59 protein-coding genes and 1 other annotated feature (2 of these 60 running past the window's edge) are annotated in these 56,593 nt (G+C 42.9%); of the genes, 43 read left to right on the top strand and 16 right to left on the bottom strand.

Going from position 1 to position 56,593, the window contains the following annotated elements:
* The 3 genes in view from HNQ43_RS01565 to HNQ43_RS01555 are tightly spaced (at most 40 nt apart) and all read left to right on the top strand, a layout consistent with a single transcriptional unit that may run on beyond the window.
* On the top strand, positions 1–427 hold the 3' portion of the coding sequence (locus tag HNQ43_RS01565) for a hypothetical protein (RefSeq protein ID WP_183374119.1). 53 nt of this gene lie to the left of the window's left edge; 427 of the gene's 480 nt are visible here — the last part of the coding sequence; the start codon falls outside the window, past its left edge; its stop codon occupies positions 425–427.
* A complete protein-coding gene (locus HNQ43_RS01560) occupies positions 424–2,742 on the top strand; it encodes an HAD-IC family P-type ATPase (protein WP_183374117.1) in 2,319 nt (772 codons plus the stop codon). The genes HNQ43_RS01565 and HNQ43_RS01560 overlap by 4 nt, the downstream gene beginning before the upstream one ends.
* A gap of 40 nt (positions 2,743–2,782) precedes the next feature.
* Entirely contained in the window at positions 2,783–3,103 is a 321-nt protein-coding gene (locus HNQ43_RS01555; protein ID WP_183374115.1) for a hypothetical protein, read from the top strand.
* Between the two features lie 33 nt (positions 3,104–3,136).
* Here the strand turns inward: HNQ43_RS01555 and HNQ43_RS01550 are convergent, their stop codons facing one another.
* Genes HNQ43_RS01550 through HNQ43_RS01540 form a run of 3 tightly spaced genes read right to left on the bottom strand, consistent with a single transcriptional unit; the run spans position 3,137 to position 5,022 of the window.
* On the bottom strand, positions 3,137–3,673 hold the full coding sequence (locus HNQ43_RS01550; RefSeq protein ID WP_183374113.1) for a flavin reductase: 537 nt from the start codon (positions 3,671–3,673) through the stop codon (positions 3,137–3,139).
* Between the two features lie 2 nt (positions 3,674–3,675).
* Positions 3,676–4,161: a peptidylprolyl isomerase gene (locus HNQ43_RS01545; protein WP_183374111.1), complete on the bottom strand. Its 486-nt coding sequence runs from the start codon at positions 4,159–4,161 to the stop codon at positions 3,676–3,678.
* A gap of 3 nt (positions 4,162–4,164) precedes the next feature.
* Positions 4,165–5,022 (bottom strand): DegV family protein, encoded by an 858-nt coding sequence (locus HNQ43_RS01540; protein ID WP_183374109.1) that lies wholly within the window; start codon positions 5,020–5,022, stop codon positions 4,165–4,167.
* Between the two features lie 77 nt (positions 5,023–5,099).
* Here HNQ43_RS01540 and HNQ43_RS01535 point away from each other — a divergent pair, with 77 nt between their 5' ends.
* Genes HNQ43_RS01535 through HNQ43_RS01520 form a run of 4 tightly spaced genes read left to right on the top strand, consistent with a single transcriptional unit; the run spans position 5,100 to position 9,415 of the window.
* Positions 5,100–5,831, top strand: a complete 732-nt coding sequence (locus HNQ43_RS01535; RefSeq protein ID WP_183374107.1) for an LD-carboxypeptidase — start codon at positions 5,100–5,102, stop codon at positions 5,829–5,831.
* Between the two features lie 4 nt (positions 5,832–5,835).
* Complete coding sequence (locus tag HNQ43_RS01530) at positions 5,836–6,648, top strand: hypothetical protein (protein ID WP_183374105.1); 813 nt, start codon at positions 5,836–5,838, stop codon at positions 6,646–6,648.
* On the top strand, positions 6,608–8,587 hold the full coding sequence (locus HNQ43_RS01525) for an ATP-dependent DNA helicase RecG (protein ID WP_183374103.1): 1,980 nt from the start codon (positions 6,608–6,610) through the stop codon (positions 8,585–8,587). Before HNQ43_RS01530 ends, HNQ43_RS01525 begins: the two co-directional genes overlap by 41 nt.
* Before the next feature lie 9 nt (positions 8,588–8,596).
* Positions 8,597–9,415 (top strand): hypothetical protein, encoded by an 819-nt coding sequence (locus HNQ43_RS01520; RefSeq protein ID WP_183374101.1) that lies wholly within the window; start codon positions 8,597–8,599, stop codon positions 9,413–9,415.
* A 14-nt stretch (positions 9,416–9,429) separates the two neighbouring features.
* Here HNQ43_RS01520 and HNQ43_RS01515 read toward each other — a convergent pair whose 3' ends face one another.
* Together HNQ43_RS01515 and coaBC are read right to left on the bottom strand one after the other, a co-directional pair.
* A complete protein-coding gene (locus tag HNQ43_RS01515; protein ID WP_183374099.1) occupies positions 9,430–10,206 on the bottom strand; it encodes a type III pantothenate kinase in 777 nt (258 codons plus the stop codon).
* A gap of 1 nt (position 10,207) precedes the next feature.
* Entirely contained in the window at positions 10,208–11,401 is a 1,194-nt protein-coding gene (gene coaBC / locus HNQ43_RS01510) for a bifunctional phosphopantothenoylcysteine decarboxylase/phosphopantothenate--cysteine ligase CoaBC (RefSeq protein ID WP_183374097.1), read from the bottom strand.
* A gap of 97 nt (positions 11,402–11,498) precedes the next feature.
* Between coaBC and HNQ43_RS01505 the strand changes: the two genes are divergently transcribed.
* Genes HNQ43_RS01505 through HNQ43_RS01485 form a run of 5 tightly spaced genes read left to right on the top strand, consistent with a single transcriptional unit; the run spans position 11,499 to position 14,493 of the window.
* Positions 11,499–12,647, top strand: a complete 1,149-nt coding sequence (locus HNQ43_RS01505) for a glycerate kinase family protein (protein WP_183374095.1) — start codon at positions 11,499–11,501, stop codon at positions 12,645–12,647.
* The gene (locus HNQ43_RS01500) at positions 12,644–13,162 is read left to right on the top strand and encodes a thioredoxin domain-containing protein (protein WP_183374093.1); all 519 of its coding nucleotides are present in this window, start codon (positions 12,644–12,646) and stop codon (positions 13,160–13,162) included. The genes HNQ43_RS01505 and HNQ43_RS01500 overlap by 4 nt, the downstream gene beginning before the upstream one ends.
* 56 nt (positions 13,163–13,218) lie before the next feature.
* Positions 13,219–13,608: an Inorganic pyrophosphatase gene (locus HNQ43_RS01495; protein WP_183374091.1), complete on the top strand. Its 390-nt coding sequence runs from the start codon at positions 13,219–13,221 to the stop codon at positions 13,606–13,608.
* Positions 13,609–13,655: 47 nt separating this feature from the next.
* On the top strand, positions 13,656–14,198 hold the full coding sequence (rbr, locus tag HNQ43_RS01490) for a rubrerythrin (RefSeq protein ID WP_183374089.1): 543 nt from the start codon (positions 13,656–13,658) through the stop codon (positions 14,196–14,198).
* A 31-nt stretch (positions 14,199–14,229) separates the two neighbouring features.
* The gene (locus HNQ43_RS01485; protein ID WP_183374087.1) at positions 14,230–14,493 is read left to right on the top strand and encodes a hypothetical protein; all 264 of its coding nucleotides are present in this window, start codon (positions 14,230–14,232) and stop codon (positions 14,491–14,493) included.
* Here HNQ43_RS01485 and HNQ43_RS01480 read toward each other — a convergent pair.
* From HNQ43_RS01480 to HNQ43_RS01470, 3 genes are read right to left on the bottom strand one after another with little or no spacing between them, the layout of a single operon-like run.
* Entirely contained in the window at positions 14,490–15,404 is a 915-nt protein-coding gene (locus HNQ43_RS01480) for a GNAT family N-acetyltransferase (protein WP_183374086.1), read from the bottom strand. The genes HNQ43_RS01485 and HNQ43_RS01480 overlap by 4 nt on opposite strands.
* Positions 15,394–15,648, bottom strand: coding sequence for a hypothetical protein (locus HNQ43_RS01475; protein ID WP_183374084.1), 255 nt, complete (start codon positions 15,646–15,648; stop codon positions 15,394–15,396). Before HNQ43_RS01475 ends, HNQ43_RS01480 begins: the two co-directional genes overlap by 11 nt.
* Before the next feature lie 17 nt (positions 15,649–15,665).
* Complete coding sequence (locus HNQ43_RS01470; RefSeq protein WP_183374082.1) at positions 15,666–16,265, bottom strand: YigZ family protein; 600 nt, start codon at positions 16,263–16,265, stop codon at positions 15,666–15,668.
* 70 nt (positions 16,266–16,335) lie between these two features.
* On the opposite strand from HNQ43_RS01470, the gene HNQ43_RS01465 reads away from it, so the two are divergent.
* The 5 genes from HNQ43_RS01465 to nth are packed head-to-tail and all read left to right on the top strand — an operon-like array spanning position 16,336 to position 19,910.
* Entirely contained in the window at positions 16,336–16,800 is a 465-nt protein-coding gene (locus tag HNQ43_RS01465; protein WP_183374080.1) for a YbaK/EbsC family protein, read from the top strand.
* 19 nt (positions 16,801–16,819) lie between these two features.
* The gene (locus tag HNQ43_RS01460) at positions 16,820–18,244 is read left to right on the top strand and encodes a uracil-xanthine permease family protein (RefSeq protein ID WP_183374078.1); all 1,425 of its coding nucleotides are present in this window, start codon (positions 16,820–16,822) and stop codon (positions 18,242–18,244) included.
* Positions 18,245–18,283: 39 nt separating this feature from the next.
* The gene (locus tag HNQ43_RS01455) at positions 18,284–18,742 is read left to right on the top strand and encodes a hypothetical protein (protein WP_183374076.1); all 459 of its coding nucleotides are present in this window, start codon (positions 18,284–18,286) and stop codon (positions 18,740–18,742) included.
* Entirely contained in the window at positions 18,742–19,272 is a 531-nt protein-coding gene (locus HNQ43_RS01450; protein ID WP_183374074.1) for a DnaD domain-containing protein, read from the top strand. Before HNQ43_RS01455 ends, HNQ43_RS01450 begins: the two co-directional genes overlap by 1 nt.
* On the top strand, positions 19,269–19,910 hold the full coding sequence (gene nth, locus HNQ43_RS01445; protein ID WP_183374207.1) for an endonuclease III: 642 nt from the start codon (positions 19,269–19,271) through the stop codon (positions 19,908–19,910). The genes HNQ43_RS01450 and nth overlap by 4 nt, the downstream gene beginning before the upstream one ends.
* A gap of 10 nt (positions 19,911–19,920) precedes the next feature.
* Here the strand turns inward: nth and HNQ43_RS01440 are convergent, their stop codons facing one another.
* From HNQ43_RS01440 to HNQ43_RS01430, 3 genes are all read right to left on the bottom strand, one after another.
* Positions 19,921–20,487: a xanthine phosphoribosyltransferase gene (locus tag HNQ43_RS01440; protein ID WP_183374072.1), complete on the bottom strand. Its 567-nt coding sequence runs from the start codon at positions 20,485–20,487 to the stop codon at positions 19,921–19,923.
* Positions 20,462–21,664, bottom strand: a complete 1,203-nt coding sequence (locus HNQ43_RS01435; protein WP_183374070.1) for a hemolysin family protein — start codon at positions 21,662–21,664, stop codon at positions 20,462–20,464. Before HNQ43_RS01435 ends, HNQ43_RS01440 begins: the two co-directional genes overlap by 26 nt.
* Before the next feature lie 118 nt (positions 21,665–21,782).
* Complete coding sequence (locus tag HNQ43_RS01430) at positions 21,783–22,232, bottom strand: CBS domain-containing protein (protein WP_183374068.1); 450 nt, start codon at positions 22,230–22,232, stop codon at positions 21,783–21,785.
* Positions 22,233–22,381: 149 nt separating this feature from the next.
* On the opposite strand from HNQ43_RS01430, the gene HNQ43_RS01425 reads away from it, so the two are divergent.
* The 3 genes from HNQ43_RS01425 to HNQ43_RS01415 are packed head-to-tail and all read left to right on the top strand — an operon-like array spanning position 22,382 to position 24,233.
* The gene (locus tag HNQ43_RS01425) at positions 22,382–22,747 is read left to right on the top strand and encodes a GntR family transcriptional regulator (RefSeq protein WP_244957006.1); all 366 of its coding nucleotides are present in this window, start codon (positions 22,382–22,384) and stop codon (positions 22,745–22,747) included.
* A complete protein-coding gene (locus HNQ43_RS01420; protein ID WP_183374064.1) occupies positions 22,744–23,439 on the top strand; it encodes an ABC transporter ATP-binding protein in 696 nt (231 codons plus the stop codon). Before HNQ43_RS01425 ends, HNQ43_RS01420 begins: the two co-directional genes overlap by 4 nt.
* The gene (locus HNQ43_RS01415; RefSeq protein ID WP_183374062.1) at positions 23,433–24,233 is read left to right on the top strand and encodes a hypothetical protein; all 801 of its coding nucleotides are present in this window, start codon (positions 23,433–23,435) and stop codon (positions 24,231–24,233) included. Before HNQ43_RS01420 ends, HNQ43_RS01415 begins: the two co-directional genes overlap by 7 nt.
* Positions 24,234–24,254: 21 nt before the next feature.
* Here HNQ43_RS01415 and HNQ43_RS01410 read toward each other — a convergent pair whose 3' ends face one another.
* Complete coding sequence (locus HNQ43_RS01410; RefSeq protein WP_183374060.1) at positions 24,255–24,509, bottom strand: DUF1294 domain-containing protein; 255 nt, start codon at positions 24,507–24,509, stop codon at positions 24,255–24,257.
* Between the two features lie 160 nt (positions 24,510–24,669).
* Here HNQ43_RS01410 and HNQ43_RS01405 point away from each other — a divergent pair, with 160 nt between their 5' ends.
* Genes HNQ43_RS01405 through pyrF form a run of 7 tightly spaced genes read left to right on the top strand, consistent with a single transcriptional unit; the run spans position 24,670 to position 33,457 of the window.
* Positions 24,670–25,566 (top strand): aspartate carbamoyltransferase catalytic subunit, encoded by an 897-nt coding sequence (locus HNQ43_RS01405; RefSeq protein WP_183374058.1) that lies wholly within the window; start codon positions 24,670–24,672, stop codon positions 25,564–25,566.
* A 3-nt stretch (positions 25,567–25,569) separates the two neighbouring features.
* The gene (locus HNQ43_RS01400) at positions 25,570–26,841 is read left to right on the top strand and encodes a dihydroorotase (RefSeq protein WP_183374056.1); all 1,272 of its coding nucleotides are present in this window, start codon (positions 25,570–25,572) and stop codon (positions 26,839–26,841) included.
* A 6-nt stretch (positions 26,842–26,847) separates the two neighbouring features.
* Positions 26,848–27,927, top strand: a complete 1,080-nt coding sequence (gene carA / locus HNQ43_RS01395; RefSeq protein WP_183374054.1) for a glutamine-hydrolyzing carbamoyl-phosphate synthase small subunit — start codon at positions 26,848–26,850, stop codon at positions 27,925–27,927.
* Positions 27,920–31,126 carry a carbamoyl-phosphate synthase large subunit gene (gene carB / locus HNQ43_RS01390; RefSeq protein ID WP_183374052.1) on the top strand — a complete coding sequence of 1,069 codons (3,207 nt, stop codon included), beginning with the start codon at positions 27,920–27,922 and terminating at the stop codon, positions 31,124–31,126. The genes carA and carB overlap by 8 nt, the downstream gene beginning before the upstream one ends.
* A gap of 3 nt (positions 31,127–31,129) precedes the next feature.
* On the top strand, positions 31,130–31,855 hold the full coding sequence (locus tag HNQ43_RS01385) for a dihydroorotate dehydrogenase electron transfer subunit (protein WP_183374050.1): 726 nt from the start codon (positions 31,130–31,132) through the stop codon (positions 31,853–31,855).
* Entirely contained in the window at positions 31,855–32,769 is a 915-nt protein-coding gene (locus HNQ43_RS01380; RefSeq protein WP_183374205.1) for a dihydroorotate dehydrogenase, read from the top strand. Before HNQ43_RS01385 ends, HNQ43_RS01380 begins: the two co-directional genes overlap by 1 nt.
* Positions 32,762–33,457, top strand: coding sequence for an orotidine-5'-phosphate decarboxylase (pyrF, locus tag HNQ43_RS01375; protein WP_183374048.1), 696 nt, complete (start codon positions 32,762–32,764; stop codon positions 33,455–33,457). The genes HNQ43_RS01380 and pyrF overlap by 8 nt, the downstream gene beginning before the upstream one ends.
* 25 nt (positions 33,458–33,482) lie before the next feature.
* Here pyrF and HNQ43_RS01370 read toward each other — a convergent pair whose 3' ends face one another.
* Complete coding sequence (locus HNQ43_RS01370; protein WP_183374046.1) at positions 33,483–34,475, bottom strand: alpha/beta hydrolase; 993 nt, start codon at positions 34,473–34,475, stop codon at positions 33,483–33,485.
* A 96-nt stretch (positions 34,476–34,571) separates the two neighbouring features.
* Here HNQ43_RS01370 and HNQ43_RS01365 point away from each other — a divergent pair, with 96 nt between their 5' ends.
* The 9 genes from HNQ43_RS01365 (at position 34,572) to HNQ43_RS01325 (ending at position 43,321) form a co-directional block, all read left to right on the top strand.
* On the top strand, positions 34,572–35,012 hold the full coding sequence (locus HNQ43_RS01365; protein WP_183374044.1) for a MerR family transcriptional regulator: 441 nt from the start codon (positions 34,572–34,574) through the stop codon (positions 35,010–35,012).
* Positions 35,013–35,081: 69 nt separating this feature from the next.
* Positions 35,082–35,747: an orotate phosphoribosyltransferase gene (pyrE, locus tag HNQ43_RS01360; protein WP_183374042.1), complete on the top strand. Its 666-nt coding sequence runs from the start codon at positions 35,082–35,084 to the stop codon at positions 35,745–35,747.
* Between the two features lie 109 nt (positions 35,748–35,856).
* On the top strand, positions 35,857–38,124 hold the full coding sequence (locus HNQ43_RS01355; RefSeq protein WP_183374040.1) for a pyruvate formate lyase family protein: 2,268 nt from the start codon (positions 35,857–35,859) through the stop codon (positions 38,122–38,124).
* On the top strand, positions 38,117–39,007 hold the full coding sequence (locus HNQ43_RS01350; protein ID WP_183374038.1) for a glycyl-radical enzyme activating protein: 891 nt from the start codon (positions 38,117–38,119) through the stop codon (positions 39,005–39,007). Before HNQ43_RS01355 ends, HNQ43_RS01350 begins: the two co-directional genes overlap by 8 nt.
* Position 39,008: 1 nt before the next feature.
* Positions 39,009–39,782 (top strand): DeoR/GlpR family DNA-binding transcription regulator, encoded by a 774-nt coding sequence (locus tag HNQ43_RS01345; protein ID WP_183374036.1) that lies wholly within the window; start codon positions 39,009–39,011, stop codon positions 39,780–39,782.
* Positions 39,779–40,552, top strand: a complete 774-nt coding sequence (locus HNQ43_RS01340) for a Cof-type HAD-IIB family hydrolase (protein ID WP_183374034.1) — start codon at positions 39,779–39,781, stop codon at positions 40,550–40,552. The genes HNQ43_RS01345 and HNQ43_RS01340 overlap by 4 nt, the downstream gene beginning before the upstream one ends.
* Before the next feature lie 18 nt (positions 40,553–40,570).
* Positions 40,571–41,338, top strand: a complete 768-nt coding sequence (locus HNQ43_RS01335) for an N-acetylmannosamine-6-phosphate 2-epimerase (protein WP_183374032.1) — start codon at positions 40,571–40,573, stop codon at positions 41,336–41,338.
* Between the two features lie 176 nt (positions 41,339–41,514).
* Positions 41,515–42,138 (top strand): protein adenylyltransferase Fic, encoded by a 624-nt coding sequence (gene fic, locus HNQ43_RS01330; RefSeq protein ID WP_183374030.1) that lies wholly within the window; start codon positions 41,515–41,517, stop codon positions 42,136–42,138.
* Between the two features lie 85 nt (positions 42,139–42,223).
* Positions 42,224–43,321 carry a glycerol dehydrogenase gene (locus HNQ43_RS01325; protein ID WP_183374028.1) on the top strand — a complete coding sequence of 366 codons (1,098 nt, stop codon included), beginning with the start codon at positions 42,224–42,226 and terminating at the stop codon, positions 43,319–43,321.
* 13 nt (positions 43,322–43,334) lie between these two features.
* Here HNQ43_RS01325 and nrdG read toward each other — a convergent pair whose 3' ends face one another.
* Both nrdG and nrdD read right to left on the bottom strand, forming a co-directional pair.
* Positions 43,335–43,856 (bottom strand): anaerobic ribonucleoside-triphosphate reductase activating protein, encoded by a 522-nt coding sequence (gene nrdG, locus HNQ43_RS01320; protein WP_183374026.1) that lies wholly within the window; start codon positions 43,854–43,856, stop codon positions 43,335–43,337.
* Between the two features lie 46 nt (positions 43,857–43,902).
* Positions 43,903–46,077 carry an anaerobic ribonucleoside-triphosphate reductase gene (nrdD, locus tag HNQ43_RS01315; protein ID WP_183374024.1) on the bottom strand — a complete coding sequence of 725 codons (2,175 nt, stop codon included), beginning with the start codon at positions 46,075–46,077 and terminating at the stop codon, positions 43,903–43,905.
* A gap of 381 nt (positions 46,078–46,458) precedes the next feature.
* Positions 46,459–46,700: a binding site (T-box leader), on the top strand.
* 53 nt (positions 46,701–46,753) lie between these two features.
* On the opposite strand from nrdD, the gene HNQ43_RS01310 reads away from it, so the two are divergent.
* From HNQ43_RS01310 to gpmI, 5 genes are all read left to right on the top strand, one after another.
* On the top strand, positions 46,754–48,463 hold the full coding sequence (locus tag HNQ43_RS01310; RefSeq protein WP_183374022.1) for a carbon starvation CstA family protein: 1,710 nt from the start codon (positions 46,754–46,756) through the stop codon (positions 48,461–48,463).
* A 144-nt stretch (positions 48,464–48,607) separates the two neighbouring features.
* Positions 48,608–49,390, top strand: coding sequence for an alpha/beta hydrolase (locus HNQ43_RS01305; protein ID WP_183374020.1), 783 nt, complete (start codon positions 48,608–48,610; stop codon positions 49,388–49,390).
* Entirely contained in the window at positions 49,387–50,814 is a 1,428-nt protein-coding gene (nhaC, locus tag HNQ43_RS01300; RefSeq protein ID WP_183374018.1) for a Na+/H+ antiporter NhaC, read from the top strand. The genes HNQ43_RS01305 and nhaC overlap by 4 nt, the downstream gene beginning before the upstream one ends.
* Before the next feature lie 70 nt (positions 50,815–50,884).
* Positions 50,885–51,643, top strand: a complete 759-nt coding sequence (locus HNQ43_RS01295; protein ID WP_183374016.1) for a glucose 1-dehydrogenase — start codon at positions 50,885–50,887, stop codon at positions 51,641–51,643.
* A 69-nt stretch (positions 51,644–51,712) separates the two neighbouring features.
* Positions 51,713–53,290, top strand: a complete 1,578-nt coding sequence (gpmI, locus tag HNQ43_RS01290; RefSeq protein ID WP_183374014.1) for a 2,3-bisphosphoglycerate-independent phosphoglycerate mutase — start codon at positions 51,713–51,715, stop codon at positions 53,288–53,290.
* A gap of 81 nt (positions 53,291–53,371) precedes the next feature.
* Here gpmI and HNQ43_RS01285 read toward each other — a convergent pair whose 3' ends face one another.
* Positions 53,372–54,625 carry a peptidoglycan bridge formation glycyltransferase FemA/FemB family protein gene (locus HNQ43_RS01285; protein WP_183374012.1) on the bottom strand — a complete coding sequence of 418 codons (1,254 nt, stop codon included), beginning with the start codon at positions 54,623–54,625 and terminating at the stop codon, positions 53,372–53,374.
* 135 nt (positions 54,626–54,760) lie between these two features.
* Between HNQ43_RS01285 and HNQ43_RS01280 the strand changes: the two genes are divergently transcribed.
* Both HNQ43_RS01280 and HNQ43_RS01275 read left to right on the top strand, forming a co-directional pair.
* Complete coding sequence (locus HNQ43_RS01280) at positions 54,761–55,447, top strand: response regulator transcription factor (protein WP_183374010.1); 687 nt, start codon at positions 54,761–54,763, stop codon at positions 55,445–55,447.
* Positions 55,440–56,593 carry the 5' portion of a sensor histidine kinase gene (locus HNQ43_RS01275; RefSeq protein ID WP_183374008.1) on the top strand. It continues 235 nt past the right edge of the window, so only the first 1,154 of its 1,389 coding nucleotides appear in the window; the start codon lies at positions 55,440–55,442; its stop codon lies beyond the right edge, outside the window. The genes HNQ43_RS01280 and HNQ43_RS01275 overlap by 8 nt, the downstream gene beginning before the upstream one ends.

Genomic DNA, 56,593 nt, shown 5'->3' with positions numbered 1-56,593 from the left:
TGAACATTTGGAAACCACGGCAGATCTTTTTGTGCGGGATCTTCGATGTCGCCAAATTGTTGTCAGCTGTTCGACAGAATGGCTTCTTCAGCTGGCTCAAAAACCACGTTCTAAAATGATGCTGGTACAAATGTCTTCTGCCCCTTATATCGCTTTGTTAAATGGTTTGAAAGCCATCACGCAAGAGAATGTCGTTGTTGTTGGATTGGGACGCGATATAGAGTTGGATCAATTGGATCGAGTTCTGGATTCATTGGAAACCTATCCGGCAATTTATCATGATAAAGATCTGCAGGCATTTGATACTCGTTTATTGATGTTTTCTTTACAGCTGGCCATTGAGACCAACGTACAGATCGATTCCTATGCGGCAGCCATTGAGAAACTGTCCAATACGCCTTTGATGAAAATCGAGAACGAAATATGAATTTTGAAGTGAAAAGCTGGACGGATCCCCAGAACGGACTAAATCCTGAACAGGTCCGTCAGGCGAAAAAAAATCAAATTGAGGAAGAGACAGGAAAATCTTATCGTACGATCTTTCAGTCCAATCTATTGACTCTGTTTAATGCGATCAATGTTTTCCTGGCTTTTTTAGTATTATTGACCGGCTCTTTGCGAAATATGTTGTTCATGGGAGTCGTTTTTTTCAATGCCTTGATTGGAATCGTACAGGAAATTCGCTCAAAACGGAAATTGGATGCGCTAGCTTTATTGAATCAGCCACGTGTATCCATCGTACGTCAAGGGAAGGAACAAACCTATTCCGTAGATCAAATCGTCGAAAATGATATTTTGATCTTGCGCACCGGCGATCAAGTTCCTGTAGATGGTGTAGTGATTGACGGATTTGCAGAATGCAATGAATCCATGCTGACTGGAGAAAGCGATGCGGTTTTGAAACGGGGCGGCGATACCGTTTATTCCGGAAGCTATCTAGAAGCGGGCAAGATTCGCATGCAGGCGGTTCTGGTAGGGGATCAGACGTATGCGCATTCGATCTTGCGACATGCCAAGCGTGAAAAAAAGTATCCTTCCATGCTTAGGGATGCCTTGGATACCATTATTCGAATCATTACTTTTTTGTTGATCCCTGCCGGCTTATTGTTGTTTGGCAAATCCTTTTTTATTTCTCATGCGAGTTTGAACGATTCCATTTTAAGTATGGTGGCTGGCGTAGTCGGCATGATTCCGGAAGGATTGGTGATCTTGACCAGCATTGCCTTGGCGATCGGGGCATTGCGTTTAGCCAACCGCAAAGTTCTGGTTCAGGAGCTTTATTGTATAGAGACTTTGGCACGGGTCGATACTTTATGTTTGGACAAAACAGGGACGATCACGGAAGGACGAATGAAAGTGTCGGGACTGGAAGTGTTCAATGATTATACAGAAGAGCAGGTCAAAGAGATATTGTCGAAATTGTTCAGCGTTCTAGATGATCAAAATGCTACGGCAATGGCAATTCGGGAATATTGTCCAAGGCAAGAGATCTCCTATCAGAAAAAGATTCCATTTTCCAGTGCCCGAAAAGGCAGCGGAGTTATTTTTGAAGAGGATGCCTATGTGATAGGAGCATACCCTTTTTTGGTGTCGGATCCGGATCCTGAGATCTTGAAAAAAATTGAAGACTATGCCAAACAGGGAATCCGTGTATTGACTCTTTGCCTGGCTAAAGAAGATTTAAAGACTCATTTTAAAGGGAATCATATTCCAGTGGCTTTGGTTTTGATCCAAGATGTCTTGCGCCCAAATATTCAAGCCATATTGGATTATTTTGCCCGACAGGATGTGACGATCAAGATCATCTCTGGAGATGATGTTCATACTGTGCAGGCGATTGCTCGAAAAGCTGGTGTACAAGGCACGGGAATCGATATGGATTCCATTGAGGACGTAGAAGACGTTGTGAATTCACACTCTGTATTTGGGCGCGTAACGCCGGAACAAAAACGCGATATGATCAAGGTTTTGAAAAAACAAGGTCATGTTGTAGCTATGACAGGCGATGGTGTGAATGATGTGATGGCTTTGAAAGAAGCGGATTGTTCAATTGCCATGGGATCCGGAAGTGAGGCCACCAAGAATATCGCTTCTTTGGTCTTGTTGGAAAATCAGTTTTCAGCCATGCCTTCCATCCTGGATCAAGGCCGTTGCGTAATCAATAATATTCAGAGAACAGCTTCGCTTTTTTTAGTGAAAACTTTGATGTCTTTAGGACTTGCTTTAATGACCCTCTTTCTTTTGGACAGTTATCCTTTTATTCCGATCCAGTTGACTTTGATCTCTTCTCTGGCAACAGGATTGCCAAGTTTTATACTGACTTTGGAACCCAATACCGAACGGGTAAAGGGAAATTTTCTTCGCACGGTTTTATCCAGGGCTTTACCGGGTGCTTTGTGCGTTTTATTTGGGATTTTGAGCGTGTATTGTTTTGATCGTTTCGGGCATCAAAACTTGGATCACGAACAGTTTTCCACAATGTGTACGATATTGGCAGGGTGCAACTCGCTATGTGTTTTGTTGACAGTGTGTAAGCCGATGACTCGGATCCGGTTTGTGTTGGTCACTTTGATGATTGCCGCTTTTTGTATTTGTTGCATCGTTCCGTTTTTTCAAGATTGGTTCTGTATTGCCTTGGATCGGCTGCAGCCCATACAGATTCTTTATGTTTTGATCCATATTCCTTTAATCTTCTGGTTTGTGTGGTTTGTGACCAAGAAAGTGGAAAAACTTCCATTATGATGATTTTTCGCCGTATCTATTATTAGAAAGAAGGCGAAATATGCAAAAAGATAAAAATCAAGAGCTTTGGATACAAATTCATCGGCAGGTTAAGGAGATGGCTAAAGAACTGAATGAAAGTGCAGCTTTTGTATTTGCGCTATTCTGGCTTGGTGATAAAGCTATAGTCCCTGTTTTTCGATATGATCTAAGGGAAGAAGATATTATCGCAATCCTGGTTTCGCTTATTACGCAAGAGAAAAGGCAAAACGACAGAGCTGTAGATTGGCATAAAATCTTTATGACCGTTCTGTCCTATATGGATTCTTCTCAACTAGATTCTTTTTTGGAAAGATTTGAAGACTCAAAAAATTGGAATTAAAAAGGCTATCCGGTTTAATATTTTGGATAGCCTTTAATCTATGATTTCATAAGCCTTGATTATCTTAGCGATATACATGGTATGTACATCTGGTTTTTCTTTGACCGGCTTTGAATCATCGATTGGATAATACTGTCTTTGAATTGTTTCAGGAAGCAGATCATATTCCTGGGCCTGAGAATAAAGAACCTGGCATTCTAAAGTTAACGGAAGCTCTTTGATTGCCGGAACGTTGATTTGTTCAGGATCTACCAAGGTCAAACCCAAATCTTGTATCTTATCGGTGTCCTTGCCGGAATGAGTTCCGCAATAGCTCAAAATACGAGGGTCGGTTTCTTGATTGGGAACGCTGATTGTAAACTCTCCCGTCGCAGCCAAGATTTCTTTTGTGTAGCGGCTTTGTCGGACAAAGGCGATAAACACAGGTTCCTTCCATTCAATACCGATCGTTCCCCAGCCGATGGTCATCGTATTGACTTTTTCTTGGAGTTTCGTGGTCAAAAGCGCACCATTTGCCAAGCGATAGAGAACTCGATGAGATTCTTGCAGGATATTGATTTCTTTTTTCACACTTATTCCTCAATGGTAATGGAACGCATTTTTTGTTCGGTCAATGGTCGATCTTGAAAATTAGTTCTTGTCCCGGCGATTTCATCGACAACATCCATGCCGTCTGTCACTTTTCCAAAAGCAGCGTATTGACCATCTAAATGGGGAGCATTTTCATGCATGATGAAAAACTGAGAGCTTGCGGAATTTGGATCCATGGCGCGTGCCATGGAGAGAACACCGCGTTCATGTTTTAGATTGTTTTGGAAACCGTTTGCTGCAAATTCTCCCGGAATGTTTTTCTTGCTTCCGCCCATGCCATTTCCCAGAGGATCACCGCCTTGGATCATAAACCCAGGAATCACGCGATGAAAAATCAGACCATCGTAAAAATGATCGTTGACTAAATTCACGAAGTTTTCAACTGTTTTTGGGGCGACAGAAGGGTAGAGTTCGGCGTGGATCTCTTTTCCATTTTCCATCGTGATACAAATTTTAATTGTTTCCATTTTTTAAACCTCCTCGATAAATTGGATACAAGTGCAGCCCATTCCCGTATGAACCGCAATCACACTGCTGATGACTTCACGTGTGATGTTTTCTCTAGGCATGCCAGCCTGGATCAAGGCTTTCTCCATCTGCTCAAGACCAGCGGGATATTCGGTATCGATCAGAAATACTTTGGTTGTTTTTAGATTTTTCATCTGGCCGATCACCTGTTCCATGGCATACTGATACGCTTTTGTCTCTGTGCGAACCTTAGATAAAACATCGATCTTTCCCTGCGTGGATCGATTGATCTGCAAGATGGGAAAAATTTTGAGAAGCGAAGCCATTCGTGCTGCGACCGGTGTTAAGCGCCCACCGCGTTTGAGATGATCCAAATCTTTGACTAAGATCACAGAATTTGCATTTTGGATCTTTGGTTCTAAGATTTGGACGATTTCATCTGCACTTTTTTGCGCATCGACTAATTCCTTCGCTTTCAGGCATACGTACTTCTGGATCTGGCATGTGCTGTAACAGTCAATCAAGACAAATCGCAGTCCCAACTCCCGGGCAATCGATTCCATTGTGGATGCGGTCGTTGAAAGACCCGTTGTCAAAGGGACGCCCAAGATGGTGTCATAGCCGTTTTCTTTCAAATGAAGAAAGCATTCTTCTATCCTTGAATAGACCGGCATGCTGGTTTTGGGCATTTCTTTGTTTTTTAGTTTATGATAGATTTTCTGGGTTGAGATCTCTTCGATATCTTGATAAGACTTTTCACCAAAGGTGATTTGTAACGGTAATAAGTGGATTCCTTTTTGTGCAGCCTCTTGAAAAGACATATTGGATCCGGTATCGGTTACAACTGCAATTTTTTCCATATGGCTCCCTTCTTTGTTTTCTAGCTTGAAGATGGTAATATTATAACATCATCAACATTCGTGTAAAGGAGGAAACCATGACGAAAACGATTGCTTTGTCTCGTTTATCGAATCCTGTTAAAAGAAAAGATCTGGAAGGCGTGATTCAGTTTTTTCAAGATCGGCAAGTACGAGTCTTAGTCAGTCCTGTGCTGGAACAGGATGTGGATGGAAAAACTCGAGCTTCCATTTTGAATGATTGGTTTTCTCAAGATGTAGACGCTGTTTTTGATGTTTCCGGAGGAGATCTTTCTATAGAGACATTAGAGTATATTGACCTGGATCAATATCAGAAAAGTCATACTCTTTTTTTCGGTTATAGTGATTTGACTCCGATTTTAAATGTACTGGGAAAGATTCGAAAAACGATCCTTTTTCAGATTCGCCATCAGACGCGTATGGAACAATGCCTGGAATTTCTGGAACACGGATCCCAGGACTTGTTTTGGGATTCGAAGGCGTATGTGGGCGGAAATATTCGTTGTTTTCTCAAACTGGCAGGCTCGCCATATTTTCCGGTTCTGGCGGGAAAAGATATTTTTTTAGAAAGTTATTCGGGAGATCTTTATCGTATTCGATCGTATATCCAGCAGTTTGAATGGATGCCAGGATTTTCACAGATCCGTTCTTTGACATTTGGGGAGTTTACGATGTTGAAAGAAGATCGAAGATGGCTCAAAGAATGGGCCAGACGACAGAATTTTCCGGTCAAACTGACTGAAGAAGTCGGGCATGGCCGGTTTTCCAAAGCGTTGTGGATCAAGGGGTGAAGGTATGAAATCAAAGGTCAATCTTTCTTATCAATTTAAAGAATTGTCCAAACCAATGGGATGGGCGATCTTATTGAGCTTTTTGTACAATATCGTTTATATTTTTGGAAGTGCTTATCTGGGGGCCAGTTTAGCACTTTACTTTTTGATTGTTTTGTTAAGCCTGGTTTCGGCCGTGGGATTCTATTGGATCTGCCTGTGTGCCTGGCAAGATCATCCCAAGCTGGACAAGGCGGCTTTGCTGCCGATTGTTGTATATCAGGGGATTTTAATTACCTTAACCATGGGGATCCTTTCTCCTTTGCATACGGTGATCGCCAGTATGGATCTTTGGTATCTGACTCTTCCTTATCAGATCGTCTGTGCTTTGTTGATCGTCCTGGCACAACCTATAGAACTATGCATGTTTACCAGTTTAGCCAAAGGAAAGACAACCTTTTCGCAAATCAAAACGGATATGAAAGAAAAACTGAAGCGCTCATTCAAACCCATTTGGAATCGGTATGCCTTGATTTTACTGATGGTGATCTTTTTAGACAGTTTGGTAGGGGCTCCCTTATCGATGGCGAGCGGGCTGGATGCGTTTTCAATCTTATCGGGGCTTGTATTCTATGCCAATCCGATGTTCTCCTGGATGTTTGCGTTTACCATGGCTGCGGGATTGGGGATGACTTCAAGCATTATCGCATATCTGATCTTGTTGTTTGGCATCGGGATGGTATATCTGATCGTAGAATGTAATTATTTGTCAATGATAAAGAAAAATTGGATTACAGATGGAACTAAAAAAACTAAAACTCACAAAAAGAAGAAGTGAATTATTAAAAAAATATGATGTGGAAACAGTAGAAGATGTCTTGCGAATCTATCCTTTGCGTTATGAGACGATTCAAGCCATTCCTTTTTCGTCATGGCAAGAGGGCGATTCGGTTTGTTTTGAGGGCTTGATCAGTTCTTCGGTTACGATCATTCGCTTGCAGGGAAGAAGATCCATGACGCGATTTACTGTCATCAGCTGGGATCAGGAAATCCAGATCACTTTGTTCAACCGCCCTTGGAAAGAGATGTTTCACTTTGGCAAGACCATCACGTGTTTTGGAACGTACCAAGGGAAAAATAAGGTTACGGTCTCGCAATATAATTTTAAACCATTGCACCTGCAAGAAGGGATTCGCCCGATCTATCCGCTTCGTGATGGAATGAAACAATCGGATATGATATCGATCATGCAGGGCGCTTTATCGTTGGCCGATCAGGTCAAGAGCCTGGTTCCCAAACGATATATCAATAAATATCGATTGATGGATCTGGCTTCGTGTTTAAAAGCCATCCACCAGCCGCAAAACGATGCCGATCTAAAAGCGGCGATCCGAACATTGAAGTATGAAGAATTCTTGCGTTTTCAATGTGTGATGCAGGCACTTTCTCATGAACAAAGAGGCGACATCAAGTCTCCAAAGCAGTTTGACCACGATAAAATTCTTTCGTTTATCAATCAGTTTCCCTATGCGTTGACTCCCGACCAAGAAAAAGCCATTCATGAAGTTTTAGAAGATATGGCCAGCTCAAGAATCTTATTCCGATTGGTACAAGGAGACGTAGGATGCGGAAAAACCATGGTGGCCAGTGTTGCCTTATATGCGTGTCTTCTATCCGGAGAGCAAGCCTGCTTTTTGGCGCCGACAGAGATCTTGGCTCGCCAGCATTATAAAACATTACAAGCGCAAGGCCTGCCTGTTTCTCTTTATGTATCCAGTCTTCCTGTTCGTCAAAAGAAAGAGATTCTGGAGTCTTTGCGGACGCAGAAAATCCAGCTGGTCGTAGGGACGCATGCCCTCTTTCAAGAGGGTGTGACTTTTAAAGATCTTGGTTTGGCGGTGATCGATGAACAACAGCGATTTGGAGTTCGCCAGCGTCGCGCCTTGTTGGAAAAAGGAAAAGCGGTTGATGTGTTGATGATGTCAGCCACACCGATTCCCCGAACGGCAGCTCATTTCTTATTTGGCGATCTGAGTGTTTCCAATATCAAGACCATGCCTCCGGGACGAAAACCAGTGATCACAAGATATGTGACTGGAAAGACGATGAAGCCGATTTTACAAGAGATTATTCAGTATACGCAAGAAGGCCATCAAGGATATGTGGTTTGTCCGTCCATTGAAGACTCGCAAGAGATGGATCTGCGCAATGCGATCTCGATTTATGAAGGGATGAAAAACACCTTGACGCAGTTTCGCTTCGGCTTGCTGCATGGAAGATTGAAAGCGGAAGAAAAAGAAGCAGTGATGATGGATTTTTCACAGCATAGAATCGATATCCTGGTTTCCACGACTGTGGTAGAGGTGGGGGTCGATGTGGCCAATGCGACATGGATGGTCATCTATGATGCACATCGTTTTGGTCTAAGCACTCTGCATCAGCTGCGCGGACGTGTGGGACGAAGTGCAGACCAGGGGCATTGTTTCTTGTTGAGCACAACCAAAAATCCGCAGGCAATCGAACGTTTAAAGATGCTGGAAAAGAATACGGATGGTTTTTCGATCACAGCTTATGATCTGCAGACTCGAGGACCAGGAGATGTTTTAGGGGTTCGACAAAGCGGGATTCCCGGATTTTTATTTGCAGACCCCGCAAAAGATGTGGCCATGATGTCCTGCTGTATTGAGGATGCCAAGGAGATCTTGCGCCGACAAGAAGATCAGGCTTTGTTAGCGTATGTGTCGCAAGCACTGGAAAACGCTTCGTATTTCGATTAGAATAGGCGTATGGAACAAGATAGAATCAAAGATAAAGCTCTGTATTTTGCCGGAATCTTATCCATGTGTATTCTCTTGGTCAGCGTTGCCTATTTTTTCTTCTTGCGAACCATTCAAATTGATCTGCAAAAAAGTATATCTTTACATTATACCGGAGAAAATGGCATGGCTTCCCTGGAAGTGGAAGTCATAGGGGATGATCTCAATCAGCGGGTCCAGGAGTTTTTAGATACAGTACTTTTTGAAGTGAGCCCGAATACAAATCTTTCCAATGGCGATGTGATCACGATTACCGCAACCTATGACGAGAATCTGGCACAACGATATCATTACGAGGTCAAAAATGCGACCATGGAAATCACGGTGGAAGGGCTGCAAGACCGATATGCATCTTTAGAACAGATTGATCATGATTATCTGAGCGCCATATTGGATGCTTCTGAAACCTATGTATGGGATCATGAAAATGATATTTTCTCTTTGAATCATGAGACCTCTAAGGAAGAACAATGGGAACTCACTCGCCTGCAGCCTTGTTATGGAGCGTTTTTGAAGTCAAAAAGCACATCGGCCAGCGATCGCGTGATCCAGATCTATCAATTGGATTTCAAACAGAATGATCAAGTTTTCACGTTGTATTACTTGGTTTGTGTTCCGGAAATCAATGATGGAATGGAAATCCAGACTCAAGATATTTTCGGGGAACGCGCCTACTTAAGCGATGCCGAAATCGAATCTGGTGATTATGCCAGCTATGTCAATCGTGTTTTTGGACAACAGTATCAAATCGAGTCCATCGACCTTTCGGCATTGGATGAATCAGAATAAAAAGAGACAGCGAATCACTCGGCTGTCTCTTTGTTTTTATCATAAATGACTTTTAATCCTTTAAAGATCAAATTGGGATCGTAAACATCAATTTGCGGGATGTGAGAACAAACAACACGCCCCAATCCGCCAGTTGCGACAACTTTGAAGTCGTTGCCTAATTCTTTCCGATATTGACGAATGGTATATTCGACTCCGCCTAAATACTGGTAGAAGATCCCGCCCTGCATCTCCGTCTTTGTGTTTTTCGAAAGAATGGTGTTTGGACGCTTGATCTCGATTTCAGGCAATTGAGCTGTTTGGGTCCAAAGGGCATTGGCACCGGTTTCGATGCCGACACTGATCGAGCCGGCTTTAAAACAGCCGTTTTCATCTACGTAGTCATATGTTGTCGCCGTGCCGAAATCGATGATCAGAACAGGACCGCCATATTCAAAGAAAGCACCGGCACAATCGGCAATGCGATCCGAACCGACACTTTTCGGGTTCTCTAGCTGAACGCTGATTCCGCTTTTGACACCCGGGCCGACAATGATCGGCTCGATTCCTAAAAACTTCTTGATTCCGTTTTGAAATGAGTGCATGACTTTGGGTACTACACTGGAGACGATCACGTCCTGGATATCTTCTTTATAAACTTTGGAGTTATCTAAGAAAGTCTTCAACATAAATCCGTATTCATCGCTGGTGCGACGTACTTTCGTAGTTAACCGGTAATTTCCGATCAGCTCATCCTGATCAAAGATACCGATGGTAATATTGGTATTACCGATATCGATCGCTACTAACATCTTATCGTTCCTTTTCTATTTCTTTCATGGTTTTTAAGATTAGAACACCTAAGTCTTCTTTGGCGATCTTAGGCAAATGTTCCAAATGATCTTGAGTTATTATGGTTACGACATTGGTGTCTGTCTGAAAACCAGCGCCCGGTGTCTTGAGGTTATTGGCAATCAAAAGATCACAATTCTTTTTGATCATTTTTTCGCGGGCATTTTGATCCAGATCACGTGTTTCCATCGCAAATCCACAGACGATTTGGTTTGGAGCCTTGTGCTGACCGATCCAGGCCAGGATATCCGGGTTGCGAACCATTTTTAAGACAAGATCCTCGCCGGTCTTTTTGATTTTGTCCTGAGCGGCGACAGCCGGCCGGTAATCAGCCACGGCAGCGGCCATGATGATGTAGTCTGCCTGAACAGACTCTTCTTTCATGGCAGTAAACATTTCTTGGGCACTTGTCACAAAAACCGGTTTGACGCCTTCCGGAATCGGCAAATGAACAGGACCGCTGACCAAGGTCACTTCGGCTCCCATGCGCTTAGCGGCTTTGGCTATCGCATAGCCCTGTTTCCCGCTCGAATGGTTCGTGATATATCGCACCGGATCCAGGGATTCTTGTGTCGGACCGGCACTGATCAAGACGCGTTTTCCTTCCAATAGAGATTCATCCAGGAAGTAGTTTCGGATCGTTTCTACGATCGTCTCTACCGCAGCCAGTTTTCCTTTCCCTTCCACATCACAGGCTAAGTGGCCTGTTTCTGGTTCAATGATCTGTATGTTGAAATCTTTGGCTTTTTGCAGGTTTTGCTGCGTAACAGGATTTTCATACATATGAGTATTCATGGCAGGAGCAATCATCTTATCGCAATGACAAGCTAAAAAAGTAGAAGTCAGAAGATCATCGCTGATACCGTGAACGACTTTTGCGAGTACATTGGCAGTGCAAGGGACCAAGATCACAAGATCGGCCCAAGCTGCTAAATTGATATGGGCAATAGGGTCGGGTGCATGGGGGTCAAACAGATCCACTTCACAACGATTCTTGGATAAAGTAGAAAAAGAAAGCGGTGAAACAAACCGGGCAGCATGTTCGGTCATCATGACGCGGACTTCCAGATTGCTTTTTCTAAGCTGACTGACGATATCAAGCGCCTTGTAGGCTGCGATACCTCCCGTAACACCGATTAAAACGTGTTTTTTCATAGGGTCCTTACCTTTCAACATTCAGATTATAGCACGAAAATCAAGCTCGAAAAGTGGTTTTTCTCTAGATTCGCGAAGAGTGTGATAAACTAAGAATATGAAGTTTGTAGTCGCCTGCGATTCTTTTAAAGGCTGTATGACTTCTCAGGAAGCCGTCCAGCGCATTTCCAAAGGAATCCAAAACGCAAATCCAAATCATACAGTCGCTGCTTTTCCAATGTGCGATGGAGGCGAAGGGACCATGGAAATCCTTTGCCAGATCGAAAAAGCGCAGATCACTGAGGTTGAAACCGTCGATGCGTATGGGAAACCAGTCATTGCCTCATATGGGATCTTGCCGGAAAAGAAGAAAGCGATCATGGAAGTTGCCAGCTGCATCGGTTTAAGCATGACGGAAAAGAAACGTCGTAATCCGATGATTGCGAATAGCCGTGGTATTGGGAAGATGATCAAGGACGCTCTCAAAAAAGGGTGTACGACGATCGTGATCGGTTTAGGAGGGACTGCGACCAACGATGGCGGTATGGGACTTTTGCAGGAGCTAGGCCTTCGTTTTTATGATAAAGAGAATAAATCTCTTATATGCGGGGCTTACAGTTTAGGAAAGATTCATCATATTGATGCAAGCCGCTTAATAGATCTTGATCATGTACAGATCTTGGCGGCAGCCGATGTGCGCAATCCGCTATTAGGACCGAAAGGAGCAACTTTTACCTTTGGCCGTCAAAAAGGGCTTTTTCCATCACAGCTGACGATGGTCGATCATTGGATGCGGCGTTATCGTGATGTGATGCAGAAGACATTCGGTGTCGATTTGGATGCGATTCCCGGCGGAGGAGCGGCTGGCGGGATCGGTGCTGTGCTGGTGGGCATTTTACATGCTCAGATGCAGTCTGGAATCACGATGTGCATGGAAGGCTATCAGTTAGAAAAAGTGATCCAAGAAGCGGATATCGTGATGACCGGAGAAGGACAGACCGATCTTCAGACACGATATGGGAAAGTTCCTTTTGGTGTTGCTCAACTGGCCAAGAAGTATCATAAGCCGGTACTTTGCCTGAGTGGAGCGCTTGGCTTGGGATATCAGGAATTGTACCAGGATGGATTTGACGGGTTATATGCGAGTGCGGATCGGGCCATGGATTTTATGACGGCATTAAAAAACGGTCCGGAAAAATTAGAAAATTTAGCTTTTTCGATTACCAGGACGATCGATGCGATCGTAAGAATGGAGGACGATCAATGAAGTTTTTAAAGAAGTGTTTAAGTCTGGTTTTTCTTTCTTTCCTGTGCTTTGGCTGCACGATGAGTCAGGAAGCTTTTCAAGAAATCGATGTGAGTGCACAGGAACTTCAAGAAAAGTTAGATGCGAAAGAAGATTTTGTTTTGATTATTGAACGAGAAGGCTGTTCGTATTGCGAAGCGATCGATTCCTATATTGAAACGACGCAAGAGGAACATCCAGGCATTGTTTTATATCGTTTAGATATCACGGATTTTGATTTGGTTCGCCAGGAAGAAGACGATATGACTTTGGTCTCTCAAAGCGAAGAAGGCCAGATTCTGCTCGATATGGCCCCTTATTTCTTATATACTCCAACGCTTTACATCATTGAAAATGGAGAAGCGACCCAAGCCGGAATCGGCTATGATGAGACAACGAAGGAAGTGTCATTATGGGATGTGGATTCTACGATTGATTTTGATCAGGCCAAGGGACAGGAGTTCTGGTCCTTTGTGGAAAGCGGACAAGCCGAATAGAAATCTTTTCTAGAATCTGTTATAATTTACATCACAGAAAAGAGGGGAACTCTATCATGGAACAATTAGAAAATAACGCCTATTTCTGGCAGAAAATGGATACTCTTTTATTGAGCAGCACGTGTAAGATTGCTCATGAAAAAGGTTCTGCTCATCCCAAATATCCTAATTTGATCTATCCTGTGGACTATGGATATCTCCAGGATACGGTAGGAACGGATTCCCAACCGATCCATGTATATAAAGGCAGTTTGAAAGCCCAAAATGTGGATGCGATCGTCGTCAGTGCGGATATCTTAAAAAAGGATTGCGAAGTCAAATTGTTGATTGGATGCAATGAGGATGAAAAGTTAAAGATCCTGGAGTTTTTAAATCAGACTCAGTTCCAGAAAGCCATTTTGATCCAGAGAGGGAATCAGATTCCTGGCTGGGCAAATAATGATTGATTTGATAGGATTTATGGTACAATGAAAACAGATGAGGAGGTTCAATCATGGAATTAAAAGGTTCAAAAACAGAGCAAAATTTATTAGCGGCATTCGCCGGAGAAAGTCAAGCCAGCATGAAATATCAATATTATGCTTCGCAGGCAAAAAAGGACGGATATGTAAAGATCCAGAACATTTTTGAAGAAACTTCAAAAAATGAAAAAGAACATGCAAAATTATGGTTTAAGGCACTGCATGGAGGAAAAGTTCCAACAACTGCGGTCAATTTGAGTGATGCCGCCGATGGAGAAAACTACGAGTGGACAGATATGTATAAAGAAATGGCAAAAACAGCCCGCGAAGAAGGCTTTGATCAAATTGCCGAACAGATGGAAGGGGTTGCGGCCATCGAAAAACATCATGAAGCTCGTTATCGTGCCATGTTGAAAGAAGTGGAAGAAAATACATTCTTTACCAGCCCTACGGAAACAGTTTGGATCTGCTTGAACTGCGGTCATATTCATTTTGGCGACAAAGCACCGGAAGAATGCCCGGTTTGTGCACACTCACAAGCTTATTTCCAGATCTTAAAAGAATACTATGAATAGGAGCTGTCAATTGACAGCTTTTTTTTGACATATGAATCAATCAGTTCAAACCACCCCGGAAGCGTTGCGTCTTCTTAAAGAAGGACAGATCCTGATTTCAGATTCACGGGTGATCTTGTTTCAAAAAGGGGAGCAGCTCTATGCCAAAGGAATCTCGTGGCAGGCTGCTTTATCCCCAAATGATTTTCAAAGACTCTTTGATCAGAACACTTTCTGGGTTTATGAAAAAAAGGAAGAGAAGATCTCTTCCGAAAAAGATGAAGATTATTATCAATGGGCGAGCCGCTATCTTTAGTCGATCATGTGATTCCAGATCGGCTTTTTTAATGCCGCAAAGGCTTCTTTGGCATGATGGACGTTTTCTTTGGACCAAACAGAGAAGAGCTTATAGTTGTTCAGTCGAGCCAGAACCGTTCCCTGCTTGCGCGGAATTTCCATGGGGAACAGTTTATCGAATCGCTCCTGATTTGAAACGATAAAACTTAAAGTTTGACAGCGCTCTTTGAGATAGGCGAAACAGTCTAAGATCGCATCTGCATCCAAGTATACCAGGATCTGAATTTCGATGTGTTCTTTGTTGATGCGATAGATCGCAAATCCTCGTAATTCTCTTTGATCATCCACGGCTGTGATCACGCGATGGTTACAATTGAGATAGAGGCGGATCGCATTTTGAAATTCTTGCGGATCCAAGCGTATCGAGCCGTCAAAATGAGAGAGAAATTCATGATAAAGCGGATAAAGATCTATGTCCGGACGATAGATCTGCACGTGCTGAGCATATCCTTGATTCCAGTTTTCCATTTCCAACCAGTAATATTTTGTTGAAGAGACGGGTTGAAAACTCTTGGACTCCAAAAGCTTCGGGAAGTTGGTATAGGCCAAAGTGATCAGATGGTTACAGGCGGCATAATTCATGCAGGCCTCTAAAAGTTCGCTGAAATAGCCGCGTTGCCGATAGTCAGGCAAAGTGCATGCCAAGCTGAGAACTAAGGCTTCACAAGCTTTTCCCTGATAAAAAAAAGTGCGCTTTTTCGTTTGCAGGCAGGCGACGATCTTTTTGTCTTCCACAGCACAAAACATGCCTGAAGGGTCATATTTATATTTCATCCATGCACTGACATCCAAACTGTCCATGTGAAGACAAGAGCGGGCAATCAGACGCCGTATTTCTTTCTCTTTACCGTAAGAATGATCAAGAATCATGGCCGTCGTCCTCTCTTTCCGTGTATTCTACATCGATGGCTCCATGTTTCGGCTCTTTTCGCGCATAGCTTTCATTTTGATATTCAGAATAGAAGGGATCATTTTCCTGTGTTGGCTTGCGAAAGCTTTTGATCACATAATAGATGGCCCATAGAAGGAATAAAGGAAGTAAGACGGGTGCTAAAAATTGAAATAAGGCAATCAAAACCAAAATAAATACAAAAAAAACTACAAAATATGCCATACTGTTCACCTTCTTTATTATAACACAGTTTCATGAGCTTTCTCTTTGACAAACTCGCAGGTGCATTGCCCTCCTGTCAGTTCCATAAAAGAAGTTTCCAGGCTTTGAGAAGAAAGGACATGATAAACTACTTTTTGATCGTAGTCTTTGGATTCAATTTGGCAATCCATCCGATGCAATGCCGCATCGATCTTTCCGATCCAAGTATAGTCAAAAGTCAGGATATATTCTTTCCATAGAGAAACGGTGGTCAACGTCGCCAAATCTAAAGCTTCTTTGACAGAATCGGAGTAGGCTTTGACCAAACCGCCGGTTCCTAATTTGATACCTCCAAAGTAACGTACAACAACGGCCAAGATCTGATCCATCTCTTGTTTAAACAACACATTGAGCATCGGACGACCAGCCGTTCCGGCCGGTTCGTGATCATCGTTGGAACGACAGAGATCACCGATGATCAAGGCTGTGCAATGGTGAGTGGCATCCGGATGTTTTTTCTTGATGAATTTTATAAAATCTCGAGCATCTTCTTCACTTTCTGTACGATGCAGATAGGTTATGAAACGGCTTTTTTTAATTTCGAGCGTATGGGTGATATCCTCTTTGATCCGTGGCATAATTTTATCCTAAATTATTTTACTTTGAGGCGCAAGCGAAATATAATGGAGGTCTAAACGGAGAAAAACAATGTCTATAGAACGCGTAAGAGAACAGTTTCGGCAATGGGGTATCGAAAATCGGATCCAAGAGCTGGATCAAAGTTCAGCCACGGTCAAACTGGCTGCCCAAGCTTTAGGTTGTGAAGAAAGACAAATCGCCAAGACCTTGGCTTTCCAAGTGGAAGAGCGGTCTGTGCTGGTCGTGGCAAGTGGAGATGCACGCATCGATAATGCCAAGTTCAAACGCTTTTTTCACAAAAAGCCACATATGATCGCAAAAGAAAACGTAGAACATCAGATTGGACACTCGCCTGGCGGCGTCTGTCCGTTTGCCGTTAATCCAGAGGTTCAAATCTATTTGGACATTTCTTTGCGGTCTATGAATATTGTTTATCCGGCTTGCGGAAGTTCAAATTCTTGTATCAGAATGACGATCGAGGAACTTGAAAAAATCACGAATCCCATCGCCTGGGTCGATGTCTGCAAGGAGTAAATCAGGAAAGGGAAAAGAGATGAAGAAAGAAAATGTAAAAATCGACAAGGAAACGCCGATTCAGGAGGTTTGTGAAGAGAACCTGTATTGTCTGAATGGCCGTGTTCCTTTGCGCAAGGCCATTCCTTTTGGTTTACAACATGTTTTGGCCATGTTTGTCGCAAACTTGGCGCCGGTTTTGATCGTATGTGGAGCCGCAGTGGTTCAAGGAACGGACCATGGCTTGACTCCTGCCGAGATCACACAGATCTTACAATGTGCAATGTTTGCGGCTGGTATCGGGACAACGATGCAGCTTTATTCATTTTGGAAGATCGGCTCGCGTTTACCGATCGTTATGGGGGTCAGCTTTACGTTCTTAGGAAGTTTGTTGATCATCTGCACCAATCCGGCGCTGGGATACGAAGGAATGATTGGAGCCGTGATCCTTGGCGGTATCTTTGAAGGCTTAGTGGGTCTGAGCGCTAAATATTGGAGGCGCTTTTTGACTCCGGTCGTTTCGGCTTGTGTCGTTATTGCCATAGGGCTTTCGCTTTTGTCCGTGGGAATGGATTCCTGGGGCGGCGGCAGCGGTGTCGAAGATTTCGGGGCCTGGTATCATTTATTCGTCGGGGCCTTTACTTTGATCGTTTGTTTGGTCTCCCGCTATCTTTTAAAGGGCGTGTATAAAAATTTGAATATTCTTGTCGGTTTGATCGCTGGATATTTATTGGCCGCTGTTTTTACATTTACCGGAATCGCACCTATGATCGATCTTTCTACGATTGGTCAAACTGTTTCCCAAGTGGGTGTTTTCAGCCTTCCTAAGCTGGTGTTCTTGACGGAACACAAACCGATTTTTGATGTAGGTGCCTTTTTTACGATTGCCATCGTCTTTTTGGTTTCGGCTGCGGAAACGACAGGAGCTACAACAGCAGTTTGTACAGGAGCGCTCAATCGTGATATCAAGACCGAGGAATTACAAGGTTCTTTGGCAGTTGATGGTTTTTCCAGTGCCATTTCAGGGTGTTTTGGCTGTTTGCCGCTGACATCCTTCAGCCAGAATGTCGGCCTGGTCACGATGACGCGTGTAATCAACCGGTTTACGATCTTTATGGGAGCTTTGATCTTGATCCTGGCTTCTTTATTTCCGCCTCTGGGAGCTTTCTTCAATTCGATTCCTCAGTCTGTTTTAGGGGGCTGTACGGTGATGATGTTCGGATCGATCATGTACGAAGGAATCAAAATGTTGAAGGAATGTGTTTTTGATGACCGTACGATGATCATCGTTTCTCTGTCCTTTTGTATAGGAGTTGGATTGACACAGACTTCTGGAAACTTCTTTTCTTGTTTCCCACAGGCTGTCGGAGATATTTTTAATGGGAATGCCGTAGCTGGTGTTTTTGTCGTATCCTTGTTGTTGAGCCTGTTTTTGCCGAAAGAAAAAGATCATCAAAAGGAATGATGATTCGTGTATAATTAGAATCAGTGAAAGGGGGATCCTATGGCAAAGAAAAACCGCAAGTATGGAGCACGATTTACAGCTTTGTTGGGGATCCTCTTTATTGTGCTTTTTTCTGTTCTTTGGGCGCTGTTTATCAGCGGACCTAACCGGATCCAAGAAGAAAATCAAGAGCAGATGATCGCACAGATTGAAAAAAACAATCCGGATATCCAAGGGTTGACGATCCATCAGTTTGATTATCTGACCGCTCAAGGATATACGGAAACAACTTTATACTGGTTTGATGTCACGGGAAACGAGATCACGACCCGGGATATCAGCACGTTGGATTATCAAAGAGCTCGTGATATCGCATCGGAAGATTATGGAATCGAAGCAGAAAGCGTAGAATTAGGATATGGATATGACAACCCGGTCTATGTTATCCAGGGAGCAGACCGAATGCTTCTGCTGGATTATGACAGCTTCGTCCGTGTCTATGAAAGGGAGGTTCAGTAATGGATTGGAATGCACCATATTTGGATCATAAGATCTGGATCTTAGATCATTTAGAACAGCTGCATTGTGAACCCAAAGAGGCGTTGGTGCTTTTGTTGATCGATCTGTATAATGATTTGCGGCAACCCATCCACCATGAAGAGATAGCTCAAAAGCTAGGGATAGATACCGACGAAGTTGAATCTTTATTTTTGTCGCTGGCCGATAAAGGATATTTAAGGATTGCTTATCAAGAGGGCATCATCAAATTTGATATTGAGGGTGTTTATGCTCAGCGCCTGAAACAAGACCCTTCCCAGCATCGATCGCTGATTGAAGAATTTGAAGCGGAGTTTCGGCGCCCGTTATCTTCGATGGAGATGGAACGGATCTTACAGCTGGGAGATGAATATGAACCGCGAATGGTGATCTGTGCTTTGAATGAGGCGGCGGTCTATGATAAGCGCAATCTGAATTATATCGAAAATATCTTACTCTCTTGGCGACAGAAAGGATTGAGCGTGGAAGAAGTGGAGAGTGGGAAACGATGAATGCCAATGAGATTCTTGATCAAATCGAACAAATCTTTCCCCATGCTCAATGTGAGCTGCATCATCAAAGTTCTTTTCAACTCTTGGTGGCTGTTGTGCTCAGTGCTCAGACAACGGATGCCTCGGTCAATCAAGTCACGCCGGGCTTGTTTGCGGCCTATCCGACAAGCAAAGCGATGGCACAAGCATCGGTTTCAGAGATTGAAAGCTATATCCGGCGCATAGGACTTTATCGCAATAAAGCTCGTTCGATCCATGATCTCAGCCTTGTTTTAGAAGAAGAATATGGAGGGCAAGTGCCTTGTTCCATGAAAGAACTGATGTCTTTGCCTGGGGTTGGTCGTAAAACGGCCAACGTGGTGCGTAGCGTCGCCTTTGATATCCCCAGTTTTGCGGTCGATACCCATGTGGATCGTGTTTCAAAGCGTTTGGGATTGGCCAAGCCGCAGGACACTGTGGAGAAGGTCGAGGAAAAGTTAAAACGCAAGATCGATCGCAATCGATGGAATCAGGGTCATCATGATATGATTTTCTTTGGCCGCTATCTTTGTACGGCCAGGAATCCGCATTGCGATGCGTGTCCCTTCGTAAAAATTTGCAGAAAAGATAAGCTAGAAGCGTATAAGCAAAAAAAATAAGATCCTCTGGTTATTTCCAGAGGATCTTGTTGTCTTTCATGGCTTGGATACGAGCCAGGGAATAAATGTCATATCCTTTTTCTTCAATCAGGGCTCTTCCTTTTTGGAAACTCTTCTCAATGACAATGCCGACACCTACAACATGAGCACCGCATTGTTGGATCAAATCTTCTGCTGACAAGAATGCTTGCCCGTTGGCTAGAAAGTCATCAATGAATAAAACACGATCATTTTTTGAAAGAAATTGGCGCTCCATACATAAAGTATATTTACGATTCTTGGTAAATGAAAAGGCTTCTGTATAGACTGGGTCTAACATCGTGCTGGGTTCGCTTTTTTTCATGAAGATCACGGGGACATCCATGCAGTCGCCGGCAAATACGGCAGGAGCGATCCCGCTGGACTCGATCGTTACGATCTTTGTCACGTTTTGATCTTGGAAATGAGCGGCAAATTCTTGGCCGATTGCTTTCATCAAGCGACAGTCGATCTGGTGATTCAAAAATGAATCCACTTTGAGAATATCATCGTTGATGATCGTTCCTCTTTGTTCAATGGCTTCCTGCAGTAATTTCATGTTCTTCTTCCTCTTTCTTCTTTTTGATTTGTACGATCGTTTCCACGACGCGATGATTTTTCATCTCTTTGACAAAGACATCCATATTTGGACAGTGAACTTCGAAGCGTTCTCCGTCTTCCGGGATCGAACCGTAACATCCTAAGACATAGCCGCCAAAGGTATCGTAGTTGTCCACCGGCAAGGAGATGCCTAGCGTATTTTGTACTTCTTCCAGGTCTGCAAATCCATAGATGCGATAGGTTTGATCACCCAGCGCCTGGATCTCTTCAGGATCTTCTTCATCTTCTTCTTCGTACATCTCCCCTAAAATCGTTTCTACGATATCGTGAAGAGTGACGATTCCAGACATGCCGCCATATTCATCAATGACGATCGCAAAATAGTATTTTCGTTTTTTCATCTCCATGAAACAGTCATCTGCTTTTGTGTTTTCCAAAATGAAGAGCGGCTTGTCCATGGCGTGGGACAAAATCTGTTCACGATCCCGAATATCCATCCGGAAATAGTCGCGAGTATCCAGGACACCGATGATATCATCAGAATCTTCCTGACAGATTGGATAAAATGTATGACGGTTTTTCTGGATGATGTCATTCCAGATTTTCATATCATCTTCTAAATAGAGACAAACTACTTCGTTGCGATGAGTGCAGATCTCTTCGACACTAGTATCATCAAAGGCAAACACGTTTTCAAACAATTCTTTTTGGGGTTCTTCCAAATGGCCGCCTTTTTGCGATGTATTGATCATTTCGCGGATATCTTCTTCCGTGACTTCCTCTGTTTCATTGAACACGGGGATACGAATAAAGAAAGTAAAAGGTGTGCAAACGACATGTAAAAGCCGGTACAAGAAACCGATGCGAGGCGTTAAGTTCTTTTCTTGACGAACACCTAGACCTTTACAGAAACGATGGATGATCATAAAAGAATAAGTGACAAATGCCAAGACGATGATCAAAGGGATGATCCAGTGGTCCTTATCTAAATAGATCGATTCCCAAAGAAACAAAGAATAGCCCACCGTAACAAGCACTTCTAAAAACTGCATGGTTACGATCTGAGGCATTCTTTTTCGTTTTTTCGCATTCTGATTGCTGTTGAGGGTTCCCTGAAAAATAGAAAACATCCCCAAAAGTACGACATATAGAAGGGTTCCTAGAATCAATTTCATAGAAAACACCTCCCGGGTCGGGGATGTGCATCCTCTGATTTCATGTCAGCATCTCTCCTTTGATTTGAGTCAATCATACACTATTTTTGATAAAGAGAAAAGAGCACGACGTGCTCTTTTAACTCTGGACATAGACTTCTTCTTCTGGATACCTTCTGATTTCTTTTTGCGTCTTCATCAAATGATGAAGCAGGCGCCTGCGGGTAACGATTCCAATAAATATATTCCGATCATCAACAATGGGTACGAAGTTTTGTTTCAAAGATTGGTCAAACAGTTCTTCTACTGTCGCATCGATCATCATGGCGGGCGTAAAATCTGGCCGGATCAAATCTCTGATCGGGGTTGATTTTATCGTTTCATACGTTGTTTCTGGATGGTCGATAAAATACCAGAGGAAATCCCCTTCGTTGATCGTACCGATATATTCGCCTTTGGTGTTGATCACCGGTATCGCAGTATAACCATGTTTTCGCATGAGACAGAGGCCTTCTTCCAGATTCAGATCGTCATAGAAGAAAGTCACATCCTTTTTCATCGTTAAGAAAAAGAAGACATTTTCTTGCATATTTTTCTACCACCTTATGGGCCTTATCCTATCAAAAGATTATAGAAATTTAATAAAGAAATCGTGTGAAATTTTTGGGTTGACAAGGAAAGGGGTTGTTTGTATTATTGTATTAGATAACTAGTACAGTAATACAAGGAGGGATGAGATTGAACAATCCGTTTTCAAATGAACGACCTATTTATCTGCAGATTGTAGATCGTATCAAGGTCAAGATCATCACTAAGGAATATCGTCCGGGAGATAAGTTGCCTTCTGTTCGCGAGATGGCTTCTTTGATGCAGGTTAATCCGAATACGATGCAGCGGGCTTTCAGCATCCTGGAGTCGGAAGAATTGGTACGTTCTCATCGAACGAGCGGACGATATGTCGATCTGGATGAAGAAAAGATCGCTAAGTTAAGAAAAGATCTTGCCCGCGAACAGACTACGGCGTTTTTAGGTTCGATGGAACAAATGGGATTTACTATGGATGAGATCTTAGAGGAATTAGAAAAGTTGAGGGAAGAAAAATGAGTATCTTAGAATTGCACAACATAACGAAAAAGTTTGGATCTAAAGTCGCTTTGGATACGATCGATCTTACTTTACAGCCAGGGAGAATCGTAGGCTTATTGGGAACTAACGGCAGCGGAAAGACGACCATGATCAAATTGATCAATGATCTGTTGACACCGGATCAAGGGACGATTCAGATCGATGGCAAAAAGCCGGGGATCGATACTAAAAAAATCGTGTCATATCTTCCGGAGCGCTCGTATTTGGATCCTGGCATGAAAGTAAAGGAAGTACTGGATTTTTTTAACGATTTCTATGCGGATTTTGATATGGAAAAGGCGCAGGCGCTTTTGCAGGATTTCTCTATTTCTTTAGACAGCCGTATCAAGACGTTGTCTAAAGGAACGCGGGAAAAAGTGCAGCTGGTCTTGGTGATGTCGCGAAAGGCAAAACTCTTCATATTGGATGAGCCGATGGCCGGGGTCGATCCGGCGGCCCGCGATCATATCTTGGATACCATTCTTTCGAGCTATGATGAAAAAGCGACGATTTTGATCTCGACGCATTTGATTGCGGATGTGGAAAGAGTATTGGATGAAGTGATCTTCTTGGATCATGGCAAGATCACACGCCAGGAAGAGGCGGATTCTTTAAGGATCCGCACAGGGAAATCGATCGATCAGATTTTCAGGGAGGATTTCAGATGTTAGGATTGCGGTTAAAATATGATTGTAAAGCTTTGTTTCGAATGGTGTGGCCATTATATATTGTAGGAATCGTTTTACCGATCGGGATCCGGCTGTTTCACTGGATTCAGGATCTTCCCTTCTTTGATTCCTTTGTCTTTGAGATGATTTCTTTAATGTATGGAGGGATCTATTTCTTCTCTTTGGCCGCTTTGGTCATCTGGCCTATCGTTGTGACGGTTCGTGATTTCTTCAACACAATGTTGAAAGACGAAGGCTATTTGACAAACACACTGCCGGTATCGCGCAATATTCTTTTCTTGAGCAAAGAATTGGCAGGACTGACCATCTTCTGTCTGTCCGGTCTGGTTTTGATGCTTTCATTGTGGATCTTATCTTCGGACTTTTCTTTTGAGGTGATGTTTGCCGGACTGCCAATCCAGGATGGACGTACGATTGGATTTATCATCTTAATGGTTTTGATGATATTAGCTTCTTTCTATCAATCGATCACGATGTTTTTCTTATCGATGATGCTGGGACAGCTGCATAGTTTACACAAGGGACTGTTCAGTGTGGTCTATTATTTTGTGATTAGTTTTGGACTGCAGATCCTGGCGTTGATCTTATTGATGATCTTTGCCTATTTTGTCGACAACTTTCATCTGGAACAAGGATTCACGCTTTTTGTCACATCGTATGAATGGGTTGTTGGCATGATGTTGGTGGGTGCCTTAACGATCTACAACTTCGTGTTGGGAGGCATCTTCCACAGCGTAGGGGTATGGATCTCGAATCATAAATTAAATCTGGAATAGAGTCTGTCTTTGGGCAGACTTTTATTTTAGAAAGAAACAGAGAAAAAACACTTGGATCAATACAAGCAAGGGCATGATCAGACAAAATTTCAGATGTCGCGTTTTGTGGCGAAACACGAGCATGCCTAAAAAGCCGCCGACGGCCCCGCCTAAACAAGCGTGGATCAGCAGTGTGTTTTCTGAGATTCGAAAGCGGTGATGGCATGCTTTGTATTTGTCGATGCCAAACAGAATGAAGGTCCAGCTGTTCCAGATGGCCAAATAGATTCCAATCATAATCAGTAGTATATAATAAGAAACTTCGAAAGGAACAAAAAACTTCCCGATAAACTGATTGGAAAACGAAATGAAGTGTGGTAGAATACTTCTAGTAAAAAAAGAAGGGGATCACCAAATGGTTTGGTTCCCTTTTTTACGGAAATCAAGGAGGCATGTTATGAATCAAAGATCCTTATGTTCCATGAACGATCTATCGGTTGATGAGATCATGAGCATTTTAAATGATGCGAGACTTTTTAATAGTTCTTATTCAGATTGGCAATTACCTTTGAAAAAGTGTCTGGTTGCTAATCTTTTTTTTGAGCCTAGCACAAGGACGCATTATTCATTTGAGAGCGCAGAACTGCAGCTGGGGTGTAAAGTCGCTGACTTCAATGCCGAAACCAGCAGCGTTACCAAAGGAGAGACTTTCTTTGATACGTTGAAAACTTTTGAGATGGTAGGCTATGACTGCTTTGTCATTCGTCATCCCAAGACAGAATACTTTAAAGAATTGGAAGGAATCAACGTACCCATCTTAAATGCAGGAGATGGAGCGGGCAATCATCCAACACAGTGTTTGTTGGATCTGTTGACGATGCAGAATGAATTTCATACTCTGCATGGATTAAAGGTAGCGATTGTAGGCGATATTCTTCATTCGCGTGTAGCGGCATCCAATCGCTTTACTTTAGAACGATTAGGCAATGAAGTACGCTTCTGCGGACCGGAAGAATGGGAGCGCCCGGGGTATCCGACAATGCCGCTGGATGAAGCCGTGGAATGGGCCGATGTTGTTATGATGCTTCGTATCCAAAGAGAAAGAGGTGCTACTTTGGCGCATTTGACGAAAGAGCAGTATTTGGAGCGTTATGGGTTGACCAAAGAACGCTACAGCCGCATGCAGAAACATGCCATCGTTATGCATCCGGCACCTTTTAACCGCAATGTAGAAATTGATTCGGATTTGGTGGAAGCAGAGCGCAGCCGCATTTTTGAGCAGATGGCCAATGGTGTTTTGGTGCGCAAGGCAGTGGTAAAGCGGGCTTTTGGATTTGCCCCATTTGAGGAGTAGATTATGCGGGTCATAAAGAATGGAATGGTTTTGATCGGTCAGGAAGTGTTGCGCAGGGACATTTTATTTGACGAAGAGAAAATTATACAGATCGATGAGCATATTCAATGCGAAGAAGCAGAAGTGATCGATGCTTCGGGCTTGACGGTATTGCCGGGGCTGGTGGATGTTCATGTTCATTTAAGAGAACCGGGATATACCCAGAAGGAGACGATCCATACCGGAACTTTGGCGGCAGCGCATGGAGGGTTTACGACCATCTTCTGCATGCCGAATGTGATTCCGTATCCGGATGATGTGGAAACGATCAAAGAGTATCTCCATCGAATTGAAAAAGAAGCGGTGGTCAGGGTATATCCTTATGCCTGTATCACAACCGAAGAGGCGAGCAAAGAAGTAGTGGATATGAAGGCAATCAAGGAAAGCTTTGGTATTCGCTGGTTCAGTGATGATGGAGTGGGTGTGGCTACGGCTGAAGTGATGCATGAAGCCATGGAAAAGGCCAAAGCCAATGACTGCATGATCGTAGCCCATACAGAAGATATGAAATATCGCAAGCCGGGAGCCTGTGTCCATGATAGTCAAGTCAATCGCGATAGAGGCTGGTTAGGAATCCCGAGTGCTTGCGAGAGCTCTCAGCTGATTCGCGACTTGGCATTGACCCAAGAGGTTGGAAATCGTTATCATGCTTGTCATATCAGCGCTAAAGAGAGTGTGGAGGCTTTGAAAGCTTATAAAGAAAAAGGGGCCGATGTTACTGGAGAAGTGACCGCACATCATCTTTTACTGGAAGATATCGATGTAGAAGGTCCTAACTGGAAGATGAATCCGCCATTGCGCGCTCACGAAGACCGCATGGCTTTGATCAGAGGCTTGGAGGATGGTTCTTTGGATATGATCGCGAACGATCATGCTCCGCATACAGAGCAAGAAAAGAACAAACCGATGAATCAAGCTCCATTTGGCATTGTTTCTCTGGAAACGAGCTTTCCCCTCTTATATACTGAATTTGTAAAGAAACAAGAGCGTTGGACTTTGGGACAACTTGTCTACTGGATGTCTGAAGCACCGGCAAAACGCTTTGGTATCGAAGGCATTGGAAAGATCCGGGAAGGATATCGTCCTGATTTTGTTTTAGTCGATCTGGAACACGAAACAACGATCGACAAAACTCAGTTCTTGTCAAAAGGGTCAAATACACCTTTTAATGGCTGGAAAGTCTTTGGAGCGATCAAGGAAACGATCGTTTCATCAAAAACGGTGTGGAAAGGATAAAAAAATATGGAAAGACTGTTGATTTTAGAAGATGGCAGTGTCTATAAAGGGACTGCCTTTGGAAGTGATAACTTCCAAATTGGGGAATTGGTCTTCAATACTTCAATGACCGGGTATCAGGAAATCTTGACAGATAACTCATACTGCGGTCAGATCGTACTGATGACATATCCGCTGATTGGAAATTATGGTGTCAATCGTGATGATAATGAAAGTATTATCCCGGCAGTGTTTGGCTTTGTCGTAAAGGATTATTGTGATGAACCAAACAACTGGAGAAGTCAGGAAACGTTGGATGCTTATTTAAAACGTGTTGATATTCCTGGAATTTATGGCGTTGATACGCGTGCAATCACACGTAAGCTTCGTGAAAAGGGAACGATGCGTGCGACTTTGGCAGCACCGGATGCCGACGTTGAAGAAATCGTTCATACATTAAAGGAAACGGATTTCTTACATGATCAGGTAAAGCGTGTCAGCTCTTCCAAAATCTTCCCTATCCCGAACCGGGGCAAGAAAGTTGTCTTGATGGATTTTGGGGCAAAGATGGGAATCGTTCGCGAGCTTTCTAAACGGAATTGCGATCTGATCGTCGTTCCATATAACACACCGGCTGATGTAATCATGGGCTTTCATCCCGATGGAGTGGTATTGTCCAATGGTCCAGGGAACCCGGAAGATGTTCCGGAGGCGATCGAAACGGTGCGCCAGCTGATTCCTCAAACTGTAGTATTTGGAATTTGTTTAGGGCATCAGCTGATTTCTTTGGCTTGCGGTGCTAAGACTTATAAATTGAAATTTGGTCATCGAGGAGCCAATCATCCGGTTGTTGATCTGAAATCGGGTACGGTTTTGATTACGAGCCAAAACCATGGTTTTGCGGTGGATATTGATTCTTTGAAGAACACTCGCTTAGAGATGACTTATCAAGCTTTGAATGATAAGAGCTGTGAAGGAGTGCAGCATAAGGATTATCCATGTTTTAGTATGCAGTTCCATCCGGAAGCCAGTGCCGGACCGTTAGATTCTGAAAACTTGTTTGATCATTTCATGGATGTATTGGAAAAGGAGAATCACTATGCCTAAACGTCAAGATATACATAAGATATTAGTCATTGGTTCTGGGCCGATCGTCATTGGTCAGGCTGCTGAATTTGATTATGCCGGCAGTCAGGCTTGCCAGTCGTTGCGTGAAGAAGGATATGAAGTTATTTTGATCAACTCCAATCCGGCAACGATCATGACGGATACGACGATTGCTGACCGTGTTTATATTGAGCCGATCACGCTGGATTTTGCCAAACGCGTAATTTATAAAGAAAGACCGGATGCCATTTTAGGTTCTCTGGGAGGGCAGACTGGACTGAATTTGGTCGTTGAACTCCATAACGATGGAATCTTGGATGAATGTGGTGTTGAAATCTTAGGAACGGATCTTCATGCGATCAATCGTGCTGAAGACCGTGAATTGTTCCGCTCTTTGATGCGGGATATCAAAGAACCGGTACCGGAAAGTGCCATTGTCCATACGGTGGATCTGGCTGTAGAATTCTGTAATACGCATGGTTATCCGGTTGTTGTGCGTCCTGCTTACACTTTGGGAGGAACCGGCGGCGGTTTTGCGGATAATGAAGAAGAACTTCGTGAGATTTGTGAGGCTGGTTTGAAGATTTCTCCGGTAGGGCAGTGTCTGATCGAACAAAGTATTGCCGGCTATAAAGAAATCGAATATGAAGTTATGCGTGATGCGCATGATAACGCGATCGTTGTATGTAATATGGAAAATGTGGACCCTGTCGGGATTCATACGGGGGACAGTATCGTCGTGGCGCCGGTACAGACTTTGACAGACCGTGAAAACCAGATGTTGCGAAGTGCATCTTTGAAGATCATTCGTGCGTTGAAGATCTGCGGAGGCTGTAACGTACAGTTGGCGTTGGATCCGCAGAGCTTTAAATATTATGTTATCGAGGTCAATCCTCGTGTATCTCGATCTTCGGCCCTGGCTTCCAAAGCGACAGGTTATCCGATTGCGAAAATCTCTGCCAAACTGGCTGTGGGTCTGACTTTGGATGAGATCTTGAATCCGATCACGAAGACTAGCTATGCTTGTTTTGAGCCGGCTATCGATTATGTGGTCACTAAATTTCCGCGCTTTGCGTTTGATAAATTTCCAAATGCCGATCGTCGTTTAGGTACACAGATGAAGGCGACAGGAGAAGTAATGTCGATTGGCCGCAATTTTGAAGAATCGTTCTTGAAAGCTGTGCGTTCTTTGGAGATGAAGGTAGATCATATCGAGAAGGCTGAATTTACTGCGATGGATCAGATGCAGCTGATGGAAAAGATCAAAAAGAACGATGATGAAAGAATCTTTGCGATCGCCCAATGGTTGCGCAATGGCTATGACATGGCTTTGGTCGTTGAGGAAACCAAGATGGATGCCTTCTTTATCTCTCATATCAAGCGCATTATTGAACTGGAAAAAGAGATGCAGGCGCATCCTAAAGATGTTGAGGTTTTGAAGAGATTAAAGACTTTCGGTTTTGCGGACAGCTATATTGCCCGCAGCTGGAATATGAAGGAAAAAGAAGTATACGATTTGCGCAAAGCCAATGGAATCATTCCGGTATTCAAGATGGTCGATACTTGTGCCGGTGAATTTACCAGCGCTACTCCATATTTCTATTCCAGCTATGATGAAGAAAATGAATCGATTTGTTCGGATAAGAAGAAAATCGTTGTATTAGGGTCTGGACCGATCCGCATTGGACAAGGGGTTGAATTTGACTATGCGACCGTACACTGTGTAGAAACTTTGCGCAATGCCGGTTATGAAGCCATTATCATCAACAACAACCCGGAAACGGTATCGACAGATTTCTCAATCAGTGACAAGTTGTATTTTGAACCTTTGACGACAGAAGATGTGATGCATGTCATTGAACTGGAAAAGCCATTAGGAGTGATCGTACAGTTTGGAGGACAAACGGCCATCAACTTGGCAGAATCTCTGGTAGAACATGGAGTGAAGATCTTGGGAACGTCTTTAGAAGATATTGACCGTGCGGAAGATCGTCATGAGTTTGAAGCCATGTTGAAGAAATTGGATATTCCTCAGCCGCAAGGAGAAACGGCAATCACTGTGGAAGAGGCTTTAGTCATTGCCCAGAAGATCGGGTATCCGGTTTTAGTTCGACCTAGCTATGTCTTGGGCGGCCGTGCGATGGAGATCGTACATAATGATGATGAATTGAAGATCTATATGGCTACGGCGGTAAAAGAAATCAGTCATGATGCACCGATCCTAGTGGATAAATACATTGTAGGAAAAGAGTTGGAAATCGATGCGATTGCCGATGGTGAGAATGTACTGATTCCGGGTGTCATGGAACATATCGAACGTGCCGGGGTCCATTCTGGAGACTCGATCAGTGTGTATCCGACCCAGATCATTTCTCAGGAAGTCAAAGAAAAGATCATTGATTACGGAATTCGTATTGGAAAAGGTTTCCATTTTGTGGGCTTGTACAATATTCAGTTCATCGTTGATAAAGAAGACAATGTCTATGTACTGGAGGTCAATCCGCGTTCCAGCCGTACAGTTCCGTTCTTGTCCAAGATCACAGGCATTCAAATGTCCAATATCGCAACCAAGGCAATCTTAGGGCATTCGATCGTGGATCAGGGATATACACCGGGCTATCATCCGGATGATCAAAATCGTGTCTTTGTCAAAGCGCCTGTATTCTCATTTGCGAAACTTCGTTCTGTGGATACGGTGCTAGGACCAGAAATGAAGTCGACTGGAGAGGCTTTAGGTTCGGATGTCAACTTGGAAAAGGCGCTTTATAAGGCTTTGGTTGCCAGCGGTATTTCGGTACCGATGCATGGAAATGTATTGTTGACGATTGCCGACGAAGATAAGGCGGAGGCTTTGAAGTTGGCGAAACGTTTTGCGGATATCGGTTATGGAGTTTATGCGACAAAAGGAACTGCCAAGATGTTGGAAGAAAATGGCTTGTTTGTTCACCATGCCAATAAGATCGAAGAAGGCGGCGAGAACAATGTTGTGGAGATCATTCGCCATGGCCGTGTCAACTTTGTCATCAATACGATGAGCAATAAAACAAACTCCACAAGCCGTGATGGATTTGTGATCCGCCGTGTAGCTGCCGAAAACAATATCTCTTGTATGACAAGCTTAGATACGGCAGAAGCCTTGACTCGTGTTTTGGAGTCGTTGTCCTTCTCGATGATCAGTATGAATGAGATGGGGAAATAAAGCATGATCCAGGAAAAAGCCATCATTCTTTCCAACACAGAAATGGTAAAGGATATTTGGAAAATGGAAATCAAGACCAAGCTGGCCCGACAGGCCCGGCCTGGTCAGTTTATTGAGATATTGGTGCCGCCCTTTTTCTTGCGGCGTCCGATTTCGATCCACGAGATCAAAGAGGATTCTCTTGTGATCATCTATAAAGTTTTAGGCGAAGGCACTTTGAAAATGACAAAGATGAAAGAGTCTATCGATATTTTTGGACCGATGGGCAATGGATTCCCTATGGAGGACCAGGATATTGTTTTGGTCGGCGGGGGAGTAGGAGTTCCACCGCTTTATGAAACCGCAAAACAGTATTTAAAAAATGGTCACAAAGTACAGGTGGTCTTAGGCTTTAATACGAAAGATCAGATTTTTCTGGAGGAAGAGCTTCAGGCTCTGGGATGTGAGGTCTTTATTGCGACCATGGATGGAAGCTATGGAACCAAGGGAACGGCGATAGATGCGATAGAGGCTCAAGAAATCCAGAATCCATTCGTTTTGGCGTGTGGCCCGCTTCCTATGTTGAAGGCCCTGCAGACGAGATATACAAAGGGATATCTTTCTTTGGAGGCGCGTATGGCATGTGGCATAGGTGCCTGCATGGGCTGTGTTGTCAAAGATAAGGAAGGCCATTCTTTGCGAGTATGTAAAGATGGACCGGTCTTTTCTATGCAGGAGGTGGCATTATGATGGATCTCAGTGTAAAGCTTCCCGGCTTGAATTTAAAGAATCCAATCATTCCTGCCAGCGGATGTTTTGGTTTTGGGAAAGAATATGCGGAACTGTATGATTTGTCTATTTTAGGCGGTATTGCGATCAAGAGTGCCACGCCGCAGGAACGCTTTGGAAATCCAACTCCAAGAATTGCAGAGACGCCTGGCGGGATGCTCAATGCGATCGGGTTACAGAATAAAGGGGTGGATTCGATCATTGAAAAAGAACTTCCGTTCTTGGCACAATACGATACAGAGATCATTGCCAATGTTGCCGGGGCTACGGAAGAGGACTATGTTGAAGTGATTCGCAAACTCAATGATCAGCCGGTTGTGAAAGCGTATGAATTGAATATCTCTTGCCCGAATGTCAAACATGGCGGGATAGGACTGGGAACAAAACCGGATCTGGCAGCTCATGTGACAAAACTGGCTAAAGAAGCGGCTGCAAAACCGGTCTATGTGAAGTTATCTCCCAATGTGACCGATATCGTTGAGATTGCCAAAGCGGTCGAAGAAGCGGGTGCGGATGGACTTGTTTTGATCAATACTTTGATGGGAATGCGAATTGATTTAAAGAGCGGTAAGCCGCTGTTGGCCAATAAGACAGGCGGTTTATCTGGACCGGCAATCAAACCGGTGGCCATTCGTATGGTCTATCAGGTGGCTCAGGCTGTCAATATTCCGATTATTGGAGTCGGAGGGATCACTTGTGCTGAGGATGTATTGGAATTCTTGAATGCCGGAGCGAGTGCAGTCGAGGTGGGTGCTCAAAATTTTGTGGATCCATTCGTTTGTCCTAAAATCATTCAAGATCTTCCGTCAGTTTTACAGCGTTATGGTTATACATCGCCAAAAGAGGCGGTGGGAAGGAGTTTTAGAGATGAGTAAAACGATCGTTGCCTTGGATTTTTCCAGCAAGGAACAAGTTATTGATTTTTTAAATCAATTTGAAGAACCGATCTATGTCAAGATTGGGATGGAACTGACTTATGCTTGCGGTTTGGATATCGTGAAGACGGTCAAAGAGATGGGACATCATATTTTCTTGGATTTGAAGTTGCATGATATTCCCAATACTGTAAAGGGTGGCATGAAAAATCTGGCTAAGCTGGGTGTGGATATTGTCAATGTACACTGTGCCGGAGGAATAGCGATGATGAAGGCGGCTATCGATGGACTCAACGAAGGAGCTGTTGATGGGAAGCGTCCTCTTTGTATCGGGGTTACGCAATTGACATCCACTTCTAAAGAAGCTATGAATGAAGAACTGGGGATTCCAGGAGAAGTGATCGAATGTGTAAAACACTATGCCAAAAATGCCAAAGAGGCTGGATTGGATGGTGTGGTATGTTCGGTCCATGAAGCCAAGGCTATTCATGAAGTTTGCGGAAATGACTTTTTGACAGTGACTCCGGGGATTCGTCTGGCGGATGATTCCAAGGATGATCAAAAGCGTGTCGCAACACCGGATTATGCCAAGGAACAAGGATGTGATTATATCGTAGTCGGGCGCTCGATCACTAAAAGTCAAGATCCTGTTTCAACCTATAATGAAATCGAATCGATGATGAAATAAAAAGCTTGGATGAGATCCGAGCTTTTTATTTCAGATACGTTTTAAAGAAATCTTCGATCTTATCGAAAGGGATGATGTCCATCTGATCATAAAGGTCGGTATGGACGGCACCAGGAATGATCATTAATTCTTTATTATCTGTATATTTGTTTCCATCGATCATCTTCGCATAAGCGTCTTTGCTGAAGTAACAAGAATGGGCTTTCTCTCCGTGAATCATCAAGACGGCACTGCGAATCTCATTGACATAAGTCAAAATTGGCATATCAATAAAAGATTGACATCCGGTTACATTCCATCCTTTTCCTTCGCCTTGAGAACGAGGATGATATCCGCGTTGCCGATTGCGATAGTAGGCGATGTAATCTTTTAAAAACTGTGGTGCATCTTCAGGTGCTTCATCGGGCAAGGCGCCGGCAGAGGCGTAAGTTCCGTTTTTAATATCTAAAGTTCTTTGTTCGCACATGGCTTTTCGTTTTTCATGGCGGGCTTCTTCGTTATCTTGAGCATCAAAATAGTCTTTGGCATTGACGCGAGTCATATCGTACATGGTAGATGTGACTGTAGCTTTGATGCGGGTATCCATGATGGCAGCATTTAATCCCATGCCTCCAAAACCACAGATCCCTAAGATTCCAATCTTTTCTGGATCGACATTCTCTTGTACGGATAAGTAATCGACTGCAGCCATAAAATCTTCGGTATTGATATCTGGCGAGGCGATATTTCGCGGGGTTCCTCCGCTTTCTCCGGTATACGATGGGTCAAAGGCCAGAGTTAAAAAGCCTCGCTTGGCTAACTCTTGAGCATAGAGTCCGGATGCTTGTTCTTTTACGGCACCAAAAGGGCCGCTGATCGCGATGGCTGCCAGGTTCTCATTTTGATCTTTTGGCTTGTAGAGGTCGGCTGCTAACGTGATTCCGTAACGGTTTGTAAATGTAACTTTTTGATGGAATACTTCATCGCTTTGCGGGAATGTCTTATCCCATTCTTGGGTCAGATTTAATTGTTGTGTCATTCTTTTTCCTCCTCCTTGACAAGGTTCTTTAGTAGAACTATCATAAAGGTACAACCTAAACCTAACTTTAGGTCAATAGAAAGATGAGGAAATTTTATGTATTCGATTGGACAAGTATCAAAAATGTTTGATTTGCCGATTCCCACATTGCGATATTACGACAAAGAGGGTTTATTTCGGGATTTGGAAAGGGAGCCATCTGGAATACGTAAATTCAATGATCAATCCATTGAAGCCTTGCGGGTGATTGAATGTTTAAAAAAATCGGGCATGCAGATCAAAGAAATCCGTGAATTCATGGATTGGTGTGCTCAAGGGGATGCGACTCTGGAAAAAAGAAAACAAATGTTTTATCAACAGCGTCAGCAGATTCAAAAACAAATGGAAGAGCTTCAGAAAACATTGGATATGGTAGAGTATAAATGCTGGTATTATGACACAGCCTGTCAAGAAGGAACGGAAAAGAATCTGCGACATGATTTTGAAACTCGAATGCCGGATCCGATCCGTGACTGTTACCGAAATGCGCATCGCTAAATTCAAGGATATGTTTTGGAAAAAGATAAATCATGATAGAATGAATGAGAAAATAAAGGAGCGAGACACATGGAACAATATAAACAAGAGTTTGTCGATTTTATGTTAGAAAGTAAAGTGTTGAAGTTTGGAGACTTTACTTTAAAATCAGGAAGAAAGAGTCCTTTCTTTATGAATGCCGGCGGGTATGTGACCGGATATCAGTTAAAGAAATTAGGAGAATATTATGCCCATGCGATCGTCAACACGTATGGAAAAGATTTTGACGTTTTATTTGGACCGGCCTATAAAGGAATCCCTTTGGCGGTCGTCACTTCGATTGCGTTATATGAACTATACGGGATGGAAGTTCGCTATTGTTCGGACCGAAAAGAAGAAAAAGATCATGGTGCCGATAAAGGAAGTTTCTTAGGATCTAAATTACAGGACGGAGATCGTGTGGTCATGATCGAGGATGTAACGACATCCGGTAAATCAATGGAAGAAACCGTACCAAAAGTACGCGGGGCAGCCCATGTTGAAATCGTGGGACTGATGGTTTCTTTGAATCGAAACGAAAAAGGAAAAGGGAACAAGACGGCTTTAACGGAAGTGAGTGAATTGTATGGATTCCCGACAGCGGCTATTGTTTCAATGCCGGAGGTTGTGGAATACCTAGAATCTAAGAATGCACTGGATCCAAAGATCAAAACACGAATCGATGCGTATTACGCTGAATATGGAGCTACCGAATAGGAGCTCCTTTTTTATGTAAAATCTTGATAAAATATGAACGATTATGAATAAAACTGATTGAATATGAATGATCTGTGTGCTATTCTGAAATCACAAAGGAGGCATGGTTATGGCTCATATCAATATTGATGGAGAACAGAATGTCGAAGTCTCCAAACCCATTCCCAGTGAGAAATCCCCAGAAGAACAATTAGAGATCATGGAAGAATATACTCGGGTCCATAAAGAAAGCGCGGGACTCGATAAGGCCCTTCGTGAAATCAATTGTTTAAAAGTGATCTTTCCTCGATTGTTTCGTTCTTTAGAACCAGGTGATCTGATTGCGGGTCGATTGGATTTTCTTCCGATTGGTTTTGGCAGTGTAACTTCTATTGGAGGGGTTGGTCATTACTGTGTCTTTCATAAACTAAGAGCGTTTAAATCCCTTTTACATACCGAAGAACAAAAGAAACGCGTCGATACTCTTTATGATTACTGGCAAGACCATGATGTCAAATCCATCTATTGCCAGGATGTACTGACACCAGATACGACCGGACGATTTATCGACTGCCAATATCCGTTTATGGCAACGGCCAGATTATCCGGGATGATGTTGGATTATCAAAAACTAATGCGTTTAGGCATTGACGGCTTATTGGAAGAATTAAAACATCATCACCAAAATGCTTTTATCCAGGCAAGTCAGGAAGCTCTGTTTTTATTCAAACAAGTGATCGAAAAACAGATCGAGCTGGTAAAAAAGGCCAAACAAAATGCCGATCTGGCATGGCTTCAAGATCTTGATTTGATGGAAGCCGATCTAATTTGGATCAAAGATCATAAGCCTGCCACCTTCCATCAGGCCTTGCAGCTGTTTTGGCTTTATGCCTTGTGTGCCGGCTGTATCAATTATGGCCGCATGGATATGGTCTTAGGGCCTTATCTGAAAAAAGATATGGATTCCGGACCTTTAAACGAGGAACAGGCATTGCGTTATATCGCCTCCCTCTGGAAAATGATCGAAAACCGCCGTACCACCGTCAATGGCCGTATCATTGTGGGCGGAAGAGGTCGTCAAGATGTGGAAGCCTGTGATTTGTTCTGCCGTTTGTGTTTGAAAGTATGCAAAGAAACTCGTTATGTGGAACCGCAGTTCACCTTGCGTTTTGATCATATGACGCCGGACGATATCTTGGATATGGCTTATGAGTGTATTGCTTCCGGGGCCACTTATCCTACTTTATATAATGATGATGTCAATGTACCGGCCGTTCAGTATGCGATGCGGGTCCCAGAAGAGATTGCCGAACAGTATGTTCCTTTTGGCTGCGGGGAATTTGTGATCCAAGGCAAGAGTGTCGGAACGCCGAATACTTTACTGAATATGCTCAAACTTCTTCAGATTGCCCTCAATGAAGGCATCGATCCGATGGACGGGATCTATAAAGCGGGTCCGGTTGCGTGCAAGCCGTTATCGCAGCTCAAGACCTTTGAAGATCTGATGAAACAATATGAAGCGGTCCAAGACTACTATTTTGATTTGAGCATTGATGCGCAGAAATATTCTTACAAGATCATGAATCAGGAAGTCAGCTTCTTGTTCAGCTCCATCTTGATGGACGATTGTATCGCACGGGAAAAAGCCCTGTTGGATGGCGGTGTCGAGATCCTGGGCGGAACCAATGAGACTTACGGCAATATCAATGCCAGCGATGCCTTATATGCGATCAAGAAACTCGTTTATGACAAGAAAAAATACACGCTGGAAGAGCTGAATCAAGCCGCTCTGGCAAATTTCAAAGGGTATGAAGCGCTTCAAAAAGAATTGCTTAACCAGGATAAATATGGAAACGATAAAAAAGAATGTGACGAACTGGCTAATCGCTGTTATGAATATGTTGCCAAAGGCATTCGTCAGCGCGGAATCGATGCCGGACTTGGATATTATCTGATTGTGATCTCCAACAATCAGACCAATACCGACTGGGGACACCAAACCGATGCCAGTCTGGATGGCCGCAATCGCGGCGTGTATATGAATCCGGCCAATAATCCTCAAGGAGGTGCTGCCAAATCTGGACCGACGGCAGTGCTCAATTCTCTGGTACATTTTGATGCCAAGTATCATGGCGGCAGTGTGCAGAATATGAAATTTACGCCAAGAATGATGCACGAAGACAAAGAGAAGGTCAAAGCCTTGTTCCGTACCTATTTTGAAAATGGCGGATGTCAGCTGATGGTCACGGTCGTGGATCATGGCCAGTTAGAAGATGCCCAGAAACATCCGGAAAAATATCCGGATCTGATTGTTCGCGTTGCCGGGTATTCGGCTGTCTTTGTGAATTTAAGTAAAGATATCCAGGACGAATTGTTAAGCAGGACCTTATATGATTAGTGTATCGAATATAGAGCGATTTGCGATTCACGATGGACCGGGGATCCGCACGACCGTATTTTTAAAGGGATGTATGCTGCACTGTCCCTGGTGTGCTAATCCGGAAACTTGGGGTGTACAGCCGGTCTTGATGCATGATGAAAAAAAATGTGTTCATTGTCGGCTTTGCGAAAAACATTGTCCGCAAAAAGCGATCACCTTTGAGCCGGATTTTCATATTGATTATTCGCTTTGTCGGGCATGCGGCACATGCACCCAAACCTGTATTCCCAACGCATTAGAGATTTCTGGGAAATGGATGACCGCAGAAGAGATCCTGGATGAGGCCACAAAAGATAAAAAGTATTATGAAAACTCCCAAGGCGGAATTACCTTATCTGGCGGGGAGCCTTTGTTTCAGTTTGAAGAAAGCTTTGAATTGATCCAGAGGATTCACGAAGAAGAGTTTCATCTTGCGTTAGAGACAACGGGGAATTATTCGCTGGAAAAACTGCAGAAGGTAGAACCCTATGTGGATCTGTTCTTGATGGATTGCAAGCATCTGGATCCGGAAAAGTTGTACCATGTCACAGGTGCTGACTATGATCAGATCATGGAAAACTTTGCCTATTTATCGAAACATTGTCCGCAGAAAGTGATCGTTCGTATGCCGGTCATTTGGGATTTTAATCAAGATCAAATAGAAAAGATCATTGAATGGGCAGCCACTCTGCATTTTCCGGAGGTCGACCTGTTGCCCTATCATTCGTTAGGTAAAAATAAATGGGAAAATCTTCAAATGAAGTATTCCTATGCGCAATATCCGTTAATGGATAAAAAAGATCTGATGCCTGCTGTCGAATATGGAAAGAAGATAGGCATCCGGGTCAAGATCGGAGGGTAAGATGTTAACAGAGGAAAGATTGATTCGCATCATGGACCAGCTTCGGGAAAAAAGCTTCGTCTCGATCAAAGATCTGATGGAGACACTGGATGTATCCCGGTCTTCTATCATGCGAGACTTGCAGGAACTGGAAGAACAACATTTGATTCGCCGTGTTCGCGGTGGCGCCAGCATCGTGGATACCAGCACCTTGTTGACCCGGTATAATGAACCGGCCGTGATGTTCAAGGAAGACACCTATAAAGAAGCAAAAAAGATGATTTGCCAAAACGCCTTGAAAGTCATCAAGGATGGCGACTGTATCTTTGTGGATTCAGGGACGACCCCTTTGGGTTTGATCGAAGGATTGCGGTATCGTGATATTGAAATGGTGACGTCAAACACTTATCTTCTTCAGAAACTCCCGTTGGACTTTAAAGGGCAGATCTATCTTTTAGGCGGAGAATTTTCAAAGAAGTATGATACTTCGTATGGATCAATGACGTTGGATCTGATCGAGCATTTTCATTTTGATGCCTGTTTTATGACCGCCAATGGAGTGGATCTTGAAAGTCAGGAAGTGATGGCGTTTGATCTCAATGTGGCCGGGATCAAAAAGGCCGTTCTGAAACGAAGCGAGAAAGCGTATTTAATGGCCGATCATTCCAAGTTATACACCAAAGGCTTTTGTACATGGGCCAACCTGTCACAATTTACCAATGTATTCTTAGATACATTTCCCCAAGGCAAACCAGTGCCGCAAAATTTTGTCGTGAGTGAGGAGAACAATTTATGATCAAAATTGCATTTTTCGATGTGGATGGGACCTTGTTGCCCCTAAAACAACTGGAGTTGAATCCTCCGGTTTTAGAAGCTTTGTTACAGCTTCAAAAAAACGGGGTCAAATTGTTTTTGGCATCGGGTCGTCCAAAATTTGTCTTGCCCCAATTTAAAGGCATTGAATTTGACGGAGCTTTGTCTTTTAATGGCCAGCTTTGTTTTGATCAAGAGCGAACGCTTTTTGAAAATGCTTTACACCCGCAGGATGTTCTTCAAGTTTTTGAAAATTCAAAACGAATCAATAAGGCGGTTGTGGCATGCCAGCCGGGAAGGTTTGCCTCCAATTATCGGGATGACGTCTTGATGGACTATTTTCAGGCCGCCAGTCAGCGATATGAATTGGTGGATGATTTTGTAGGGTTTCTACAAGAAGAATCCATCTATGAAATGATGTGCGCCATCTCGCCGGAAGAGGAACACCGTCTTTTGGATGATACTAAAAATGTTCAGGTGGTTCGCTGGTGGCCATATGCTTGTGATTTGATTCCGGCCAACGGTGGGAAAGGCAAAGGCGTCGAAGAAGTTTTGAAGGCATACGGCTTTTCTAAAGAAGAAGCGATCTCTTTTGGCGATGGCGGCAATGACATTGATATGTTGCAGGCGACAGGACTCAGTGTGGCGATGGGAAATGCCTTGAATAGTGTAAAAGAAATCGCAACCTATACGACAAAAACCGTCGAAGAAAATGGTGTTGTCAGTGCTTTGAAACATTTTGATTTGATATAGAGAAACAGGAGCGAACGCATGAAGACACAAGATCCAAAGAAAAAAGCATTATTAGAGAGTTTAAAGGGAGGATTGATTGTTTCTTGTCAAACACAAAAAGATGAACCGATCTATACGCCGGATATGGTCGTAAAGATGGCTGAATGTGCCAAGTGGGCCGGTGCAGTTGGTTTGCGCATCAATTCTCCGGAACAGATCCGCCAAGTCAAAGAAGCAAACCTTGGCTTGCCGATCATCGGGTTGTACAAAGTATGGCACGATGATACCTGTGTTTTTATTACGCCGACCATGAAAGAAGTTGATGCGATCGTAGAAGCGGGAGCGGATATCATTGCTTTGGACTGCACTAATGAAACGACGCACGAAGGAACGCAAGCCTGGGATCTGATTAAGGAAGTGCGGAAAAAATATCCAGATCATTTGATCTTTGCGGATTGTGCCACAATTGAAGAAGCCAAAAGAGCATCGGATAACGGAGCGGAGATCGTGGCGCCGACGCTTTATGGATATACCCCCGCTACCGAAAACATCGAAGGGGCAAATTATCGCATGGTGGCCCAGATGTGTCGTGAGCTCGGTGATGAGGCATGTGTGATCATGGAAGGTCATTTGTATACGCCGGAAGATGCGATGAAATGCATTTTCTTAGGTTGTCATGCGGTTGTTGTCGGTTCTGCCATTACTCGTCCGCATTATGTGGCCAAACGCTTTGTCGATTGCTTAAGCAAATATCAAGATGATTGGCGCAAAGTGGAAAAAGCCCATCATACGAATGAACTAAAATAGCGAAGAAAACAAAGATTTGAAATCTTTCAAAATGATCTTCTCCTATAGTAGAAGGCAAAACGTCCTTCAAACTATAGTGAGAAGATTTCTTTTTTTGTATAATAGTTTCTAAGGAATGAAAATATAGGAATTCGAGATGGAAATGATCCGCTTCTTGTTTCGAAAGGGTGATGTGGATGACTTTAAAAAATAAATTAGAAATTACTAATTCTGTGCAATTGGCAGAAGCTGAAGAGAAAATCAGTAAAGAGAAGGCTGCATTGCTTTTTGATACAAGATTAATAGATACGTTTGAAGTGGGGACCTTCAAAGGCCTTTCGGATATACATAGGTACTTATTCGAAGATATTTATGATTTTGCAGGGAAAATTCGAACAGAAAATATCGCAAAAGGAGCCTTTCGTTTTGCATCTGTGATGTATTTAGAGGAGGCTCTTGAAAAAATCAGTAACATGTCTCAATCTACATTTGAAGAAATTATTGAAAAATATGTGGAGATGAATGTGGCTCATCCATTTAGGGAGGGCAATGGAAGAAGCGCTAGAATATGGCTGGATGCTATTCTGAAGAAAGAGATCAATAAAGTTGTCGATTGGAGTAAAGTGAACAAGCAAGATTATCTTTTCGCTATGGAACGCAGCCCAGTTCGTGATACAGAAATAAAAGTTTTATTAAAACGTGCATTAACAGACAAAATAGATGATAGAGATGTCTATATGAAAGGGATAGATGTAAGTTACCATTATGAAGGGTATAATGTCTATCGTATTCGTGAGTTGACGGCAACACAAAAACGGTGAGGATGTTTCGCTTGATCAATAATTGACAAACAGGATGAGTTCCTATTCTTGTTTTGATAGAATGAAAGTAGGAGGTCATACAATTATGGCAAAAATCTTATTTAGTCCTGGAAAGTATATTCAAGGTCCAGGCGAAATCAAAAATCTAGGTTCCTATGCAGCTGCATTAGGAAAGAAGGCGTTGATCTTGATCAGTGCCGGCGGAAAGAAACGCAGCGGAGAGAACGTTCTTTCGGGATTTGAAAACGTTGACTGTACGGCAGAATTTGAGATCTTTCATGGCGAGTGTTCGTATAATGAGATCCACCGCATTGAAAAGATCGTAAAAGAAAAGGAATGCGATTTGGTGATCGGCATTGGGGGCGGAAAGATCTTTGATACCGCCAAAGCCGTGGCTTATTATCAAAAGACACCGGTGATCATCTGCCCGACGATTGCCAGCACCGATGCCCCTTGCAGTGCCTTGTCGGTGATTTATTCGGATGCCGGGGTCTTTGAAGAATATTTATTCTTACCAAGCAATCCGAATATCGTCTTATTGGATACCGAGATCATTGCCAAATCGCCGGTTCGCTTGACAATGGCCGGCATCGGGGATGCCCTGGCCACTTATTTTGAAGCGCGTGCCTGTGTAGAAAGTGAAGCGACGACTTGCGCCAATGGAAAAGCGACGAGTGCTGCCTTTGCCTTGGCGGAATTGTGCTTGAATACTTTGTTAGAGGAAGGATATAAAGCGAAGGTCGCTTTGGAAGCCGGCGCTTTGACACCCGCCGTGGAAAAGATCGTGGAAGCTAATACACTGCTTTCGGGGATCGGTTTTGAATCTTGTGGTCTTGCCGGTGCGCATGCGATCCATAATGGCTTGACAGTGCTGGAAGAATGTCATTCGATGTACCACGGAGAAAAGGTTGCCTTTGGTACGATCGTTCAACTGGTTTTGGAAAATGTTCCGATGGATGAATTAGAAGAGATCATTGAATTCTGCATCTCGGTGGATCTGCCGGTGACGTTGAAACAATTGGGCGTTAAGAAGATCACGGAAGAAAAGATCCGTAAAGTGGCCGAACTGGCTTGTGCCGAAAGCGATACCTTACATAATATGCCGTTTGAAGTTACTGTGGAATCCACTTATAACGCGATCTTGGCCGCTGATGCCTATGGTCATCGCTTTTTAGGAAAATAGTAAAAAAAGGAAGTTAATCCAAATAACGGATAACTTCCTTTTCTTGTAGACTTTTTTTCAGGTCGATCACTCTCTGATTCTCGCTGCCGCGAAAGGCCAGCGAGATGTTTTTCTTTTCCTGGATAAATGGGCCGTCCACCAAAACATCGATATAAGACAACATCTCATCCGTGACTTCACAGTGTCGTTTTCCGCCTTCCAATAAATCTTGATCCAAGACAAAGCCGGTATAACACCAAATGGTTTTTTGTGGGAAGTCCTTTTTGACCTTTCGCAACAAATGGATGAGTTCTCGCTGGTTATCAAATTCAAAAGGTTCGCCACCCAGCAAGGTCAAACCATGAATGAAATTCGGTTGCAAAGCTTCTAAGATCTCTTGTTCGGTTTGACTGGTATAAGGCTTCCCGTATTGAAAGTCCCAGGTTTCGGGCTGGAAACATCCGGGGCAGTGATTGGTGCATCCTGAAACGAATAGTGTGACGCGGACACCTTCTCCGTCAGCAATATCATATTTTTTTATATTTCCGTAATACATAAGAATCCCTTTCTATTGCGAAAAAAAGAGAGAACCTCTCTCTTTTTTATAGATGTAATACACGTTCCTTGATTTCTTGGGTACGTCCCTGATTCCAGAATTGCGTTCCGATATATCCGCAAGTACGACGTGCGACATTCATCTTTTCCTGGTCGCGGTTTTTACAATTTGGACATTCCCAGACTAATTTATGATTTTCATCTTCCACGATTTGGATCTCGCCGCTATAACCGCAAACCTGACAATAATCGCTCTTAGTATTCAGTTCAGCGTACATGATGTTATCGTAGATATGTTCCATCAAAGCCAAAACGGCCGGAATGTTGTTTTCCATATTAGGGACTTCAACATAGCTGATTGCTCCGCCTGGAGATAACTTCTGGAACTGCGATTCAAAAGTCAGTTTATCAAAAGCATTGATTTCTTCTGTAACATGTACATGGTAGCTGTTTGTGATATAGTTCTTGTCTGTGACTTTAGGAATGATGCCAAAACGATCTTGAAGCTTCTTGGCAAACTTATAAGTTGTTGATTCCATCGGAGTTCCGTAAAGAGAGAAATCCATGTTGTTTTCTTTCTTCCATTTAGCACAGGCGTCATTTAAATACTGCATAACCTTTAGGCCGAAAGAGGTGCCCGGTTCTTCTGTGTGCGGAACGCCCGTCATATACTGAACGCATTCACATAAGCCGGCATACCCTAATGAAATCGTGGAATATCCGCCGTAAAGCAGCTTGTCAATGGTTTCGCCTTTTTCTAGACGAGCTAAAGCACCATCTTGCCAAAGAATCGGCGCTACATCGCTTGGAGTTCCTTTCAAGCGGTTGTGGCGGCACATCAAAGCGCGATAACATAAGTCAAGACGTTCGTCCATGATTTGCCAGAAACGTTTTTCGTCTCCTTTAGACGAGCAGGCTACGTCTACTAGATTGATCGTAACGACACCTTGATTAAAGCGTCCATAATATTTTGGATTGCCGTTTTCATCTACATAAGGGGTTAAGAATGAGCGGCATCCCATACATGGATAACATTGTCCGTTTCCGTTTTGGTCCACTTTTAATTTCAGCATCATCTTTTCGGAGATGTAATCTGGGACCATGCGTTTTGCGGTACATTTGGCTGCCAATTCTGTCAGATAATAGTATTCGCTTCCTTTTCGGATATTATCTTCTTCCAAGACGTAGATCAGTTTTGGGAAGGCAGGAGTGATCCATACGCCTTTTTCGTTTTTTACGCCCTGCATACGCTGTTTCAAAACTTCTTCAATGATCAAAGCCAAGTCGTCGCGCGTCTGGCCTTCTGGAACTTCGTTTAAGTACATGAAGACGGTCACGAAAGGGGCTTGTCCATTAGTTGTCATCAAAGTGATGACTTGGTATTGGATCATTTGGACGCCTTTTTCAATTTCGCGGCGTACACGCATCTCTGCAATCTGGTTGATCTTGTTTTCGTCGACATCCATATTCATGGCGACAAATTCGTCTTTGACTTCACGTCGTGCCTTTTCGCGGCTGACTTGCACAAAAGGAGCGAGGTGAGACAGGGTGATGCTTTGTCCGCCATATTGGCTGCTGGCAACTTGTGCGATGATCTGCGTAGCAATATTGCAGGCAGTTGAAAAACTGTGAGGTTTTTCGATCATTGTCTCAGAAATGACGGTTCCATTTTGTAACATATCTTCCAGGTTGACTAAGCAGCAGTTATGCATGTGCTGAGCAAAATAGTCTGAATCATGGAAATGGATCAAACCTTGTTCATGAGCTTCGATGATATCTTGCGGCAGCAAGAAACGTTTTGTGATGTCTTTAGAAACTTCTCCGGCCATATAATCGCGTTGAACGCTGTTCACCAAAGGGTTTTTGTTTGAGTTTTCCTGTTTTACCTCTTCGTTATTTCTTTCCAGCAAGCTCAAAATTTGCTGGTCAGTGGAATTGGCTTTACGAACCAAGGCTCTTTCGTAACGATAAGTGATATAGTTGTGCGCCACCGCAAAGTATTGTTCTTTCATGATGGCTGTTTCGACCATATCTTGGATCTCTTCGACGCTTGGACTGCGGTTCATGGATTCGCATTGACCCTCAACGCTCTTTGAGATCCTTAAAATTGTTGCTTCGCTCATTTGGGAATGGGAAGTTGCTTTGTTGGCTTTTCGAATCGCGTTTTCGATTTTTTGGACATCAAAAGTAACTTCTTCGCCGCTTCGTTTGATAACTTTCATATTGTATTGCTCCTTTTCTTTATTGAAATAGTTGAAGGTTCAACTATTTTTTTCGATGTACTTCTAAGTATACGTTTTTTTGATGAAAAAACAAGAGCCAGTTTGGTCCGCTTTTTTGAAAATCCCATAAGTAAAGGGAGATGGTGAAAAAGAAATTTTTCACGTGTTAAAATGTACAAATTCAACTCTTTAAGAATAAAAACTTGTACTGTAATTATAAGTTATGGCTTTGATTCTTGTCAGTCGATTTGCTCAAAAGGAAAAGAATAATTGATTTTCAGAAGCGATGAATAACGATGAAAAATTTTCATGAAAAAGAATGAATTTATTTCAAAAAAGACTTGATTTTCATTTTCTTTAGAGATACTATTTATTCACATTCAATAAGCAATGAGCAAGATACGGTGCTTGTGTTACACCCCTGAAAGAGAGCGCTGGATGGTGGAAACAGTGCAGGAAGGAAATAAAGCATTATCCCTTGTGAGCTGGTTTTTTGAACGATCTTCTAGTAAAAAAATCCGTTTGTCCTGCGTTAAAGGAACTCATATTGTTGGATATGAGAAAGGGGCAGTTTGATGGCTGCAAACTAAGTGGTACCGCGAAGCAAAGTTTTCGTCTTAGTGACGGGAACTTTTTTTGTTTGTTGGATGAAGAGTAAGAGAGTGAGGAAGAGAGTATGAATGGATTAGCCTTATTAGGAATCACGATCGTGATTCTGGTGGCGGCTTATCTGACCTATGGCCGATATCTGGTCAAAACTTGGGGGATCGATGCGAAAGCAAAGACGCCGGCTGTGCGAAAAGACGACGGTACAGATTTTGTTCCGAGCAACAAATGGTCTGTCTTTGCTCATCAGTTTTCATCGATTGCCGGAGCTGGACCTGTAACCGGACCGGTTATGGCGTTGGTTTTCGGATGGTTGCCTGCTTTTTTATGGATTGTTGTAGGAGGGATTTTCTTTGGGGCTGTACAAGACTTCGGTTCCTTGTATGCTTCTGTTAAAAACGATGGAAAATCCATGGGACAAATCATTGAAGACTACATTGGGAAAACAGGAAGAAAATTATTCTTTATTTTTGCCTGGTTGTTCACACTGATCGTTATTGCTGCTTTTGCGGATATGGTTGCCGGCTCTTTCAACGGATTTAATGCGGAAGGACAAGCTTTAGCACCGAGTGCTTCGGCCGGATCGATCTCAATCTTATATGTTTTCGTGGCCATGGCCTTTGGCTACTTCTTAAAGAAGGTAAAATGGGAAGGTTGGAAAAAAGTAGTTTTAGGTATTGCGTTGATCGTAGCCATGTTGGCATTAGGTATCGCGTTCCCATTGTATTTGACAAAACAGACTTGGATCTATCTGGTATTTATCTATATTTTCTTTGCGAGCATCACGCCGATGTGGCTCTTGAAGCAGCCTCGTGACTATTTGACTACATTCTTGTTCGTTGCGATGATCGCAGCTGCTGTATTAGGTGTTTTCATCAGCAATCCGACCATTACGACACCGGCTTTCACAGGATTTGTTTCCAGCACGGGAAGCTATCTGTTCCCAACCTTGTTTGTAACGATCGCTTGTGGAGCCGTCAGCGGATTCCATTCTTTGGTGTCCAGTGAAACCAGCTCTAAACAGATTGAAAATGAATCGGATATGTTGCAGGTTGGTTACGGCAGTATGTTATTGGAGTCTTTGTTGGCTGTATTGGTTATTGTTGTAGTAGGATCTTTGACCAATTTAAGCGAAACTGGCGTATTGAATGAAACTCTTTCCGGGATGGCTTTGGCAGAAGGAGCTACTCCGTTTACACAGTTCTCTGTCGGTGTTACCGGTTTGTTGTCTTCTTTTGGATTCCCGCAGGAATGGGGACTTTGTATCATGACGATGTTTGTATCGGCTTTGGCATTGACTTCGCTGGATGCGGTAGCTCGTATTTCTCGTATGTCTTTCCAGGAATTCTTTGAAGTGACAGACGGCAGTGAACCAAGCAGTGTTGTGAAGTTCTTGACGAATAAATATGTCGCAACGGTAATCAGTTTGCTTGGCGGATACTTGTTGAGCATTGGAGGATACAATAACATCTGGCCATTGTTTGGAAGTGCCAACCAGTTGTTGGCGGCCATGGTATTGATCACTTTGTCTGTATTCTTAAAAGTGACCGGAAGAAAAGGATTCATGTTGTATGTGCCGATGACGTTGATGTTGATCATCACAATGACCAGCTTATTGATGTCCATCTATAACATTTGTATGAAGTTATTTGTGACTGGAGGCTTTGTCTTCCTGACAGATGGTCTGCAGCTGATCGTTGCGATCTTATTAGTTCTGCTGGGCCTGATGATTACTTTAGGTTCTGGCAAGAAACTTGTACAAGCAAAAGAAAAAGCATAGAACATTTCAGGATCTCTGTAAAAGGAGATCCTTTTTTTGCACAGTCATATGTACACAGAATATAAACACATATTCACGAAATGTTGACAATAATTACGGCTAGGCTTAAAATAAAACATATTTTTAGAAATGAAGGTACTCAGTATGGAAAAATATGTCGAACTGAACAGTCAAGGAAATGTACTGCGAGGAATGATGCATATTCCTGACGGGATATCTGGTCCAGTTCCGTTTGTGATCTTATTTCATGGTTTTCAAGATGACCGAAATGAGATCAACTTTGTACATACAGAACTTTCTCGCCGGCTGTGTCTGGCGGGTATTGGATCGGTGCGTTTTGATTTTCTGGGAAGCGGGGAAAGCGATGGAACATTTTCGGATATCACGGTATCGAAAGAGATCCAAAACGGAATCGATATTTTGGATTATGTTTTAAATCTGGACTTTGTGGACGCAAATCGTGTTGCCTTGCACGGACTCTCCCTTGGAGGGTGCGTTGCCAGCATGGTGGCGGGTTTGCGAAAAGAGAGTGTCTGTGCTTTGAGCTTGTGGTGTCCGGCGCTGGATCTTGTCTATAATCTGAAAAATAAAATGCTTTGCGGTATGGATGTTTCAGATATTGACCAGAAAGGATATGCCGATGTAGAAGGGCTGCGTCTCAGTTTGGATTTTTATGAGGATTGTTTAAGGTTAGATCCGTATCGCATCGCAAGCCAATACGATGGACCGGTCAATCTTGTGCATGGCGATCAGGACATTACGGCAAGTCCAGAGGTATCTTATCATTTAAAAGAGATCTATCAGGAGCGTGCCAAGTTGACAATTGTCGAGGGTGCGGAACATCGGTTTTTATCGATGGATTACCGTAAGGCTCGGATGGACAGTGCTCTTGAATTCTTAGGAAGCAGATTGGGGGAATCAAAATGAAAAGAGAAAAGAAAAAACCGACAACAGCCTTTGCGTTAGGATCGTTTTTATTGATCATTGCCGTTTTGGTCGTACTGATCAATCTGGGAGTCAATACGACGGTTTCCATTTTTATTGGAGCTGTGGTTGCGGTAGGGATCGCCTTGGCCTTGGGAATCTCCTGGGATGAGATCGAGAGTACAATCAAACAAGTGATTGCCGACAGTACACCTACCTTTCTGATCGTCATCATGGTTGGAATGCTTGTAGGAATCTGGATGGCCGGAGGGACAGTGCCGGCATTGATGTATTATGGCATGAAGTTGATCTCGCCTTCGATTTTAGTTCCCCTGGCATTTATTCTATCGAGCATCACCTCTATTTTTACCGGGACTTCTTTTGGTTCTGTAGCGACGATGGGACTTGCGATGGTCGGAATAGCGATGACAACGGATTTATCGATTCCGTTAGTAGTCGGGGCGGTAGTTTCAGGAGCATGGCTGGGTGATAAAATGTCACCTTTATCGGATACGACTAATATGGCTAGCGGCGTCAGCAAGGTGCCGCTGTATGATCATATTGGCTCAATGATGTATACAACTTTACCAGCGGCTGCTGTGGCGATAGTATTATTCGCCATTGCCGGATTTGCTTCTGGAGGCGGAAGTATGGATGCCAGTCAATCTCAGCTGATCATGACAACGCTGGAAAACAACTTCAATATGAGTCTTATCTTGATCGTGCCGGCCATTCTGGTGCTTTTGGTGTCGGTATTCAAGATGCCGGCCATCTTGGGAATGGGATTGACTGTCATTGTCAGTGCCGGGTTTGCGATGTTGTTTCAAGGTGTTGGGTTTGTTGAATTGATGAACTATGCTTTTAATGGCTTTAGTATTGAAACGGGTGTATCCATTGTCGATCCGATGCTCAATCGCGGCGGCGTTACCAGCATGATGGAACTTTTAGGGATCTTCATGGTGGCCTCAGTGATGGGAGCAGTCATAACCTCAACCGGAATTTTGGATGTGATTGCCAAAAATGTATTATTGCGGTTTATTAAAAATCGCGTAATCCTAGTTTTTACATCTTTAGTGTATTGTTACATTGTCAATTTTCTGGCAGCTGGCGGACAGATCGTCTCCATCATTGTTACAGAACAGACGTTTGAAGAAACTTATGATCGGATGGGCATCCATCGAAAAGTGCTGTCGCGGACTTTAGAGGACGCCGGAACCTTAAGTGCTCCTATTGTTCCTTGGGGAGTCGCTACGATCTATGTTATGAGTGTGTTGAGCGTCGATGCCTCTTATATTCCATATTGTTGGTTTATCTTCCTGGTCCCTGTCTTCTCGATCTTATGTGCCGTAACGGGAATTGGAATTTGGAATACAAAAGGGGAAAAGATGTGGGGGAAAAACAAAGCGGAAGCTTCTCCGATAGAATAGAAAAGTGCTGAGCAGCACTTTTTTTCTTGCCTGAAATCTTTGATATAATATAGGTAACGGAGGTCATACTATGCGATTAGAAGGAAAATCAATTGTTGTAACTGGTGCAAGTTCCGGAATGGGGAAAGCCATCGTGGAACGTTTTGTCAAAGAAGGCGCCTATGTCGTGGCCGTGGCCAGAAGATATCAAAGACTGGAAGCGTTAAAAGAAAGCTTAAAAGAAGAGCCTGGAAAGATTGTAATTTTCCAAGGAGATGTTTCCAAACGGGAAGATAATGAAAAAATGATCGATTTGGCTGTTTCTGAATTTGGTAAATTGGATGTCCTGGTCAATAATGCCGGAATCATGGATGATATGTCCGGCATCAAGGATGCGACAGATGAAAAATATGAACAGGTCATGAAAGTCAATGTTTATGGACCTATGTGTGCTATGCGAAAGGCCGTCTCTGTTTTTAAAGAACAAGGAAACGGCGGTAACATTATCAATGTTGCCAGTGTTGGCGGCATGCGTTCGGTTGCGGGTGTGATCTACTGCGCCAGCAAAGCTGCCGTTTTATCTATGACGAAAAATACTGCTTTTATGTATTCTCCAGACAAGATTCGTTGTAACGCCATTGCGCCTGGCGGAATTCAGACAGAGATCAGCCATTCCATGGGAATGCCTAATATGGAAGGTTATGGTCGGGTACAGAAAGTTCTGGCAGCTGCGCCTGAACCAGGAATGCCTGAAGACATTGCCAATGCTGCTCTCTTTTTGGCCAGTGATGAATCTTCCTATGTCAGCGGCGATACATTGATCGTAGATGGAGGATGGATCGCTGGTTAGTCTTATCGAATTCGTTGAATTCGGCCCTTGTTAGTGGTATATTAAGAACGATAAAATGGAGGAACATTTATGAACAAAAGACCTGTGATCCTAGTGGTAATGGATGGTGTCGGCATCAATAAAAGCGACTTTGGAAATGCCGTAGCCTTAGCGAATAAACCAACATTGGATAAGTTATGGAATGAGTGCCCGCACACACAACTTCGTGCTCATGGTTTGGCAGTGGGTCTGCCTAGTGATGGAGATATGGGAAACTCAGAAGTTGGACACAACGCAATCGGTTGTGGACAGATCTATTCTCAAGGAGCAAAATTAGTCAACGAGAATATTGAGACCAAGGAAATTTTTGAATCCAAGACTTGGAAAGAGCTGGCAGAAAATGCCAAAGGGCATAAGATGCACTTTATCGGATTGTTGAGTGATGGAAATGTACACTCTCATATCAATCATTTAAAAGCATTGATTGCGCAGGCTAAAGAAGAAGGAATTACAGAAGTTCGTGTGCATGCTTTGCTGGACGGACGTGACGTGCCGGAAACAAGTGCTTTGACCTATGTGGATGACATTGAATCTTTCATGGAAGGCTTGAACGATGATACTTTCCATGCTTGCATCGCCAGCGGTGGTGGACGTATGCAGATTACCATGGACCGTTATGAAGCTAACTGGGGAATGGTGGAACAAGGATGGCATATCCATGTCATGGGCGAAGGCCGTCAATTTGAAAATGCTACGCAAGCTATCGAAACGTATCGTGAGGAGTTAGGCGTGATCGATCAGGATCTTCCTGGATTTGTCATTGCCAAAGATGGACAGCCTGTCGGCACGATCGATGATGGTGACAGTGTGATCTTATTCAACTTCCGCGGGGATCGTGCGCAAGAACTGTCTTTAGCTTTTGATGGAGATGAAAGCTTTGATAAATTTGATCGCGTTAAAAATCCAAAGGTAATGTATGCGGGTATGCTGCAGTACGATGCGGATTTGGATATTCCTCACAAGTATTTAACCGAACCGCCAAAAATAAAATATACTTTGACAGAAGAATTATGCAAACATGGCATCAAGGAATATGCAATCTCTGAAACCCAGAAATATGGACACGTTACTTATTTCTGGAACGGGAACCGCTCAGAAAAATTTGACGAATCTTTAGAAACTTATGTAGAGATTCCTAGTGATGTTATTCCTTTTGAACAGCGTCCATGGATGAAATCGGCAGAAATCACGGATCAATTAATTGAAGCAATCGAAAGCGGTAAATATGATTTCCTCCGCACGAATTATCCAAATGGGGATATGGTAGGTCATACCGGAAGTTTACCGGCAACGATCATTGGTGTGGAATCGGTTGATTTAGCTTTGGCTCGTTTGATTAAAGCAGTCGATAAAGTAAACGGGATCTTGTTGGTTACAGCTGACCACGGAAATGCGGATGAAATGTACGATAAGCCAAAAAAAGAAGGGGCTCCGATCAAATCTAAAACATCGCATACATTGAATCGCGTTCCATTTATCGTATATGGTGCTGATGTAACATTGAAACAGGATGATTCTTTAGGATTATCAAATATTGCCAGTACCGTGGCTGATCTGCTAGGAGTAGCACCTAACGAACACTGGAACGAAAGCATTATTGAAAAGTAAAACTTGAAATGAAAAGCGGAATTCTTAATTTATAAGAGCCGCTTTTTATTATGAGATGAAAAAAGTCGGAAATCATTCCGACTAAATGGCTTTATGAATTTTCTTGTGAAGTTTGTAAAGGATTGGATGAATGACCAGATGATAGCGCCCGATCAGTTCGACTACTTGTGCATTGAATCCTCGTTTAAAATCAAAGACTCCATATCCATCTTGGCCTTTTTCAAAATAACCACTGATTCCATACATATTGTAGAAATCATATCCTTCGTAAATGGCTTCCTGAATCATATGCCATTGAATTGCATATGGACCTCTGTAAATCCGATACTTGTAATCAGAACCGCTGAACAGATAAACGATTTGACGGCCGAATTTAATAAACATTGAGGCTGCAAGCGGGAGTTCATTTCCGAATTGAGCTTTCAAATTTTCTATATTCTCTTCTTTTCGAAGAAGTCCTTCATAGTATTCTTGTGCAGCTTTTAAACGACGCTGTTTCTTTTTTGAATTTGGTGCTTTTTCAAGAAATTCCTGTAGTTCTTCAACTTCAGCTTGGGTTTTTTTCCGTTCCTTGAGAACAGTGTCTGTATAAACCTCCAAATCCAGATATGCGTAAAGAGTTTTTAAATGCTCAGGGCCATAATGTTTTGCCATGGTTTGATAATAAGATATCGATTTTGTTTCAAAATGATGCCGTTCACCAGCTTCTTGTTCCATATGATCTAGTAAAGGCAATTCATCAATGGAAAGTTCTCTGATCTTGACTCCAAACTTTTGAGCGTTTCGAATATCATTTCGAGTTTGTGTGGAAAACTCAGAAAAAATCGTTTCTGCGTCTTTATTTCGTAAATCAATGACTGACATCCAACGGCATTGATGATCGGTGTCATATCCTTGTACATTTGGCATCTGCAAAAAACCGGCAGTAATCAGATTGTCAATGATGATTTGATTGTTTAGCCCGTCTTTCACGATGGCACCATTTTTATCTCGCTGATGGTAGATGATATTGGGATCGATTTCCAGATAGATCACTTTTTTCTTTTTTAGATAAGAACGTAATGCGCTAACAAAATCTGCCAGGGTCTTGGAGTCTGAATAGTCGATGAAAAAGCCGCGAGGAACGTAAGCATAATAAAAATATCTCAAAAGATGAGTGGTGCAGACCATCGCGCATGCTTTGATCTTGTCTTGATCGATACCTTGTATAAATTCAACATTCCAACCTTCATCAATCAATTTATCTGCAGCATAGGATGATTGTAAAAAATCGACGTTCCGTTGTTGATTGATAAACTTAATATATTCTTCTTTTGATAAGGCTCGTAATTCCATTCGTTATCACCGTAATCATTATGCAAAAAAATAGAATTGAAATCAAGAAAAAACAAATGAACAGACTTTACATGAATTTTACGGAAGGTGGCTTGTATCTATGATAAAATAAGAATGTTGAAAAGAGGAATATCGATGACACATATCTGTATCGTAGAAGATGATGACAGTATTCGCCAATTGTTAAAACTCACATTGGAGAATTTTCAATATGAAATAACGGATTTCGATAATGGAGAAGATGCCTACCAGTATTTGCTCGATAATAAAGTGGATTTGGCAATCTTGGATTTGATGCTTCCTAGAATGAATGGGTATGATATCTTGAAGCAGATTCGCCAAAATAAACTTAATAGAGAGACACCCGTTATCATTCTGAGTGCAAAAGATCAAGAAGTAGACAAGATCTTAGGATTAGATCTTGGCGCAGATGATTATATGACAAAACCATTTAGTGTTTTGGAGCTGGCCGCCCGGATTCGAACTTTATTGCGCAGAACACATAAAGAAACCAATAAACTGGATTTGGGTATTCTTCATATCGATGTAGACCAGAGAATCGTCCATGTCGAAGATAAAGTGGTGGAACTCACGTACAAAGAATTTGAATTGTTGCGATATTTGGCAACTAATAGCGGTCGTGCTATTTCCCGAGAAGAACTCCTGAATCAAGTATGGGGATATGATTTTGTGGGAGAAACAAGAACTTTGGATGTGCATATCAATTCATTGCGAAAAAAATTAGGACCGACGGGAAGAAATTATATTAAATCGGTTCGCCAGCTGGGTTATCGTTTAAGTGTGGGGGATCAAGATGCGTAAAAAGATCATTCACTCTTTTATGATAACTTTTTTGATTTCCTTTTTTTTGGCATTCGGGATCTTATATTCGGTTTTGTACATGGTATTTTTAGAAAACCAAAGAGATGAACAGTTCCAAGAATTGGGAATCATTGAAACGATGCATCAAGCCGATATGGAATCTTTAGGTGAATATTTGAATGAACTGGATTCCCGGATGACAATCATCGAAAAAGATGGAGATGTGATTTACGACAACCAGGTCGATTTGATCACAGAAAATCATATGCAAAGAGAAGAGATCCAGCAGGCCTTACAATATGGTCAAGGAAGTTCAATTCGGTATTCGTCAACAACGCATACGAATTACTTATATACCGCGATCATGAATGAAGAAACGCAGGAGATCTATCGTTTGGCAATACCGTTTGCAGGGATAACTCAATCGGCATTTGTACTGATGCCCAGCTTTATTGTTGCTTTTTTTGTGGCTCTTTGTACCGTCTGGTTTATGTCGAAAAAGATGGCAACTTCGATTGTAGAACCGTTTCAGAAGATTTCCTCTACGATTTGGACAACGCGTATCGGAAAAGAGAAGATCGTATTTGATGATTCGTATTATCCAGAGTTATCAGAAATTACAGAATCTATTGTGAATATGAATGAAGAGATCCATGATAACCTGGAACAGCTTGAAAAAGAAAAAGGGATCCGCCAGGAGTTCTTCGCGAATGCATCGCATGAATTGAAGACTCCGTTGACCTCAATCATGGGCTATACAGAGTTATTGCGAACGCATGCCATACAAGATCCTGCCCAAGTGGATCGTTGTCTGGATCATGTGATCAAAGAAAGTCGTCATATGACGCAATTGATCAACGATATCTTAATGATTTCCAAGCTGGAAAGCGAAGATTATCAAGTGCAGTTTACGCATGTCAAAGTCAAGGATGTCCTGAAAGCTTTGATTGAACGTTTCCATGTACAGATCGATTCAATGAATATCGATTTAACGCTTGATTGTGAAGATATTGTAGTCTATGCCAATCGCAATCATATAGAAACGATCTTCGAGAATCTTATAAGCAATGCCATTAAGTATAATGTGTATGACGGCACGATTCGAATCGATTGTCATGTCAAAGATCAAGAGATGGTATTTTCTGT

The sequence above is a fragment of the Faecalicoccus acidiformans genome (genome assembly GCF_014202635.1).
GTDB classification, from domain to species: domain Bacteria; phylum Bacillota_I; class Bacilli_A; order Erysipelotrichales; family Erysipelotrichaceae; genus Faecalicoccus; species Faecalicoccus acidiformans.
This window is presented reverse-complemented; position numbering and strand designations above follow the sequence as displayed.

Bases quoted from the DNA above. Each gene is read 5' to 3' on its own strand.
- HNQ43_RS01350 (WP_183374038.1), top strand. From the start codon at position 38,117: ATGATTAGTGTATCGAATATAGAGCGATTTGCGATTCACGATGGACCG.
- coaBC (WP_183374097.1), bottom strand. From the start codon at position 11,401: ATGAAAAAACACGTTTTAATCGGTGTTACGGGAGGTATCGCAGCCTAC.
- HNQ43_RS01380 (WP_183374205.1), top strand. From the start codon at position 31,855: ATGGATCTCAGTGTAAAGCTTCCCGGCTTGAATTTAAAGAATCCAATC.
- HNQ43_RS01370 (WP_183374046.1), bottom strand. From the start codon at position 34,475: ATGACACAACAATTAAATCTGACCCAAGAATGGGATAAGACATTCCCG.
- HNQ43_RS01540 (WP_183374109.1), bottom strand. From the start codon at position 5,022: ATGGAAAAAATTGCAGTTGTAACCGATACCGGATCCAATATGTCTTTT.
- rbr (WP_183374089.1), top strand. From the start codon at position 13,656: ATGGAATTAAAAGGTTCAAAAACAGAGCAAAATTTATTAGCGGCATTC.
- HNQ43_RS01420 (WP_183374064.1), top strand. From the start codon at position 22,744: ATGAGTATCTTAGAATTGCACAACATAACGAAAAAGTTTGGATCTAAA.
- carB (WP_183374052.1), top strand. From the start codon at position 27,920: ATGCCTAAACGTCAAGATATACATAAGATATTAGTCATTGGTTCTGGG.
- nrdD (WP_183374024.1), bottom strand. From the start codon at position 46,077: ATGAAAGTTATCAAACGAAGCGGCGAAGAAGTTACTTTTGATGTCCAA.
- HNQ43_RS01415 (WP_183374062.1), top strand. From the start codon at position 23,433: ATGTTAGGATTGCGGTTAAAATATGATTGTAAAGCTTTGTTTCGAATG.
- HNQ43_RS01555 (WP_183374115.1), top strand. From the start codon at position 2,783: ATGCAAAAAGATAAAAATCAAGAGCTTTGGATACAAATTCATCGGCAG.
- HNQ43_RS01340 (WP_183374034.1), top strand. From the start codon at position 39,779: ATGATCAAAATTGCATTTTTCGATGTGGATGGGACCTTGTTGCCCCTA.
- HNQ43_RS01285 (WP_183374012.1), bottom strand. From the start codon at position 54,625: ATGGAATTACGAGCCTTATCAAAAGAAGAATATATTAAGTTTATCAAT.
- HNQ43_RS01515 (WP_183374099.1), bottom strand. From the start codon at position 10,206: ATGTTAGTAGCGATCGATATCGGTAATACCAATATTACCATCGGTATC.
- carA (WP_183374054.1), top strand. From the start codon at position 26,848: ATGGAAAGACTGTTGATTTTAGAAGATGGCAGTGTCTATAAAGGGACT.
- HNQ43_RS01325 (WP_183374028.1), top strand. From the start codon at position 42,224: ATGGCAAAAATCTTATTTAGTCCTGGAAAGTATATTCAAGGTCCAGGC.
- HNQ43_RS01465 (WP_183374080.1), top strand. From the start codon at position 16,336: ATGTCTATAGAACGCGTAAGAGAACAGTTTCGGCAATGGGGTATCGAA.
- HNQ43_RS01405 (WP_183374058.1), top strand. From the start codon at position 24,670: ATGAATCAAAGATCCTTATGTTCCATGAACGATCTATCGGTTGATGAG.
- HNQ43_RS01385 (WP_183374050.1), top strand. From the start codon at position 31,130: ATGATCCAGGAAAAAGCCATCATTCTTTCCAACACAGAAATGGTAAAG.
- pyrF (WP_183374048.1), top strand. From the start codon at position 32,762: ATGAGTAAAACGATCGTTGCCTTGGATTTTTCCAGCAAGGAACAAGTT.
- gpmI (WP_183374014.1), top strand. From the start codon at position 51,713: ATGAACAAAAGACCTGTGATCCTAGTGGTAATGGATGGTGTCGGCATC.
- nhaC (WP_183374018.1), top strand. From the start codon at position 49,387: ATGAAAAGAGAAAAGAAAAAACCGACAACAGCCTTTGCGTTAGGATCG.
- HNQ43_RS01355 (WP_183374040.1), top strand. From the start codon at position 35,857: ATGGCTCATATCAATATTGATGGAGAACAGAATGTCGAAGTCTCCAAA.
- nrdG (WP_183374026.1), bottom strand. From the start codon at position 43,856: ATGTATTACGGAAATATAAAAAAATATGATATTGCTGACGGAGAAGGT.
- HNQ43_RS01505 (WP_183374095.1), top strand. From the start codon at position 11,499: ATGAAGTTTGTAGTCGCCTGCGATTCTTTTAAAGGCTGTATGACTTCT.
- HNQ43_RS01410 (WP_183374060.1), bottom strand. From the start codon at position 24,509: ATGATTGGAATCTATTTGGCCATCTGGAACAGCTGGACCTTCATTCTG.
- HNQ43_RS01345 (WP_183374036.1), top strand. From the start codon at position 39,009: ATGTTAACAGAGGAAAGATTGATTCGCATCATGGACCAGCTTCGGGAA.
- HNQ43_RS01365 (WP_183374044.1), top strand. From the start codon at position 34,572: ATGTATTCGATTGGACAAGTATCAAAAATGTTTGATTTGCCGATTCCC.
- fic (WP_183374030.1), top strand. From the start codon at position 41,515: ATGACTTTAAAAAATAAATTAGAAATTACTAATTCTGTGCAATTGGCA.
- HNQ43_RS01500 (WP_183374093.1), top strand. From the start codon at position 12,644: ATGAAGTTTTTAAAGAAGTGTTTAAGTCTGGTTTTTCTTTCTTTCCTG.
- HNQ43_RS01450 (WP_183374074.1), top strand. From the start codon at position 18,742: ATGGATTGGAATGCACCATATTTGGATCATAAGATCTGGATCTTAGAT.
- HNQ43_RS01560 (WP_183374117.1), top strand. From the start codon at position 424: ATGAATTTTGAAGTGAAAAGCTGGACGGATCCCCAGAACGGACTAAAT.
- HNQ43_RS01455 (WP_183374076.1), top strand. From the start codon at position 18,284: ATGGCAAAGAAAAACCGCAAGTATGGAGCACGATTTACAGCTTTGTTG.
- HNQ43_RS01280 (WP_183374010.1), top strand. From the start codon at position 54,761: ATGACACATATCTGTATCGTAGAAGATGATGACAGTATTCGCCAATTG.
- HNQ43_RS01295 (WP_183374016.1), top strand. From the start codon at position 50,885: ATGCGATTAGAAGGAAAATCAATTGTTGTAACTGGTGCAAGTTCCGGA.
- HNQ43_RS01525 (WP_183374103.1), top strand. From the start codon at position 6,608: ATGGAACTAAAAAAACTAAAACTCACAAAAAGAAGAAGTGAATTATTA.
- HNQ43_RS01435 (WP_183374070.1), bottom strand. From the start codon at position 21,664: ATGAAATTGATTCTAGGAACCCTTCTATATGTCGTACTTTTGGGGATG.
- HNQ43_RS01530 (WP_183374105.1), top strand. From the start codon at position 5,836: ATGAAATCAAAGGTCAATCTTTCTTATCAATTTAAAGAATTGTCCAAA.
- HNQ43_RS01475 (WP_183374084.1), bottom strand. From the start codon at position 15,648: ATGGCATATTTTGTAGTTTTTTTTGTATTTATTTTGGTTTTGATTGCC.
- HNQ43_RS01335 (WP_183374032.1), top strand. From the start codon at position 40,571: ATGAAGACACAAGATCCAAAGAAAAAAGCATTATTAGAGAGTTTAAAG.
- nth (WP_183374207.1), top strand. From the start codon at position 19,269: ATGAATGCCAATGAGATTCTTGATCAAATCGAACAAATCTTTCCCCAT.
- HNQ43_RS01400 (WP_183374056.1), top strand. From the start codon at position 25,570: ATGCGGGTCATAAAGAATGGAATGGTTTTGATCGGTCAGGAAGTGTTG.
- HNQ43_RS01520 (WP_183374101.1), top strand. From the start codon at position 8,597: ATGGAACAAGATAGAATCAAAGATAAAGCTCTGTATTTTGCCGGAATC.
- HNQ43_RS01485 (WP_183374087.1), top strand. From the start codon at position 14,230: ATGAATCAATCAGTTCAAACCACCCCGGAAGCGTTGCGTCTTCTTAAA.
- HNQ43_RS01440 (WP_183374072.1), bottom strand. From the start codon at position 20,487: ATGAAATTACTGCAGGAAGCCATTGAACAAAGAGGAACGATCATCAAC.
- HNQ43_RS01495 (WP_183374091.1), top strand. From the start codon at position 13,219: ATGGAACAATTAGAAAATAACGCCTATTTCTGGCAGAAAATGGATACT.
- HNQ43_RS01460 (WP_183374078.1), top strand. From the start codon at position 16,820: ATGAAGAAAGAAAATGTAAAAATCGACAAGGAAACGCCGATTCAGGAG.
- HNQ43_RS01545 (WP_183374111.1), bottom strand. From the start codon at position 4,161: ATGGAAACAATTAAAATTTGTATCACGATGGAAAATGGAAAAGAGATC.
- pyrE (WP_183374042.1), top strand. From the start codon at position 35,082: ATGGAACAATATAAACAAGAGTTTGTCGATTTTATGTTAGAAAGTAAA.
- HNQ43_RS01535 (WP_183374107.1), top strand. From the start codon at position 5,100: ATGACGAAAACGATTGCTTTGTCTCGTTTATCGAATCCTGTTAAAAGA.
- HNQ43_RS01310 (WP_183374022.1), top strand. From the start codon at position 46,754: ATGAATGGATTAGCCTTATTAGGAATCACGATCGTGATTCTGGTGGCG.
- HNQ43_RS01480 (WP_183374086.1), bottom strand. From the start codon at position 15,404: ATGATTCTTGATCATTCTTACGGTAAAGAGAAAGAAATACGGCGTCTG.
- HNQ43_RS01430 (WP_183374068.1), bottom strand. From the start codon at position 22,232: ATGCAAGAAAATGTCTTCTTTTTCTTAACGATGAAAAAGGATGTGACT.
- HNQ43_RS01470 (WP_183374082.1), bottom strand. From the start codon at position 16,265: ATGCCACGGATCAAAGAGGATATCACCCATACGCTCGAAATTAAAAAA.
- HNQ43_RS01305 (WP_183374020.1), top strand. From the start codon at position 48,608: ATGGAAAAATATGTCGAACTGAACAGTCAAGGAAATGTACTGCGAGGA.